This window comes from Phycisphaerae bacterium (assembly GCA_018003015.1).
Lineage (GTDB): Bacteria > Planctomycetota > Phycisphaerae > UBA1845 > PWPN01 > JAGNEZ01.
Map to the genome: position 1 here is coordinate 57,672 of JAGNEZ010000014.1, position 57,671 is coordinate 115,342.

Annotated in this window: 47 protein-coding genes and 1 pseudogene (2 of these 48 cut by a window edge); 20 read left to right on the forward strand and 28 right to left on the reverse strand. The window is 64.6% G+C overall.

The genetic code is table 11. The features are described from left to right. The 3 genes from nrfD to KA354_08670 all read left to right on the forward strand — a co-directional run. On the forward strand, positions 1 to 47 hold the 3' end of the coding sequence (nrfD, locus tag KA354_08660; protein ID MBP7934702.1) for a polysulfide reductase NrfD. Its footprint begins 1,201 nt before the window's first position; only the last 47 of its 1,248 coding nucleotides appear in the window; its start codon lies off the left edge, out of view; the stop codon is at positions 45 to 47. A gap of 17 nt (positions 48 to 64) precedes the next feature. After that, positions 65 to 1,513, forward strand: a complete 1,449-nt coding sequence (locus KA354_08665; protein ID MBP7934703.1) for a hydroxylamine oxidoreductase — start codon at positions 65 to 67, stop codon at positions 1,511 to 1,513. 544 nt (positions 1,514 to 2,057) lie between these two features. Then, entirely contained in the window at positions 2,058 to 8,546 is a 6,489-nt protein-coding gene (locus KA354_08670; protein MBP7934704.1) for a thrombospondin type 3 repeat-containing protein, read from the forward strand. 6 nt (positions 8,547 to 8,552) lie between these two features. Here the strand turns inward: KA354_08670 and KA354_08675 are convergent. Further along, a pseudogene (locus KA354_08675) lies at positions 8,553 to 8,828 on the reverse strand (RNA-binding transcriptional accessory protein). 282 nt (positions 8,829 to 9,110) lie between these two features. Between KA354_08675 and KA354_08680 the strand changes: the two are divergent. From KA354_08680 to KA354_08700, 5 genes are all read left to right on the forward strand, one after another. Further along, positions 9,111 to 11,390, forward strand: coding sequence for a beta-galactosidase (locus KA354_08680; GenBank protein MBP7934705.1), 2,280 nt, complete (start codon positions 9,111 to 9,113; stop codon positions 11,388 to 11,390). Between the two features lie 87 nt (positions 11,391 to 11,477). Next, entirely contained in the window at positions 11,478 to 12,620 is a 1,143-nt protein-coding gene (locus KA354_08685; GenBank protein MBP7934706.1) for a hypothetical protein, read from the forward strand. An 87-nt stretch (positions 12,621 to 12,707) separates the two neighbouring features. Further along, entirely contained in the window at positions 12,708 to 13,181 is a 474-nt protein-coding gene (locus KA354_08690; GenBank protein MBP7934707.1) for a hypothetical protein, read from the forward strand. A gap of 23 nt (positions 13,182 to 13,204) precedes the next feature. Further along, complete coding sequence (locus KA354_08695; protein ID MBP7934708.1) at positions 13,205 to 13,783, forward strand: DUF2179 domain-containing protein; 579 nt, start codon at positions 13,205 to 13,207, stop codon at positions 13,781 to 13,783. A gap of 87 nt (positions 13,784 to 13,870) precedes the next feature. Then, positions 13,871 to 14,266, forward strand: coding sequence for a hypothetical protein (locus tag KA354_08700; protein ID MBP7934709.1), 396 nt, complete (start codon positions 13,871 to 13,873; stop codon positions 14,264 to 14,266). A gap of 58 nt (positions 14,267 to 14,324) precedes the next feature. Here KA354_08700 and KA354_08705 read toward each other — a convergent pair whose 3' ends face one another. Then, complete coding sequence (locus KA354_08705; GenBank protein MBP7934710.1) at positions 14,325 to 15,593, reverse strand: hypothetical protein; 1,269 nt, start codon at positions 15,591 to 15,593, stop codon at positions 14,325 to 14,327. A 216-nt stretch (positions 15,594 to 15,809) separates the two neighbouring features. On the opposite strand from KA354_08705, the gene nagB reads away from it, so the two are divergent. Both nagB and KA354_08715 read left to right on the forward strand, forming a co-directional pair. Further along, positions 15,810 to 16,610, forward strand: a complete 801-nt coding sequence (nagB, locus tag KA354_08710) for a glucosamine-6-phosphate deaminase (GenBank protein ID MBP7934711.1) — start codon at positions 15,810 to 15,812, stop codon at positions 16,608 to 16,610. A gap of 354 nt (positions 16,611 to 16,964) precedes the next feature. After that, positions 16,965 to 17,747 (forward strand): hypothetical protein, encoded by a 783-nt coding sequence (locus KA354_08715; GenBank protein ID MBP7934712.1) that lies wholly within the window; start codon positions 16,965 to 16,967, stop codon positions 17,745 to 17,747. Between the two features lie 58 nt (positions 17,748 to 17,805). On the opposite strand, the gene KA354_08720 is transcribed toward KA354_08715, so the two are convergent. The 6 genes from KA354_08720 to KA354_08745 form a co-directional block, all read right to left on the reverse strand. Beyond that, positions 17,806 to 18,960 carry a hypothetical protein gene (locus KA354_08720; GenBank protein ID MBP7934713.1) on the reverse strand — a complete coding sequence of 385 codons (1,155 nt, stop codon included), beginning with the start codon at positions 18,958 to 18,960 and terminating at the stop codon, positions 17,806 to 17,808. Positions 18,961 to 18,973: 13 nt separating this feature from the next. Further along, complete coding sequence (locus KA354_08725; protein MBP7934714.1) at positions 18,974 to 20,374, reverse strand: MBOAT family protein; 1,401 nt, start codon at positions 20,372 to 20,374, stop codon at positions 18,974 to 18,976. Positions 20,375 to 20,380: 6 nt separating this feature from the next. Beyond that, complete coding sequence (locus tag KA354_08730) at positions 20,381 to 20,875, reverse strand: hypothetical protein (protein ID MBP7934715.1); 495 nt, start codon at positions 20,873 to 20,875, stop codon at positions 20,381 to 20,383. Then, a complete protein-coding gene (locus tag KA354_08735; GenBank protein ID MBP7934716.1) occupies positions 20,872 to 21,903 on the reverse strand; it encodes a PD40 domain-containing protein in 1,032 nt (343 codons plus the stop codon). Before KA354_08735 ends, KA354_08730 begins: the two co-directional genes overlap by 4 nt. A gap of 149 nt (positions 21,904 to 22,052) precedes the next feature. Beyond that, positions 22,053 to 23,054, reverse strand: coding sequence for a dienelactone hydrolase family protein (locus tag KA354_08740; GenBank protein ID MBP7934717.1), 1,002 nt, complete (start codon positions 23,052 to 23,054; stop codon positions 22,053 to 22,055). Positions 23,055 to 23,170: 116 nt separating this feature from the next. Continuing rightward, a complete protein-coding gene (locus KA354_08745) occupies positions 23,171 to 23,638 on the reverse strand; it encodes an aminoacyl-tRNA deacylase (GenBank protein MBP7934718.1) in 468 nt (155 codons plus the stop codon). Positions 23,639 to 23,848: 210 nt separating this feature from the next. On the opposite strand from KA354_08745, the gene KA354_08750 reads away from it, so the two are divergent. The 5 genes from KA354_08750 to KA354_08770 all read left to right on the forward strand — a co-directional run bounded on the left by KA354_08750 (position 23,849) and on the right by KA354_08770 (position 30,350). Further along, complete coding sequence (locus KA354_08750) at positions 23,849 to 26,731, forward strand: leucine--tRNA ligase (protein MBP7934719.1); 2,883 nt, start codon at positions 23,849 to 23,851, stop codon at positions 26,729 to 26,731. Between the two features lie 109 nt (positions 26,732 to 26,840). Beyond that, entirely contained in the window at positions 26,841 to 27,491 is a 651-nt protein-coding gene (cyaB, locus tag KA354_08755) for a class IV adenylate cyclase (GenBank protein ID MBP7934720.1), read from the forward strand. A 254-nt stretch (positions 27,492 to 27,745) separates the two neighbouring features. Then, complete coding sequence (locus KA354_08760; GenBank protein MBP7934721.1) at positions 27,746 to 29,107, forward strand: Gfo/Idh/MocA family oxidoreductase; 1,362 nt, start codon at positions 27,746 to 27,748, stop codon at positions 29,105 to 29,107. 125 nt (positions 29,108 to 29,232) lie between these two features. After that, positions 29,233 to 29,838, forward strand: coding sequence for a Fe(2+)-trafficking protein (locus KA354_08765; protein ID MBP7934722.1), 606 nt, complete (start codon positions 29,233 to 29,235; stop codon positions 29,836 to 29,838). A gap of 59 nt (positions 29,839 to 29,897) precedes the next feature. Further along, entirely contained in the window at positions 29,898 to 30,350 is a 453-nt protein-coding gene (locus KA354_08770; protein ID MBP7934723.1) for a hypothetical protein, read from the forward strand. 30 nt (positions 30,351 to 30,380) lie between these two features. On the opposite strand, the gene KA354_08775 is transcribed toward KA354_08770, so the two are convergent. Together KA354_08775 and KA354_08780 are read right to left on the reverse strand one after the other, a co-directional pair. Continuing rightward, entirely contained in the window at positions 30,381 to 31,349 is a 969-nt protein-coding gene (locus KA354_08775) for a PmoA family protein (protein ID MBP7934724.1), read from the reverse strand. A gap of 117 nt (positions 31,350 to 31,466) precedes the next feature. Beyond that, positions 31,467 to 32,084, reverse strand: a complete 618-nt coding sequence (locus tag KA354_08780) for a hypothetical protein (GenBank protein ID MBP7934725.1) — start codon at positions 32,082 to 32,084, stop codon at positions 31,467 to 31,469. 858 nt (positions 32,085 to 32,942) lie between these two features. Here KA354_08780 and KA354_08785 point away from each other — a divergent pair. The 4 genes from KA354_08785 (at position 32,943) to KA354_08800 (ending at position 37,030) form a co-directional block, all read left to right on the forward strand. After that, complete coding sequence (locus tag KA354_08785) at positions 32,943 to 33,692, forward strand: hypothetical protein (protein MBP7934726.1); 750 nt, start codon at positions 32,943 to 32,945, stop codon at positions 33,690 to 33,692. Between the two features lie 10 nt (positions 33,693 to 33,702). Beyond that, positions 33,703 to 35,031 (forward strand): efflux RND transporter periplasmic adaptor subunit, encoded by a 1,329-nt coding sequence (locus KA354_08790; GenBank protein ID MBP7934727.1) that lies wholly within the window; start codon positions 33,703 to 33,705, stop codon positions 35,029 to 35,031. Between the two features lie 123 nt (positions 35,032 to 35,154). Then, entirely contained in the window at positions 35,155 to 35,853 is a 699-nt protein-coding gene (locus KA354_08795) for an ABC transporter ATP-binding protein (protein MBP7934728.1), read from the forward strand. Continuing rightward, complete coding sequence (locus KA354_08800; GenBank protein ID MBP7934729.1) at positions 35,825 to 37,030, forward strand: ABC transporter permease; 1,206 nt, start codon at positions 35,825 to 35,827, stop codon at positions 37,028 to 37,030. Before KA354_08795 ends, KA354_08800 begins: the two co-directional genes overlap by 29 nt. A gap of 49 nt (positions 37,031 to 37,079) precedes the next feature. On the opposite strand, the gene KA354_08805 is transcribed toward KA354_08800, so the two are convergent. The 12 genes from KA354_08805 to KA354_08860 form a co-directional block, all read right to left on the reverse strand. Then, a complete protein-coding gene (locus tag KA354_08805) occupies positions 37,080 to 39,125 on the reverse strand; it encodes a response regulator (GenBank protein MBP7934730.1) in 2,046 nt (681 codons plus the stop codon). Positions 39,126 to 39,135: 10 nt separating this feature from the next. Further along, entirely contained in the window at positions 39,136 to 39,549 is a 414-nt protein-coding gene (locus KA354_08810; protein MBP7934731.1) for a response regulator, read from the reverse strand. Between the two features lie 34 nt (positions 39,550 to 39,583). After that, positions 39,584 to 39,886 carry a hypothetical protein gene (locus tag KA354_08815; GenBank protein ID MBP7934732.1) on the reverse strand — a complete coding sequence of 101 codons (303 nt, stop codon included), beginning with the start codon at positions 39,884 to 39,886 and terminating at the stop codon, positions 39,584 to 39,586. A 134-nt stretch (positions 39,887 to 40,020) separates the two neighbouring features. Then, positions 40,021 to 41,400 carry a tetratricopeptide repeat protein gene (locus KA354_08820; GenBank protein MBP7934733.1) on the reverse strand — a complete coding sequence of 460 codons (1,380 nt, stop codon included), beginning with the start codon at positions 41,398 to 41,400 and terminating at the stop codon, positions 40,021 to 40,023. Between the two features lie 159 nt (positions 41,401 to 41,559). After that, positions 41,560 to 42,078, reverse strand: a complete 519-nt coding sequence (locus tag KA354_08825) for a hypothetical protein (GenBank protein ID MBP7934734.1) — start codon at positions 42,076 to 42,078, stop codon at positions 41,560 to 41,562. Positions 42,079 to 42,112: 34 nt separating this feature from the next. Further along, positions 42,113 to 43,285 (reverse strand): signal peptidase, encoded by a 1,173-nt coding sequence (locus KA354_08830; protein MBP7934735.1) that lies wholly within the window; start codon positions 43,283 to 43,285, stop codon positions 42,113 to 42,115. A gap of 206 nt (positions 43,286 to 43,491) precedes the next feature. Then, positions 43,492 to 44,673 carry a hypothetical protein gene (locus KA354_08835; protein MBP7934736.1) on the reverse strand — a complete coding sequence of 394 codons (1,182 nt, stop codon included), beginning with the start codon at positions 44,671 to 44,673 and terminating at the stop codon, positions 43,492 to 43,494. After that, entirely contained in the window at positions 44,660 to 45,352 is a 693-nt protein-coding gene (gene tmk / locus KA354_08840) for a dTMP kinase (protein ID MBP7934737.1), read from the reverse strand. Before tmk ends, KA354_08835 begins: the two co-directional genes overlap by 14 nt. A gap of 129 nt (positions 45,353 to 45,481) precedes the next feature. Further along, entirely contained in the window at positions 45,482 to 47,380 is a 1,899-nt protein-coding gene (locus tag KA354_08845; protein ID MBP7934738.1) for a hypothetical protein, read from the reverse strand. A gap of 438 nt (positions 47,381 to 47,818) precedes the next feature. After that, complete coding sequence (locus KA354_08850) at positions 47,819 to 48,607, reverse strand: ABC-2 family transporter protein (protein MBP7934739.1); 789 nt, start codon at positions 48,605 to 48,607, stop codon at positions 47,819 to 47,821. Between the two features lie 202 nt (positions 48,608 to 48,809). Further along, entirely contained in the window at positions 48,810 to 50,717 is a 1,908-nt protein-coding gene (locus KA354_08855) for a 50S ribosome-binding GTPase (protein ID MBP7934740.1), read from the reverse strand. Continuing rightward, positions 50,714 to 52,477: a hypothetical protein gene (locus KA354_08860; GenBank protein MBP7934741.1), complete on the reverse strand. Its 1,764-nt coding sequence runs from the start codon at positions 52,475 to 52,477 to the stop codon at positions 50,714 to 50,716. The genes KA354_08855 and KA354_08860 overlap by 4 nt, the downstream gene beginning before the upstream one ends. Positions 52,478 to 52,831: 354 nt before the next feature. Here KA354_08860 and KA354_08865 point away from each other — a divergent pair, with 354 nt between their 5' ends. After that, positions 52,832 to 54,025 carry a Gfo/Idh/MocA family oxidoreductase gene (locus KA354_08865; protein ID MBP7934742.1) on the forward strand — a complete coding sequence of 398 codons (1,194 nt, stop codon included), beginning with the start codon at positions 52,832 to 52,834 and terminating at the stop codon, positions 54,023 to 54,025. A 101-nt stretch (positions 54,026 to 54,126) separates the two neighbouring features. Here KA354_08865 and KA354_08870 read toward each other — a convergent pair whose 3' ends face one another. From KA354_08870 to KA354_08895, 6 genes are all read right to left on the reverse strand, one after another. Continuing rightward, entirely contained in the window at positions 54,127 to 54,783 is a 657-nt protein-coding gene (locus KA354_08870; GenBank protein MBP7934743.1) for a hypothetical protein, read from the reverse strand. A gap of 33 nt (positions 54,784 to 54,816) precedes the next feature. After that, positions 54,817 to 55,158, reverse strand: coding sequence for a hypothetical protein (locus KA354_08875; protein ID MBP7934744.1), 342 nt, complete (start codon positions 55,156 to 55,158; stop codon positions 54,817 to 54,819). Positions 55,159 to 55,242: 84 nt separating this feature from the next. Next, entirely contained in the window at positions 55,243 to 55,584 is a 342-nt protein-coding gene (locus KA354_08880; GenBank protein ID MBP7934745.1) for a hypothetical protein, read from the reverse strand. Between the two features lie 133 nt (positions 55,585 to 55,717). Then, positions 55,718 to 56,689, reverse strand: coding sequence for a hypothetical protein (locus KA354_08885; protein ID MBP7934746.1), 972 nt, complete (start codon positions 56,687 to 56,689; stop codon positions 55,718 to 55,720). A 64-nt stretch (positions 56,690 to 56,753) separates the two neighbouring features. Continuing rightward, the gene (locus tag KA354_08890; GenBank protein MBP7934747.1) at positions 56,754 to 57,149 is read right to left on the reverse strand and encodes a hypothetical protein; all 396 of its coding nucleotides are present in this window, start codon (positions 57,147 to 57,149) and stop codon (positions 56,754 to 56,756) included. Between the two features lie 18 nt (positions 57,150 to 57,167). Then, positions 57,168 to 57,671: the 3' portion of a prepilin-type N-terminal cleavage/methylation domain-containing protein gene (locus KA354_08895; protein ID MBP7934748.1), read on the reverse strand. Its footprint extends 414 nt past the window's final position; only the last 504 of its 918 coding nucleotides appear in the window; the start codon falls outside the window, past its right edge; it ends in the stop codon at positions 57,168 to 57,170.

Genomic DNA, 57,671 nt, shown 5'->3' on the forward strand with positions numbered 1-57,671 from the left:
GCGTTTCATACGAAGATCACCGTCGGGCGACCGCCGAGACGGTCTGAAAGGGAGTGACCAAGACATGCAAGCCATTCGACCCATCCTGCTGAACCGTCTGGCGATCGTGCTGCTGGCCGCTTCACCGGCCTGGGCGGCCCCGTGGGGCCTGCCGGAGATCTCGGCCAAGAGCAAGGCCTGCATCGAGTGCCACCGCAAGGATAACACGCCGATCTATCAGCAATGGGGCGGCAGCAAGCACTTCCGGGCCCACATCGGCTGCTATGAATGTCATGCCGCCCAGGACGGCGAGGGGGACGCTTTCAAGCATGAGGGCGAGCTCATCGCCACGATCGTGTCGCCCAAGGACTGTGCCCGCTGCCACGAGAAGGAAACCGCCCAGTTCGGCGAGTCCCACCACTCCAAGGGCGCCCGCATCCTCGGCTCGCTGGACAACACCCTGGCCGAAGTGGTCGAGGGCAACAATGCCTTCAAGACGACCGGGTTCCCCGACGGCACCAGTGCCGCGGCGGTCAACGGTTGTTGGCAGTGCCACGGTTCGCAGGTCAAGGTCCTGCCCGGCGGCAAGCTTGATCCGGCCACCTGGCCGAACACCGGCATCGGGCGGATCAACCCGGACGGTTCCGAAGGCTCCTGCGCCGCCTGTCACAGCCGGCACAGCTTCTCGGCCTGGCAGGCTCGCCACCCGGACGCCTGCGGCAAGTGCCACATGGGACCTGATCATCCCCAGAAGGAGATCTACGAGGAGTCCAAGCACGGTATCGCCTTCAAAGCCTTCCGCGAGAAGCTCAACATGGACTCGGCCAAGTGGGTTCTGGGCGAGGACTACAGCAGCGCTCCGACCTGTGCGACCTGTCACATGAGCGCCACGAAGAACCAGGCGCTCAACCACGACATCGGGCTGCGGATCAGCTGGAACAACCGGCCGGCGGTCTCCATCCGTCCCGAGGCAAGCGATCAGAAGATGGGGCTTCCGGGAGCGAGCGTGGACTGGAAAGCCCGCCGGGCGAACATGCAGAACGTCTGCCTCAACTGCCATGCGAAGCAGTGGGTGGACAACTTCTATGTGCAGTATGACGGACTGATCGAGCTGTACCACGACAAGTTCGCCAAGCCCGGCCTGGAGCTGTACGAGCTGGCCAAGCCTTTGTTGGTACCGATCGAGTTCGCGAACGCCGTCGATTTCACCTGGTATGAGATCTGGCACCACGAGGGCCGCCGCGCCCGCCACGGGGCCTCGATGATGGGACCCGACTACACCCACTGGCACGGGACTTACGAGGTCGCCAAGCACTTCTACGCGCACTATGTGCCGGAACTCCGCGGGCTGGCCGAGGAAAACGCCAAAGCTGCCGAACCCGCCAAGGCCGAGGCGGCCAAGAAGCTCCAGGCCAAGCTGGACGAGGTGCTGGCCTCCGCGAACCACCGGTGGTTCATCAACCAGATGGACGCCGCCGAGAAGGACCGTCGGGCCAAGGCGGCCGAGGATTTCCGCAAGCGGTACAGCAAGTGATTTCGTGGAACTTCCGTTTCGTTCGCTCATCCAATTGAGGATCCTGGAGGATCGTCCGGGGAAGGTGTGGCCACACCTGACGCCGGCCTCGCGTTTTGGGGTCAGCGAGTCCGTGTTGAGCGGTCGCTTGTGGTCGCGCTGCCTGGGGTGAACGCCTGCCCGGAGCGTGTTTGGCGACCCAATGACGACTGAGAGGGGCGTTCTTGCCTGGAAGAGGCGGTGGACGCGTTGCGACCGTCTTCTTATGGGCTCGGTGTGGTCTTGAGGCCCCGCCCACCGCCGAATCGGATCAGAAGGGTTACGAGGTTCTGGCTCAGGGCGATTCTGCTTCGGATTCGAGTGTGCACCTTGACAGGAGGGCCAAAATCATTACACTGGGAGTTTGGGAGGTGCTGGGGAGCCACAGCCACGGTGGCCGCAGTACAGGAACGGAGTAACACCCTGAGACCTTCGCCGGCTGGCGAGCCTTCGATCCGTGGGATGACGGCGTTATGTCATCCGCGGAACGGGGATGGTTTCTCACCCCTGTAACCGGAGTCCGACCATGTTTACGAATGCGCGTGTCTCCACTTTTCTGGTCTTGAGCTCTATCGCGACGTTGTGCGGCCCCGCGGGTGCCGATGCGGATCAGCGCAAGTTCGGGGTGATGCTGGCGACCGCGCCGAAGTCGGCCCAACCGCTGCTCCCCAACCCGGATGACGTCTGGAACCAGTACTTCAATATCGTAGACCCGACCGTTGGTTCTTTTGCCCAGTACTGGAACGAGATCTCGTACGGCGCGGTGACAGTGAGCGGCGACGTGGTCGGCTGGATTCATCTCCCCTGGCCGATCCTGCCCACGGCCGCAAACGGGAGTGCCATCCAGCACACCTATCTGGGGGTGGGCGGGGCGCTGAGTATGATGGGCGAGCCGTTCTCCGACGGCGCGCCCATGTACGAGGTCTCCGACATCTCCGGGAATTCTCGGGTCACCAACTTGACCGCCCCCACCGAGGGGCCGCCCGCCGACGGGTGGTGGACGCCGGGCGAGCGTTTCCGCGATCTCAACGGTGATGGCCGGTACAGCGCCTACATCGAGGAGAGTTACGACGGATATGATCGCGCGGACTCGGCGACTCCGCCGAACTGCCTGGGAGGCGACGGCGTCATCGGTGCGGGGGAGTTCGATGACAGCAACCGCAACGGCGTCTGGGATATTCCGGAGCCCTTCGAGGACTTCCTGCGGGTCTATGTTTACACCTCGGATGCCTCGCGCCGCTGGGTGAAGTGCGACCCGAGCCCCAACAACCCCGACCCCGCGTCGCGCCAGTGGGCCATTGACTACATCACCGCGAACTATCCCGGCGTCGACCCGATTACTGGCGCGAGCACTGCGGCGATCATCATCGCGCACTGCGGCAACGGCAAGTACGACGGACCGGAGCGGTGGAGCGAGCGGGGCAACACCAAGATGAGGTTTGACGACTACCGAGGCAGCCCGACGACGCCGCGTCCGTGCGATGACCCGGCGACGGGCGAGCCGAGCGCCAATCCGTGGAAGTGGGACTATGACGGCTGGTGGCAGGCGTATTTCACGGACCTGCACACCATGACGCCCAACGCCGTGCTGCCGGCCACGCTTCCGCCCGCCCCGACCTGGGTGGAGCGCATTCCCAATATGGTCGAGTTCGACCCGACGGCGGCGAGGGTCTTCGAGCCCAATGTGGGCGGCACCAAGGCCCGGTCCGGACTGAACAACTTCCCGCTGCCACCCCCCTCGGGCAACAATTGCATGGGGACGGTCGACCCGCCCTCAATTGGCAACGGGGACATGGATGGCGGCTATGCGGTTCACACCGGCACCACCATCTACCCGGACGCGACCGGCTACTATGACGGCCAGGCGGAGTTCAGCGACCTGCCCTCCTCGATCTACCACGCCAGGAGTGTTTCCGGCATCGACTACGGCGGGGACGGACGGCTGGGCGAAGTGACCTCCCCTGCCAGCACGAACCCCTTCGGGGAGGACCGGGGGGCAGGGGATCCCGGCGCCCCCGCGCCCAACGACGGGATCATTGGACCGGGTGGACCGGGGGCCTACAATCTAACCGGCCAGAACGGCTACGATGGCGGGAACGTCCTGAACCTCGAGTACCTCACCTGGTTCAATGCCCCGGTCAACGACCCCGCCTACATCCCCACCACGCCGGTGGAGGTGCTCAAGCGCGACTACAACCTGGACGGGCTGCTGGATCAGGGCAGCGTCCGGCTCGCGGGCACGGATAATTACGCCTGGGATGCCGATCCCGGCAACAGCAACGACGGCAGCCCGAGCGAGGGGTACCCCTTCAACCGGAAGCGACTGACCGAGGACACGGTCGAAGCCCTGGACGCGAGCACCGACTGGAACCATCTCGTCTCGGGAGCGAGCACCGCCAACCCGGTGTTCAGCGGTTTCACCCTGCTTCCGGGCGGGCTGTATCCAGGCGGCCTTGCCCCCGGCGGACGCGGGCTCTTCCAGCTACCCGCCCCGGGCATGGACCTGCCCATCCAGACGAGGATCGACAAGACCGCGGCCACGAACACTGCCGACCTGGCCGCCAACACGTACAGCAACACGCGGGTCATCGCGTTCTCCGATTTTGCCACCTCGGTGGACACGATTGGTGAGACCGGCAGCTCGGACGAGTCCGGCTTCGCCAAGGGCCTGATGAATCACGAGTTTCTGCACAGTTGGGAAGGCTACCCCGATCTTTACGACTACGACGAGTATCTCACCGGACCGACGATCATCAACACCCCGATCGGCGGGTGGTGCATCATGGCCGGCGGCCCGGTGCATCCCGCGCCGATCCTCAAGGAAGCTTCGGGGTGGATCCGGAGCAACGACCTGATGGAGATCCTGCCTCCGTCGATCGAGTGGCCGGTGACGCTGAAGGACTACTCCTTCGATCCGGTCTCGTCGGTCTACTATTTCGAGAACACCGTCTACCCCGGCGAGCGCTTCTACTTCTGGCGGGTGACCCGGCACGACTACGACCCGCCTTACGCGGACCGGGTCAATTTCAACGCCGCCGCGCCCGGCGAGGGCGTGGTGATCCTGCATGCCGATCTGGGAGCCAATCCCTCCGGCCTGCCCCAGCAGCAGCGACTCGGCTCGCACTTCGTCTACAACATCGTTCAGGCGGACGGGCAGCACCAGCTCGAGACCGGCGAGAACGGGGGCGACAATGGCGACTGCTATCCCGGATCCCAGGGCGTCACGGTGTGGAACGACACCACCAACCCGAGTTCCCGGTGGTACGGTCAGCTGCCGAGCGGTCTGTCCATCACCCACATCGTGACCGAGCCGACCCAGTCGATCGTCACCTTCCTCTGGCAGCCGCACATCGTGCCCGAGTTGCGATTCCTGAATCCGCCCGGCGGGGTCATCATGGGTACCGGGGCGAGTGCCTACTTCCCGCTCAAGTACGAGGCCTGGGATGCCTACGGCGGGACGACCATCCGGCTGTTTTTCGTCGACGACGTGACCAAGGCGGCGAATCCGTACGGTGGTACGGAGCTCACCGATCCCGCGAACCCGCTGGTCAAGCTGCCGGGGGCGGTGCAGGACGGCTTCCACGTCCCGCTGAGCGCCCTACCCAAGGATGGCACCTATTACTTCTACGCAGAGCTGACGCCAGGGACCTCGCCGACCGGCACGGAGCGTGCCGCGACGACCCCGCACGCCGGATGGCTGAACACCGGCCGGGGCTCGATCGCCGACCTGACAGTCGATGCCACCAAGTCGAAGCTCGAGACCTGGATCATCGAGTGTGTGGACGAAACCGCGCCCGGACAGGAAGTCTGGCAAGTCAAGGGCAGCGTGTCCGGCCTGCAGGCCGGCAAGGCGACCACCGGGGTGGATTACATCACCGACGACGGGGGAGTCGCGTTCCGCGTCGACTGGGCCGGCATCACGCCGATGGACGCGGCGTCGGTCAGCGTTTCGAATACCGACGGCGTCTACCGGCTGGACGATCCCACCCCGTCAAGCCCCTTTATCGCGAGCGAGTTCAAGACGAACGACACGGTACGGATTCTCGAGGGCCCCAAGCCCGGCTGGTACGTAGTCAAATCGGTGCTGGGCCCCACCAGCCTGGAGCTTGCCTCGGATCCGGGCAGCGGCACCGGCGTCTCCTATCGCGTGCACAGCTTCAAAGCCAATACGATGGTCACCCCGCCAGACCGATTCACCATGGTCACGACCGGCAAGACGCCGCACAGCCTGCCGATCCGCATCGTCCACGGGCAGATCGTGCCCGCGGTCAATGCCGTCATCCAGGTGACCTTCCCGAACGAGCCCTACAATCCGCTCCACCAGTTGCCCCTCGCCGCCCGCTTTGACGCCACCGGTTCCCGCGACGAGTTCGGGCTGATCAACAACGAGTTGGTTTGCACGTGGGATTTCGGCGACGGCAGCCCGATCGAGATCGGCACGGTCGTGTACCACACTTACACGGACTACCAGACGGGCGGATACACGGCCATCCTGACGGTAATCAATCCGGCCACCGGAGCCAATGCGACGGCCACGACCCTGATCACCGCTCGCCCGGGTGACACCGACAGCGACGGGGTGGAGGATCCGGCCGACAACTGCCCGACCGTCGCCAACCCCGACCAGGCCGATTCGAACGGAAACGGGATTGGCGATCTCTGCGATCCCGGCATCATCACGGACCTCGCCGTCGACCCCAAGGAGGCCTTGTCCACGATCACGGTGCCGGAGGGGGCGACGGCCACGTTCCGAGTCAAACTGACCATGGCTCCCCCGCCACCCTCGAACACGATGCAAATCACGGTGGGGCCGGCGGCCGCGTCCGCGACCGACCCGGACGTCACGGTCTTGGCCGGCCAGACCCTGACTTTCACCGACTTGAACTGGGACACCTACCAGGAGGTCACCCTCGCCGCGGCGGCCGACGTGGACATCTGCAACGGCGAGGCCATGATTCTGCTGACCGCTCCAAACCCGAGCAAGCCGACCTACCTGACGACTTCCGAAGTACTCGCGGTCGAGGAGGACGATGACGCACCCTCGATCGTCACCAACAAGGCGTCCATGCGAGTGACCGAAGGCTCCACGACCACGATGCAGGTCAAGCTCGGGTTCCAGCCCTGCGCGGACACGATGGTCAACGCCAGCCTGCTGGCCGGCGGCGACCCGGGCATCACGCTGAGCAACCCGACTGAGCTCACCTTCACCGCCGCGAACTGGAACACGTACCAGACGGTGACGGTGGCGGCGGCAAAGGATGCCGACGTGTGCAGCGGGACGGCGATGCTCCGACTCAGCACGCCCGGAGCCGCGGACAAGGACGTCGCCGTGACCGCGGACGAGACCACGGCGCTCACCATCCTCGCCGACCGGACCTCGGTTTCGGTCCCCGAGGGCGGGACCGCCACGTTCCGCGTGAAGCTGGGCGCCCAGCCATGTACGGACACCACCGTCAGCCTGACCCTCACGGCCGGCAACAGCCACATCCACTTCGCCAGCGGCAGCGCCCAGAGCCTGGTCTTCACGACCGCCAACTGGGACGTCTACCAGACGGTCACGCTCGCGGCGGACAGCGACGCCGACGCGATCATTGAGCAGGCGACTATCACCTGCAGTGCCCCGGGAACGGGAAGCGTTCTGGTGACGGCGGTCGAAGCGGAGAAGGACATCATCTACATCCTCACGGACGTCACCGCCCTCAACCTGCAGGAAGGGACCACCGGCACGGTCCAGGTGAAGCTCTCTCTCGCCCCGCAGGCCAATGTCACGGTGACGGCGTCGCTGAACAGCACCTCTTCGCCGGTCCTGCTGATTTCCGGCCAGACGCTTGCCTTCTCGCCGTCGAACTGGAATACCTATCAGCCGATCACGATCCGGGCCGGCTGGGACACCAACTTCGTGGACGACACGGTCACGCTTCACCTGGCCGCTCCGGGCTGCGAGCCCAAGGACGTGGCGCTCACCCAGCATGACTCCGACACCGAGCCGCAGCCGGACCGCGACGGCGACGGCGTGCCGGACGCCAAAGACAACTGTGCCGCGATCGCCAACGCGAACCAGGCGAACGCAGACGGCGACGCGTTCGGCGACGCCTGCGACGCATGCCCACAGGATGCGGCCAACGATGCCGACCAGGACGGCGTGTGCGGCGACCTCGATCAGTGCCCCGCGACGCCGACCGGCGAGCAGGTGAATGCCCAGGGCTGCGCGTGCAGCCAGCTCGATGACGACCAGGACGGCGTCAACAACTGTCTGGATGAATGCCCGAACACCGTGGCGGGCCAGACCGTCGACGTGAAAGGCTGTGCATGCAGCGACGGCGACGCCGACGGTGATGGCGTCAACGACTGCGACGACCAGTGCGCTAATACGCCCGCGGGAACGCTCGTCGACCCCGACGGATGCCCGGTGTCGGCGCTGACCGTGAGCGCGGGCAGCGACCAGACGATCCTGACCGGCCACAGCGCGACGCTCACGGCCACAGCGAGCGGCGGTCTTGCACCGTACACCTACGCCTGGACCGGACCGAACCTCGACTCGACCGATGCCAGCGTACAGATCTCGCCGCAGGCCGCGACCCTCTACACCGTCAAAGCGACCGACAGCGTCGGGCAGACGGCCACGGCGTCGGTCCTGGTGCAGGTGAACTCGATCGCCAAGGTGGTCATCAGCCGCTCGGTGGATGGCACGGTCACCACGGCGGCAACCGAGGGCTACAACCTCGGGCTGACCGCCCAGATCTGGGCGCCCTCGGCACCGAGCGGTTACGTGTTCGACCACTGGTCGGGCGACCTGTCGGGCAACGCGAACCCGGCGACGCTCCTGGTCGACGACGACAAGGCTGTCGTGGCCCACTTCGTCGCGTCGGGTTCCCCGGACAGCGGCAGAGTGGTGCCGGTGCTTTCTCCGTTCGGCTGCGGATCGGGGGCCCTTGGGGCGACGTCCTGCTCGCTGTTCGCCATGTTCATGTTCCTGGGCGGGCGCAGCCGTCGCGGCTGGATGCGTCGTTGGTAGCCGATTCGGCCGAAACGGCGGACTGACGCCCTCCAGCACGGTCACGGCTTCGGCCGTGCGGAGCTGGCCGCGGGGCTCGTCGGTGAGTAAGTCCCGTTTTTCCAGCGACTTGAGAATCGCCTCGCGGCATCTGTCGAGTTCGGCCAACTGCTCCTTCCGGTCGCGGATGGCGGTCAGTGCGGCTTCGCCCAGCGTACCGATGGCTTCGTTTCGATATCGGGAGATGAATGGCACGGTCGCACCTTCGCCGAGCAACCCGGCCGTTGCCCACCCGCCGCACACTGATGTCCACGTCCCCCGCGGTCTTGTCCAGGTGCTACTCGTTCATGAGGCCTTCCCTGTCCTCGCTTGACCGGTGCTGACAGACCGCGACTCTGAGGGGGGCATCCGGTTGAGGAAGCGAGGATCGGCCAAGTGCTCGCTTGGTAGCCTGACTCGTGTACAATGCCTGACTGCCTTCAGAAGGTCCGGGCCCTCGCGGCCATGCGTCCTTCGGGCGAGGATCACCAAGAACGCTGCGGTCGCGTGATGGCCGCACGAGGACAGTGTAAGGGACCGTATACCATGGGACAGACATGCCGTTACTTTACCGTTTTGCTGCTCGTGGGCCTGGCCGGAGCGTTCAGCTCTCTGGCCCGGGGAGCGGAGATTCCGCGGGCGGAGCATCCGCGGCCCGATTTCCAGCGCGATGCGTGGCTCAGTCTCAACGGCGAGTGGCAGTTCGAGATTGACCGGACGGCCGACGGCACGGCCCGCGGGTTGACGTCCGGCAAGGACCTGGCCTCGAAGATCATCGTACCCTTCTGCCCCGAGAGCAAGCTTTCGGGCATCGCCCACTACGATCACATGAAGCACGTCTGGTATCGCCGGATGTTCGAGGTACCGGCGGCCATGCGCGGCAAGCGGATCCTGCTGCACTTCGGCGCGGTCGACTACAAGGCCACCGTCTGGGTCAACGGCCAGGAAGTCGGCACTCATACCGGCGGCAGCGCCCCGTTCGCCTTCGAGATCACCAAGGTTTTGCGTGACGGAGCCAACGAGGTCGTCGTGTACGGCTTTGACGACACCGCCAGCGGCCGCCAGCCGACGGGCAAGCAGACCTTCACGGTCAGCGAAGGATGCCTGTACACGCGGACGACCGGCATCTGGCAGCCGGTGTGGCTGGAGGCGGTCGGATCGTCGTACGTCGAGAGCTTCTCCGTGGTGCCCGACCCCGATCGCTCGCGCGTTCTGATCGAGGCAAGCGTCAACGGCTCGGACCCCGATCTCAAGCTCACCGCGGAGGCGTTCGCTGGCACGGACAAGGCGGGCTCCGACTCCTGCCCGGTCTCGTGGCGGAATCATCGCCTGGTCATCGATCTGAACAAGAAGAACCTCTGGGAGCCGGGCAATCCGTTCCTTTACGATCTCAAGTTCACGCTGACCCGCGGCTCCGAGACGATCGACACCGTGTCCAGCTACTTCGGTCTTCGCAAGGTCACCATCGAGGGGCGGGCGATCCTGATCAACGGCAAGCGCGTCTTCCAGCGGCTGATCCTCGACCAGGGCTTCTATCCCGACGGTGTCTGGACCGCCCCGTCCGACGACGAGCTGCGTAAGGACATCGAGCGCTCGATGGCCGTCGGCTACAATGGCGCTCGACTGCACCAGAAGGTCTTCGAGCCGCGGTTCCTGTACTGGGCGGACAAGCTCGGTTACCTCGTGTGGGGTGAGTTTCCGAACTGGGGCTTCAACTACCGCCCGGAGAACTACTCCGCCTATCTGAATGAATGGACCGAGGTCCTGCTCCGCGACCGCAACCACGCGTCGATCATTGGCTGGTGCCCGTTCAACGAGACGCCGCGGGAGGCTGGCGAAATCCAGCAGATGATCTGGCGCGAGACCAAGGCCATCGATCCGACGCGGCCGATCCTGGAGACCAGTGGCTGGGCACACACCATTTCAAGCGCGGAGGTCCGCGACGCTCACGACTACAACCAGGATCCCAGGCCGTTCAAGCAGGCCTGGGACGGATTCTTTGCCCGGAGCGAAGAGGCCGCCAAGCCGGCGCGATACGGCGCGTCGCCGCACGATCTGGGGGTGCCGTTCATGGTCAGCGAGTTCGGCGGCACGTTCTGGGGTGAGAACAAGGAAGGCGGCTGGGGCTACGGAAGCGGGCCGAAGAGCCTGGACGAGTTCTACACGCGCTACCAGGGGCTGGTTAACGCCCTGCTGGACAATCCGAACATGTTCGGGTTCTGCTACACCCAGCTCACCGACGTGGAGCAGGAGCACAACGGGTTGTATTACTACGATCGCCGCCCGAAGTTCGACTTGAAGCGCATGCACGCAATCACGTCGCGCCAGGCCGCGTACGAGAAGACCGGTCCGACAGCCGGGTCACCAGGGGCAAAGGCCGAGCGGCCTTGGCAGGTGCTGGTCGGGGCCAGGCAGGACGGAGCCTTCAGCAAGCCGTATCGCTACACCACCGATGCTCCGGCTGCGGAGTGGACCGGTGGGCGTTTTGACGACAGTGCCTGGAAGACGGCGCCCGCACCCTTCGGCACGATCAACAACCCGAAGACGGAGTGGAAGACCAGCGACATCTGGCTGCGCCAGACGTTTGAATGGAACGGCGACACGCTCAACCAAGGGGCGCTGGTGGTGTTCTACGACGAGGACACGGACGTCTTCGTGAACGGCCAGAAGATCTGGAACCGCAGCGGATTCGTGACCTCGTACGAGATGTTTGACGTCACTGACGCGCTGAAGAGGGCGCTCAAGAAAGGCAAGAATACGCTCGCCGTACATACCCATCAGACCGGCGGCGGGCAGTACATCGACCTGGCGATCCTGGCTCAATAGCCGCCTCCCGAGGGTTTCCTGGCAACGGCCGGATCGCTCATGACGCTTGCACGATTGGCATGAACGGAGACCCTTGGAGGTTCTCGCATGGCGCCGGGGCCGCGCTGCGCTGCGATGGGCTTTTGTCTGACTACCACGGTGTTGATCGCCGTCGGCTGGACCACCCCCGCCCTGCAAGGGGAGTCGCCGTCGGTGGTTGTCCGGGCGGCGCCACGTCTGACCCTGCCGGGCATCGTGGTCGCCAAGGACGCTGACCCCAAATCGGACGGTGATGTGGACTGCAACAGTCCGGCCCACTGGGACGGCGACACCTTGTTCATGTTCTATTCAGTGGGCCACCCGTATCGCAGCAATGGGCCGAACATGGCGGGTCTGAGTCGCCCGTCGGTTAGAACCGCATACGACAACGAGCGCGCATGGCGCGAGGTCAAGCGGCAAGGCGAGCGTTGGATCGAGGCGACCTGGAAAGCTCCCGACGGGCGGTTGTATATGTGGTACCACAACGAACCGCACCCGATCTGCGGCAGTGCCACGCTCACCGCGCCGCGCATTGGCACTATGGTCTCGACCGACAACGGGCTCAACTGGAAGGACCTTGGCCTGATCCTCGAGGCCCCGGCCGACTCGCTCAACTGCGACACGGTCAACACCTACTTCGCCGGAGGCAACGGCGACTTCTCGGTGATCCCCGGCGCAGGAGACGAGTACCTCTACTTCTTCATCAGCACCTACAACAAGGATGTGGCCGAGCAGGGCGTGGCGGTTGCACGCATGAAGGCCTCTGATCGCGACGATCCGAGGGGCAAAGTGTTCAAGTGGCACCATGGGCAATGGAGCGAACCGGGGCTTGGCGGGCACGTGAGCCCGATCTATCGCGTCACCGCGGACTGGCACAAGAGCGCTGTTGACGCGTTTTGGGGGCCGTCGATTCACTGGAATACGCACCTTGACCAGTGGGTCATCCTCCTCAACCGGGCTGTCAACAAGGACTGGGGCCAGGAGGGCATTTACGTCAGTCTGAACCCGGATCTGGCCAAGCCCGGCGACTGGAGCAAGCCGCTCAAGATCCTCGACGCGAAGGAGCTGGAGAAATCCAAGTGGTATCCTCAGGTCGTCGGCATCGACGCATCGAGGAAGGAGACCGACAAGCTTGCCGGCCGGGTGGCCCGTCTTTTCGTCGCCGGCCAGTCCAAATGGGAGATCGTGTTCCTCAAGCCTGGCGAGAGGTAGTCTCGGCAGGCGCTCGTGTTCGTGCCTCTGACGGAGCCCGGCGAATTGGCGGGCAGGCTACGGATTCCTGTTCTTGGAGAAGCGCTCGTGGACGCAGAACTCAGCATCCGGAAGGCTCTCACCCATCAGCAGGTCATCTACGCCGGCATCGCCTCCGGTATTCTTCTCTTTGCGGTCGTGGCGGTGGTCATCGGCAACCGCGTGCCGGTCCAGACGGAGCTGTCCCGTTTCCTAGTTCCCGGACTGGCCCTGCTCACGCTGATCGCCGGCGTCGCCGCCGTCGTGCTGCGCGGGGTCATCATCGACCGGGCCAGGCAACGAGTCCTGGAATTGCCCGACGACGTGGATCCGATTCCCACGGTCGCCGTCTACTGGCAGCGATCCTCGCTGACGACCGCATTGGCGGCCGACCTGGTCGGCACGTTGGCCTGCGCCGTCTACCTCGTGACCAAGGCCCCGGCCGCGTTGGCTTTGGCCGGCCTGGCGATCGCGCTTGTTTTTGCCCGATTCCCCTCGCGAGCCCGGCTGAACAGTTTCCTCATCGAGGCCGGCGTTCGCTGACATTCTCACCCAGGAGTACTGTAATGCCTGACATCAAAGGACTGCTGGATCACGCCGGACCCTGGCTGCCGTTGATCATCTTCTGTCTGCGGATCGTGGACGTTTCCATCGGCACCGTGCGGACGATCTGCGTGGTCCGTGGCTGGCGGATGCTGGCCACCAGCCTCGGCTTCGTGGAAGTGAGCATCTGGCTGGTGGCGGTCTCGAGCGCCATCACCCGGCTCGATCGTCCGATCAACATCATCGCCTACGCGGGCGGCTTTGCCATGGGCAACAACGTAGGCATGTGGCTCGAAACCAAGCTCGCCCTGGGTCATCAGATCGTGCGGCTCATCTCCGCCCAGTTCTACCATGACATCGCCGAGCGGCTGCGTGGCCTGGGCTACCGGGTCACTGAAATCGAAGGCCAGGGCCGCGGCGGCCCGGTGGGCGTCTGCTTCATCGCCGCCCCGCGCCGCCAGGTAGCCGACGTCATTCACAGCGCCAGCGAGGTCGACCCCAACGTGTTCGTGACCGTCGAGGACACTCGCGATCCACACCTTCGCGCGTACCGAAATCCGAGCCGCGGCACCGGCTGGCGGTTCGGGCGAAAGCGGAAGTGAGCGGCGGCGGCGGATGAGCGGTTTCTCGCTTCGGGCCGGATAGGAAGCAGGCGACCCGTTTTCGACGGATGTTGGAGGAACCTGACCATGACCCGGACAGCCATCCGCGGACTGTGGCTCTCACTGTCTGCCGTTGCGGCGACGGCGGCCATAGGCACCGCCTGGTATTTGTATGGGCAGAACGCAACGCCACCACCCGCGAAGGAAGAACCCCGACCGCTGGAGCGGCCGGCCCTGGCCATTCAGAAAATGTCCTTGTGCATGGGACCCCAGCTGTCTTTCGATGCACCTCAACGTCGAGGAGATGACTACGCCCGGGCCATGGTTGACCACCAGGGGCAGGCCTGGGTCTTCCTGGCTCAATCGATGTCCTTCCAGTTCAGCAGAAGCGTATCGCCGACGGGCTCCATCCTCCTTTGGCAATGGCGTGATATGCCCGTCAAGCTCCGGCAGGTGTCAATCGTGACCGACACCGCCCTCTGACACGAGCGCTGAGATCACCAGGTTGCCAGTGACGGCCGCCGACGCTGCGGCTTTCGGGTTACCCTGCCGAGTGGGCCGCGGCCGCCATCCGCCGGGCCTTGTGGACCGCCTCCAGTCGCTCTTCCTTGGTCAACTCGAAGAGGTGGCGATAGAGCTGCTCATCGGCCGCGGTCATCTCCACCTTCCGCCGGGACATGGCGATCCTGGCGGTCTTGAGCAGGGCGGTCAGGCCGAAGCCCTTGCCGATCACGCCGTTCAGCAGCCAGGCGAAGGAGGGGATGCTCTTGGGCAGCGGCTCGCCCATGGCCACGCAGATGGCCATCGTCCCGACCACGGTGCCGGTGTTCAGGAGCGTGCCGATGCTGGTCTTGACGTGGTCGGCGATGAACGCGCCCACCTTGGTGGAGCCGGTGTCGATGGTCTGCTTGCCCATCTTGATGCTCACCGTGGTGTAGTCGTTCTTGAGATCGCTGTTGGTGGTCAGGGCCCCGAGATTGACCCATTCGCCGACGTAGGCGTGGCCCAGGAAGCCGTCGTGGTACTTGTTGGAGTAGCCGTGGATGATGCTCTCCTCGACCTCCCCGCCCACCCGGCACATGGTGCCGATGCTGCAACCCTCGCGGACCTTGGCACCCAGGAGAATGCTTCTGGGTCCAACATAGCACGGCCCTTCGATCCGGGTGTACGGATGGACTTCGACTCCGGCATCGAGAGTGACTGGCCCGTGCTGGGTGTCGATGCAGACGAAGGGATGGATCTCGGCGCCGGGGCCGACGTAGACCTGGTCCTTGGGACCGTACACGACGGACGATTCGTGCATCTTGCCCTCGATCCCCGAGCGACCGGCGGCCTTGAAGTCGGCGGTGGTCTGCTGCGGGTTGGCCAGCATGACATCCCAGATGTAGCCGAACCAGGGCCCCTGGAACTCGACTCGGGGGCTCTTGAAGGCTGCCTTGACCAGTCCGGCGTAATCGGTGACGCCGCTCACCTCATCGGTGGTCCGCCAGGCTGCCAGCTGCTCGCCTTTCCACACCGCGACGCGATCCTTGGGGGGTGTCCACCCGTGGCCGCAGACCCGGGCGTTGACGAACAACGTCTCCTCGCCGCGGCAGCCGGCGAGGCGGTTGACCGCGACCGTGGCGTAGCGCTGAGCCACGGTGGCCGCCAGGTAGTCGCGGACCAGTAAGACATCCGCCTGTTTTCCGACAGCCCGCTCGATCTTGGCGGCCAGGGACATGGCCCCGGTCCTCAATTCGAACACGCCTCGGGTGTAGGCCAAGGGCAGGAAATGATCGACCTGGTTATCCTCGAAGATCACGCACTTCATAAGATATCCTCCACCTCGCACCTTCATGCAACGAACAGATGGCTCGTGGGAAATGACAGATGGCCATACTTATACGGGCATCGGTGTTCCCACGCAACCACCCGCCCTTGTCGGCTTGAATGGCGCTCGTTACTATCCGAGCCATCGTTCCCATTTCAGGATCATGGCATGGCGGCCCCCGGGCCGTCGGAGAACACGAAGAGGAGAGCACGTAAGATGGAAGTGATCATTACCGAGAGTTACGAAGCGATGAGCGCCCAAGCCGCCAAGATGATCGCCCAGCAGATCCTGCACAAGCCGAGCTCGGTTCTGGGGCTGGCCACGGGCTCGACCCCGGTCGGCACCTACAAGGAGATGATCCGGATGCACAAGGAGCAGGGTCTGGACTTCTCCAAGGTGGTCACCTTCAACCTCGATGAATACGTGGGCCTGCCACCCTCGCACAACCAGAGCTACCGCTACTTCATGGATCACAACCTGTTCCACCACATCAACGTGCCCACGGGCAACATCCACGTGCCCTACGGCCACGCCGAGTCGGTGCTGGATTTCTGCGCCTGGTACGAGTCCGAAATCAAGCGCTACGGGGGAATCGATATCCAGATTCTGGGGATCGGCGGCGACGGCCACATTGCCTTCAACGAGCCGGGGAGTTCGCTCGGTTCGCGGACCCGGCTCAAGACGCTGACCCAGGAGACGATCACCGACAACGCCCGGTTCTTCGCGAACATGGACGAGGTTCCGCGGTTCGCCATCACCATGGGCGTGGGGACGATTCTCGAAGCCCGCAAGATCATCATGCTCGCCAACGGATCCAAGAAGGCCAAGATCGTCGCCGAGGCCATCGAGGGACCGGTCAGCTCGCAGGTCTCCGCCAGCGCCCTGCAACTGCATCGGGACGTGGTGGTGATTCTGGACAAGGAAGCCGCCTCGAAGCTCAAACGTGCCGACTACTACAAGTGGGTCTACGATCAGAAAGCCAAGCTGATGCCCGCCCTGATCGGCAAGGCAACCTAAGGCGAGCCCGCCTTCCACCGGAAGTGCTGGTAGCGACGCTTGTTACATGCCCTCGCACTGGTCGCCGCGACGACCGGTGGAGGGCATGTTCGTTTCGCTTCCATGTACCCTTTTTTCGACCCAGCGTGACCGTGGGCGCTCTACAATAGATGTACAAGACTGGGCGTCACGACCGGGCGATGTTCTCCGGGACACTGGGGTACCCCGTTCCGCACGTCAACGAAACAGAAGGAGTGGGTGATGATGTCACGGTCATTCTCCACAACTCGGTGCAGGGGAGACAGGTCTTCGGCGAAGCAGAACAGACGTAGCCCGGCACAGTTGGCATCCAGGTTGTCCGTGCTCGCGGTTGCGATGGTCTCATCCATCGGAGGAGCCCCCAGCCACGCCCAGGGCATCCTGGATACGTTCGGACAGGGTAACGCGTTTGACGTGACGCGTACCTATCTGATTGTGGATCGTCCAGCTTTCGCCTACCAGGCCCTCGCCATGCGGTTCCAGTCAGCCGTCGACCAGCAATTCACCAAAGCGGTCGTGGCCACCTCGGCCTGGCCATACACTGACGGGTATACGGGATCCATGATTGCGATGTTGATCGAGGGCAACGATAGCGCGCCCGGCAATTCGATCCTGGAGCAATTCAGCTTCGGCAGCCCCTACGGCCCGACGGTGATCACCTTCACCTCGGTGAGCCGGCCGAGCCTAACCGCGGGTGGCATCTACTGGTTTGCGATACTGCCCGACGTTTCGGCGTGGCCATGGCAGACATATGCCGGCTGGCACCTTTCCTCGAGTGTCGTCACCGCCCCGAGCAACCTGGCTGCCATACACAGCCGCGGCGGTCCCTGGGCTGCAATGGGCACGCCTCAAGGCACTCCCGTACAAGCACCGGCACTGCGAATCGAGGCGATCATCGTTGTGGCTGCTGATGCGGATTCGGATGGCGATGTCGATCAGCAAGACTTGGAGCGACTCAGCGTCTGCACCTCGGGTCCCGCCATGCCTCACAGTGACACGCCAGAGTGCCAGCAAACCGATTTCGACGGCGATGGCGACGTGGACCAGAGTGACTTTGGCATTCTCCAACGATGCTGGAGTGGGGCAAACCGGTCGCCGGACCCGAATTGCGCGAAGTGAACGCGGGCGGCAACGTGATTCTGAAGGCCAACGTCATCGCCAGAGAGGCACGTTCGTCTCACTCCGCCGCCGAGATCGCCACTTCCTGCCAACCCTCCATGCCGAAGCGGACGTCGCGTTCGACGAACTCCCAGACGACCAGGCGTTTGCCGGCCAGCATGGCCGGCTTGCGGGCCAGTTCCTGGCGAACGAGGGTCGAGGCCCCGCCGTCGCTGACGATGGAGGTGACCGGCCGGCCGAGTTCGCGGGCCAGGTGGGCGATGAAGCCGGCTGAGCCGGGCTCGTCGCGCTCGTAAATGCGCAGAAAGCTGTCGCCCAAGACGAGAATGCTCGACGCCGGGTCGTCGCGATAGGGCTGGCCGTCCGGTTGGATCACCTGCTCGCAGCGCACCGCCTCCGCCTCGAAGAGGGCCTCGATCGGGGGGCATTTCAGCATGCGCAGCACGTCGCCCGGCCGCCGGACGGTGATCGGATGCACGGCGTAGTCGACTGACTTGTCCGGCGCCTGGCGGAGCGTGCGGATCCTTCGAGCCACGGCCTCGGCCGCCAGACGAGCGCCGGCGGCCGTCCAGTGCGTGTCACGCTCCAGATACCAGGCTTCCGCGTCTGTCGACCGCGGGTTGGATCTCGCCTCGGCGAAAACCGGGAAGAGATCCATCGTTTCGACACCGGCGGCGGCCAGATCGGCCAGCAGCCTGCGGGTGGGCTCATGAACGCGACTGTCGGCGGGTTGTGCTCGCCGGGTCAGTTGGTCCGGATAGACCGACGGCTTGCCGGGAACGGGCACGACCAGCAGGTGAATCCCTCGCCGGGCCAACTGATCGCGGAACGACACGATTGCCTCGACGGCCGGTCCGCGCCCGGTGCGGGCGGCGGCGTGGTCGGGGCAGCGCTCGGTCAAGTATCGGGCGTCCGGCCGGTAGAACCACCAGCCATCCCGGCCGACCAGAGCCAGCTCACCGACGTCGCCGAACGCCCGGTATCGCAGGTACTGGGTCCGCGGACGCAGTTCCTGGGCGATGAGGGCCTGCTCCTTGAGGTCGTTCTCGAACGCTTTCAGGGTTTTCTCGGTCGGCCACTGGCGGAACAGATCCAGGATCTGCGGCATCTCGCCGTGGCGCAGCTCGCTGATCGCCTGGAACGGCCCCTCGAAGGCGATGATGGCCAGGAACCCGAGTACCATCAGGTAGTGTTGTCCGCGTCCGGAGGTCACGTTGCCTGTGCTCCTAGAACTGGAAGTACAAGAAGGGGTTGAACGCCTGGCTGAACATGGTGGCCAGGCCCACAGCGAACAACACGATCAAGCCGGCCGCCCGAAGCCAGGTCAGCTTGTTCACCCAGTCCATCGCCTGGATCGGCCCGAAGGCGAGCACGGCGCACAGGGCGATCTCCAGGAGCCGGCCGGGGTTGTACAGATCGCCGGCCAGCAGGATCGATCGCCCGACGAAGCCGCCGGTCCCGAACATGGCCCCCAGGTACCGTACCGCATCGGCAAGCGTGTCGGCCCGGAACAGCACCCAGGAGATGAGTACCAGCACGAAGGTCAGGCTGACGCGCAGGGGCCGCGGGAAGGCCGCATAGGCGCTTTTCTTGCCGAGCATGCGTTCGAAGGCCAGGAAGCCGCCGTGGAACGCGCCCCAGGCGACGAACGTCCAGTTCGCCCCGTGCCACAGCCCGCCCAGAAGCATGACCACCGTCAGATTGAAGTAGTTGCGCCGGGCACTTACCCGGTTGCCGCCCAGGGGGATATAGAGGTAGTCGCGCAGGAAGGTCGAGAGCGAGATATGCCAGCGGCGCCAGAACTCGGTGATGCTCTCCGAGCGATAGGGTGCATCGAAGTTGCGGGGGAACTCGAAGCCGATCATCCGGCCCAGGCCGATGGCCATGTCCGAGTAGCCGGAGAAGTCGAAGTAGATCTGCATCGCGTAGGCGATGACGCCGAGCCACGCATCGACCACCCCGGGCGATTCGGCGGCGAAGGCGGCGTCGGCCATGGGGGCGATGGCGTTGGCCAGCAGGACCTTCTTGGCGAATCCGAGGACGAACAGGGCAGTACCGGCCGAGAACTTGTCGAGCGTATGGGCGCGCTGCACCAGCTGGCCGGCGATGACGTTGTAGCGCAGGATCGGACCGGCCACGAGCTGCGGGAACAAGGCGATGAAACAGGCGAAGTCGCGGAACGACCGGACCGGGGGGGCCACGCCCCGGTAGACGTCCACCGTGTAGCTGATGTTGTGGAAGATGTAGAAGGAGATGCCGATCGGGAGGGCGATCCGCCAGACGGGTATCGAGCCGGCTCCGAATGTCGCCAGGAGCCGGTTCAGGTTCTCCTCGGCGAAGGTGAAGTACTTGAAGAAACCCAGCAGGCTGAGACTCGCTGCCACGGAAATCGCCAGGGCGACGGTGGCCTTGCGCCGATCCGGACCCGCGGCCGCGATCGCCCGCCCGCAGAGGTAGTTGACCACCGTCGCGAAGAGCATGAGCAGCACGAACCGCGGGTCCCACCACCCGTAAAATACGTAGCTGGCCGAGAGCAGGAGCAGATTGCGCTGGAACGGCAACGCGTAGTAGGTCAGCAGGACGAGGGGCAGGAAGTAGAAGATGAACACATGCGAGGTGAAGACCATCGTGTCCTACCTGACCACCCGATTGGTCCACACCGCCCAGTAGATTGGCCCGCTTGACTCTTGGTGGTACTTGTTGATCATCGGCCCCATGTAGTAGTCGTCCAGCGGCACTTCGAGGGCCAGCCGGTGTACTTCGCCGGCCTTGAATCGCTTGAGCGTGCCGCCGATGTCCTTGGCCTTCGGGTCGGCCGCTTCAGACCGCGGCTTGAGCGGGTTATACTGAGCGACCAGGAGGGTCTCGCCCTCGGCCTTGCCGCGATGGGTCTCGAGGATCTTGTACTTCAGCACGTACACGTAGTCGTAGAGGTTGTTGGGCGGGAACTCGCCGCGGATCTCGACCAGTTGTGCGGTGACCTCGACGCTGCCCCTGGTGGTGACATTGGGATCGGCCCCCGGGTCCGTCTTCTGCCCACATGACGCCCAGCAGGCCAGAGAGGCCAAGCCCATCGCCAGGTATACCGCCTGCCGGGCGATCTGCGGTTGTACCGGATGGTGATTCACTTGGTCGCCCCCGTTTCCGTGTTGACCCAATACGGTTCCCAGCCGACCGGCAGGATCAGCACCGGTCCGTCCTTGGTGTTCGGATGGATCTGACGAAGGGCCTTGCTCTCGCCGCGGATGGTGGGAGCGTCGGCCAGGCGCATCAGACCGATCGGGGCGCCGTTCTTCTCCGGCCCCGAGCCGTCCTCCGCCCCGAGCGTGAACAACACGTACTTGCTGTCCGGCGAGACTGCCCCGCCGTAAATGTGCCGCCCGTCCTCGCCGAAGACCAGGCCGCGGTGACTGCCGTCACCGTCTGCCATCCACAGCTGCGTCCACCCGTAGCCGCCCTGGTTGCCCGGCCGGTGCGAGAAGATGATCCGCTTCGAATCCGGGAACCAGTCGGGCGTGCAGTTCTGGAACTTGTTGACCGGGTTGACGTCCCCCTTCTCGATGTTCATCCGCACCACGGTCCACTGCTCGCTCTGATGGTTGGCCACGCCGCAGAACCATTTGCCATCCGGCGACCAGAAGATCTGCTGGTAAACGCCCTTGCGCGGCATATGGCGGACGACCTTGTGCGTGGCGATGTCGACGATCTGGATACCCTTGAGCGTCAGGCAGGCCACCTGCTTACCGTCCGGCGACCAGGAGGCCCAGGGGAAGTCTCCGTCCGCGCCGATCACCTCCGGCTTGGAGCCGTCGGCCTCCGCGATCACCAGCCCGCCCTGAAAACCCCAGTTGTCGTGGTCGATGGTGGTCTTCTTGGGCAGGCGGCGGTAGAGCAGCTTCTTCCCGTCCGGGCTGAATCGCGGGGCGGCCTCGTTGAACTCCGGGGTATTCGTCAGGTTGCGCACCTCGGAGCCGTCCGGCCGCATGACGAAGAGGTCCCAGTCGCCCTGCGGACTCCGCGCCCCGTAGACAATCCAGCCCTTGTCGTGGACTTCCTTGGCCAAAACGACGGCACGTGGATCGTGCCTGCCCTCCTCGCCCAGCGTTGCAGGGCCCAGAGCGAGAACGCACAACAGCATCCAAGGACGTCTCGACACCGCACCCTCCATGCCCAGGCTCCCTCGCGCAATTCTCGATCGAAGACGTTAGTGGATCTTACCGCCCTATCCGGTCGGCGCCAAATGGTCCCGGGCCGTGATGACAGAAGAGGTATGGAGAGGGTTAAGCCCCAAGCGATGAAGTCGTGCTATCGAGACTCGACCGTGATCGGTGCTGGAGCGGCGAGGGTGTCGCTCAGGTATTCGTACGCCGTGACATCACCCTGCAGGCCGGCTCGGAAGAAGGCGGTCAGCAGCCCGGCGACCAGCTTTCGCGATGCCGCCGGATCCGGCCCCTCGACGCAAACCGAGCAGATCAGCCCGCAGCCGGGCCTCGAGGCGTCGAGCACGTCCTGGTGCCCCATCTCCAGGGCCACGACGTGCCAGGCGGGCGAGGCGCTGGCCGCATAGAACTGCACGTGGTTATCGCCGTCCGGGGCACAGGGGATGCCGAGCCTGCCCTCGGCCTGCGAGGAAAGGGCCGCGCCGATGACCAGGCTTGGGAATGGGAAGCCGAAGGACTCTGAGGCCACGCGCGGCTCATGGAGAAAGGGCAAGGCGCCGTTGTCCACCGGATCGACACCGGCCACCGCTCGTGCCCAGGTCGGATCCTGCCTGAGCAGTGACCAGACCACTCGCCCGCCCCGCGAGTGACCCGCCAGCCCCATGTGGCGCGTGTCGGCAACCACCCCGGCGACGGCACTCAAGTGACCGGTCAGCCAGTCGAGCACCGCCACGAGAGCGGCCACTTCCTCGGCGGTCGTGGGCGTGCCGAAGGGCAGTCCCGGTCCGGGGTACATCTGCGGCGCGACCACCACGAACCCGTGACCGGCCAGATGGCCCAGGATCTCGCGGTAGTAGCTTCGTGCGAGCAGGTATCCGTGGTCAAACACGATCACCGGATACCGGCCGGCCTCGACCGGAGCATGAATCTGCAACGGCTTGGACGGTCCCGACCAGCACGGCCGGATATCGATCTTGCGAACGGCCAGGTCGCCCGCCTCGTACGGGTCGCCCGATCCCACGTGGAGAGGTCGATCGCCGCTACCCGAGTCGAAGGACGAGGCAAACGGCTCGGTGCAGGCCCGTTGCGGCGCGCAGCGCGGGGAGGCAACCAGGAACAAGGCGATCATCGGCAACAAGACGCGCACGGGAATGATCTCCGGGCCTACCGCCGTCCAGGCAACAAAGGACTATAGGTCATCGCCCCCCCTCGCGACAAGCCCGCCGCCCGGCGGCCGATGCGATCACGCGGCCTGTCTCTCCATCACCCGCTGCAGATCCCGGCAGGCGAGGCGTCGAGAAGCCGCACCACATCCTCGGTGGCCATTTCGACCATCACGCCGCGTCGCCCGCCGTTGACGACGATCCGTTCCAGAGCCAACAGCGTTTCTTCGATGACCACCGGCAGCTTGCGGCGCATCGCGAACGGGGAGATGCCCCCGACCTGATAGCCGGTGATCTTCTCGGCCTCGTCGTGATCGGCCAGCCGGGCCTCCTTCTCGCCGATGGCCGCAGCCATCAGTCGGGTGTCAAACCGCTGGTCGCCCGGCACGATGGCGACCCAGAAGTGCCGGTTGGCGGCCTGCACGATCAGCGTCTTGCAGACCATTTCCAGCGGCCGCCCCACCGCCTCGGCGGCCAGATCCGCGCCCACCTCGGTGAATACGTACTCAAGCACCTCGAACGGAATGCCCTGGGCACGAAGCCACTTGACCGCGTTGGTGTCGGACATGGCGACCATTGTATCCAGGATTCCGTGCCCGCACCCGCACCACCGGGGCACGCGAGCCGCCGCTGGCGGGCGCACCGAACCTGCAGGCCGAGAATCCGGGTCCGTTTTTGCCCCAACTCACATGGCTCGTTATCATGGGGTCACAACCCGACCGGCGATAGACCGGCGATCTCAACCGTTGGCTCGACACTCTCAAGAAAGAGGGGTCCGATGAACGCGACAGGCAGTTACGATTTTGCCGCTATTGAGGCCAAATGGCAGCGATACTGGCTCGATCACAAGACTTTCCGGACCGTCGGCCCGACCGATCCGGGTTTTGACGCCGCCAAGCCCAAGTTCTACGTGCTGGACATGTTCCCGTATCCCAGCGGCGTCGGCCTGCACGTCGGGCATCCCTTGGGTTACATCGCCACCGACATCTACGCCCGGTTCCTGCGGATGCGCGGCTACAACGTGCTCCATCCCATGGGCTACGACGCCTTCGGCCTGCCTGCCGAGCAGTACGCGGTCGAGCACGGCGTGCCGCCCCGCCAAACCACCGAGCGAAACATCGCCAATATGCGGTCGCAGATGCAGCGGCTCGGGCTTGGCTACGACTGGGACCGTGAAATCGCCACCACCGACGTCGCCTACTACAAGTGGACTCAATGGATCTTCCTCCAGCTCTACAACAGTTGGTACGATCCCGCGGTCGACGCCGCCCGCCCGATCAGCGAGTTGGTCCACAAGCTCGAACAGGACCTGTTGCGGGTCCGCTACGACGGCCAGGTCTGCGAACCTAGCGGACGGGGAGCCGAATCCGTCCTCGGTGCTGAGCCGGGCATGCGCTCGTGGGGCGAATTGAGTCCGCAGGAGCGGCAGGCCGTCCTCGACGAGTACCGGCTGGCCTACCTCGACGAGATCCCGGTCAACTGGTGCCCGGCACTGGGCACCGTACTGGCCAACGAGGAGGTGACCAACGACGGCCGCAGCGAACGCGGCAACCACCCCGTCTTCCGCCGGCCGCTGCGCCAGTGGATGCTGCGAATCACCGCCTACGCCGACCGGCTGGAGAACGATCTTGACTTGGTCGACTGGCCGGAGCCGATCAAGCTCATGCAGCAGAACTGGATCGGGCGGAGTGAAGGCGCCGAGGTCGATTTCCAGGTCACCGACCACGAAGAAGTCATTCGGGTCTACACCACTCGGCCAGACACCCTCTTCGGGGCCACCTACATGGTTCTGGCCCCTGAACACGAGCTGGTCAATCTGGTCACGTCCGACGCTCAGCGGGCGGCCGTCCAGCAATACGTTCAGGAAGCCCGCCACAAGACCGACCTCGACCGTACCGCGGACACCAAGGAGAAAACCGGCGTCTTTACCGGCGGATATGCGGTCAATCCGGTCAATGGCAACAAGATCCCGATCTGGATCGCGGATTATGTCATGATGGGCTACGGAACCGGGGCAATCATGGCCGTTCCCGCCCACGATACCCGCGACTTCGAGTTCGCGACCAAGTTCGACCTGCCCATCGTCCGGGTGGTGCAGCCGCCGGCCGGCGAGGACTGGCGCGGTTTCACCGGCGACGGCGTGGCGGTCAACTCCGGCCCGTTCGACGGGCTGAGCACGCCCCAATTCAAGCAGAGAATCGTCGAGTGGCTGGAGGCCGACGAGCTCGGCCAAGGCGCGGTCAACTACAAACTCCGCGACTGGCTGTTCAGCCGCCAGCGCTACTGGGGCGAGCCGTTCCCCATCGTCCACGACGTCAAGACCGGCGAGGTCTTCCCGCTCGACGAGAGCGAGCTCCCAGTCGAACTGCCGAGCATCGAGGACTACCGTCCGCAGGTCTCCGACGATCCCGACGCCCTGCCCGTCCCGCCGCTCGGCCGTGCCGCCGACTGGGTCCATGTCCGCGGATACGTCACCCCGGAAGGTAACGTCAAGATGCTCAAGCCCGGCCAGACCCCACCGCCCGGACTCGTTGAACGCCAGTTCCGGCGCGAGCTCAACACCATGCCCCAGTGGGCCGGCTCCTGCTGGTACTACCTGCGCTACCAAGACAACCACAATGATCAGGCCATGGTCGATTCCGTGGTCGAAAACTACTGGATGGCCCCGGCCAGCCGTCCGGGTGCACCGGCCGGCGGCGGCATCGATCTCTACGTCGGTGGGGCCGAGCACGCCGTGCTCCACCTGCTCTACTCGCGATTCTGGCACAAGGTCCTGTTCGACCTCGGCCACGTGAGCTCGCCCGAACCGTTCGGCCGGCTGTTCAACCAGGGGTACATTCAGGCCCACGCCTTCCAGGACCAGCGGGGAATCTACGTTGATGTCAACGATGCCGAAGGGAAGGTCGAAGACAAGGAGGTCAAGTACGTCCGCAAGTCCACGGGCGAACCCCTCACGCGCAGTCTCGGCAAGATGGGCAAGAGCCTCAAGAACGCGGTCGCGCCCGACGACATCTGCCACGAGTACGGCACCGACACATTGCGAACCTACGAGATGTACATGGGCCCGCTCGAAGCCAGCAAACCCTGGAGCACGCGGGATATCATCGGCATGAGTCGGTTCCTGCATTCTCTCTGGCGGCGGTTCGTGGCCGAGGACGGCACGCTCAAGGTCGACGACACTCCGGCCGAGGACGCCATCCGCCGCCTGCTGCACAAGACCATCAAGAAGGTCACCGCCGACCTGGAAGGCCTGCGTTTCAACACCGCGATCGCCGCATTGATCGAGTTGAACAACGCCTTCAAGGGCGACCGCCTGCCGCGCGAGGTGGCCGAGCCGCTGGTCAAGCTGCTCTCGCCCATCGCCCCGCACATGTGCGAGGAGCTGTGGCAGATGCTCAAGGGCGACAAGTGGCAGCGGTCGCTGGCGTTCGAGTCATGGCCAGCCTTCGACGAAGCTCTGTGTGTCGACCCCGAGGTCGAGATCGTCGTCCAGATTTGTGGCAAGGTCCGCTCGCGGATCATGCTGCCGCCGTTGGCCGACGAGGAGCGAATGAAGCGCGCCGCTCTGGCCGACAGCAAGATCGCCGGCGAACTGACCGGCAAGACCGTCCGCAAGGTGATCTGTATCCCCGGCCGGTTGGTCAACATTGTGGCAAACTGATGCCCCCGGTCGCGGTGAACCGCGACGAGGAATTGAGAATGGAGAACTGAGAATGGAGAAAGGACACTCTCGATCGAGTGTCCTCAGGTCAGCCCTGTAGCATTGAGCAATGACTCTTCTGTTCGGCTCCCCCAAGCTGACCACTGATCGCCGACCGCTACTTCCGATGCCCCTCGAAGTTGAAGCCAAGCTGAAGGTCGATGACCACGCCGTGGTGCGCGAGCGGCTGCGGGCCCTTGGAGCCTCGTACCAGGGTCAGGTCACCGAGACCAATCGGATCTTTGACAGCGCCGACCGCACGCTCCTGGCCGGCGGGCGCGGGCTGCGCGTGCGAAGCAGCGTGACCGCCGATGGGCGAACGCTGGGCACCCTGACCTACAAGGGCCCGCTGCAGCCAGGCGACCTCAAGAGCCGCGAGGAGATTGAGACCAAGTTGGAGGATCCCCAGTCAACAGCGGCCATTCTGACCGCGCTGGGCTTTGTCGAGGTCGTCCGCTTCGAGAAGCGCCGCGAAAGCTGGCACCTCGGCGACTGCCACATCGAGCTGGACGAAGTCCCGCACCTGGGCTGCTACGTCGAGATCGAAGGCTCCGACGAACCGACCATCCGCCGCGTTCAGGCCGACCTCGGCCTCGCCCACCTCACTCACATCCCATCCAGCTACATCGCCCTCCTGGCCAAGCACTGCCGGGCTCACGACCTGCCCACCCTGCCGATCACCTTCCCCAACCAGGACATCTGCCCCTGGACTGGTTCATGAAGGTTTCAACGAAGGGAGATGAATCACACGGCCCGGAGACGTCGTGCACGTTGTCGTGTGGCACAAGGGCGCGGCCACGGCGGGCTGGGACCGTCCCAGACCCGGCAGTGCGGACAGCAACCGGCGCCGGGCTGGACTCCAACCGTGAGCTCGATGATACTGACTTGCTCTTCCTTCGTGGGTTCGTGTCAGGGCCCAGCCCGAGAAGGCGGCCCTGACCAGTGGAGCGATTGACCAACCAGGAGACCCGGAGCATGCAAAACGGAAGAACCGGCCTTACGCGGCGCGAATTGGTGGGCGGCACGGCGGCGGCTCTGGCGGGGATCAGCATCGTTCCCCGTCATGTGCTCGCGGGCGGCGATCAGACGGCACCCAGCGAGAAGCTGAACATCGCGGCCATTGGAGCGGGCGGACAGGCCGTGTGGGACCTCGACAACCTGTCCGGTGAGAACATCGTCGCCCTCTGCGACGCCGACCTGCGGACCTGCAAGGATACGTTCAAGAAGTACCCCAAGGCCAAGCAGTATCGCGATTTCCGCAAAATGCTCGCCGAACTGGACAAGGAAATCGACGCAGTCCTGGTCGCCACTCCCGATCATACCCACGCGGTGGCCGCCATGGCCGCCGTGAAGCGCGGCAAGCACGTGTACTGCGAGAAGCCGCTGGCCCACTCGGTGTGGGAAGTTCGCCAGCTCATGACAGCCGCCCGGGAGCACAAGGTCGTCACCCAGCTCGGCAACCAGGGCCACTCGTTCGATACTATCCGTCAGTTCTGCGAGTGGATCTGGGACGGTGCCATCGGCAAGGTACACACCATCCACGCCGCATGCGACGCGTTCCCGGCGGCCTACTCCAAGATCGGCCGGCTCGACAGCCTCAAGAAGAGACACGAAATCCCGGCCGAGCTGGACTGGGATCTATGGCTGGGTCCGGCCGCCGACCGGCCCTACCACCCCGCCTATCTACCCTTCGAGTGGCGGGGCTGGTCGCCCTTCGGCACCGGCGTGCTGGGCGATTGGGTCTGCCACGTCCTCGATCCGGTGTTCTGGGCCCTGGACCTGGGCGCGCCCCGCACCATCCAAGTCGACAAGGCGGTGGACTACGATGTGGAGAAGCACGCCCTGACCTTCCCCAAGGGAATCGTGGTCCGCTACGACTTCGCGGCCAGCGACAAACACGGTCCGATCACGCTCTACTGGCACGGCGGTTCGGAGCGCATCCCCCGTCCCGAAGGCATGGACAAGGGCGTCAACCCCCCGGGCACCGGCGCGGTGGTCTTGGGCGACAAGGGGGGAATCACCTACGGCTCGCACGGCGCCGGCGGCCTGCAGATCTATCCGCAGGACAAGATGAAAGCCTATAAGCAGCCACCACAGAAACTGCCACGCGTCAAGGGCCACCACCAGGATTGGCTGGATGCCATTCGCAAAGGCACCAAAGCCGGCTCCGACTGGTCTTACGGCGGGCCACTCACCGAGCTCGGGTTGCTGGGCGTGATCGGGCTGCATTTCCCAGGCCAGGAACTCAAATGGGACGGTCCCGCCATGCGCTTCACCAACAACGACGAAGCCACGAGGATGCTGACGCCCAAGTACCGCGAAGGCTGGAAGCTCTGAATCCGCTCGGACGAGCACGCCCTCGATCCGCCGCCGGAGCGGCACGGACGAGTCACGGACAGGGCCGATCACCCGCTGATGGATCGCACGGGCAGATCCCGAACGGCAACCAGAAAGGAGACCTCATGGACGATGCACGCATTGCCCAGTTCCGCAAGATGACCGAGGCCGACCCGACCAACGAGTTGGGGCATTTCAGCCTGGGGCAGGCCCTTCTGGAAGCCAAGCAGTACAAGGAGGCAGCCGCTTGCTTCGAGCGAGTCATCGAGCTGAACGCCCAGAACTCGAAGGCCTATCACTTGCTGGCCCTGGCCCAGAATGCGGCCGGCGAGCGGAGCAAGGCCCTGGGTACCGCCCGGCTCGGGTTCGATATCGCCCACAGCCGGGGCGACATCCGACCGCGCGACGGGCTTGCCGCCCTGATGCGCATGCTCGGCGAAGAGCCTCCCGAGGTGGATGATCCCATGAGAGCGAAACCCGGACCGGCCATCAAGATCGGCGAGGGCCAGATCACCTGCCGGCATTGCGGCGCGGCCAAGGCCCCGATGGCCGAGCGGCCGTTCAAGGGCGAGTTGGGCGAGAGGGTCCTGGCTTCGATCTGCCCCGACTGCTGGCGGGAGTGGGTCTTCATGGGTACCAAGGTCATCAACGAACTTCGCTTGGATTTCGCCAACCCCCAGCACGGCAAGGTCTACGATCAGCACATGCGCGAGTTCCTCGGCCTCGAGTGAGCCGGGATGACAGGGGGTGCCGCACCCGCTAGGATGGCAGGCTCAGGAAGGAGTCTGTGATGTCCACCGAGAAATACGGCGCGCCCGCCCCCATGGTGCTGGCGATGATCATCTGCGACGCGATTCACCAGGACCCTGCCACCAAGAAGAGCACTATCCTGGGAACGTTCTCCACCATCAACGCCCGGCAGTTCCCGGCCATCCACCGTCAACTCGCCGTACACGTCGCGATGAGCAACGGGCACGGCAAGACCCGCATTCGCCTCACCCTGGTCGGGCCGGACGAGAGTCAGCCGCCACTCTTCTCCCGGGAAGGTGTGATCGAGTTCTCCGATCCCCGCATGGTCGCCGAAATCAACTTCGCCCTGGTCAATATCACCTTCCCCGCGCCGGGCGAATATCGCCTCCAAATCCTGGGTAACGACGAACTGCTGATGGAACGTCGGCTTTACGTGATCGGCCTGCCACCGTCGATATCGCCCGGCGGGCATTCGCCTGAACAACAGAGTTGAGGCCGACGCCACCCGGTCCGCCAAGCCACATCAGCCCGCTGCCGCCACAAACTCCTGATAGATCTGATTCACCCGCAAGCCGTCGATGAGCCCCTTCAGGGCCGCCACCCGGTAGCGGATCCGGATCGCCTTGCCCGCCGGGAGCGTCCAACCTTTCTCGCCCACCCACTGAAAGGGCGTCGGGGACATGAAGCCGTAATCGCGGGTGAACCACCTGGCGTCCGGCCAGGGATTGTCCGGATGATGCATGAGCACGATGGACTCCGGCACGCCCAGACGCGTGGCCTCGAATCCGCACCACGGGGCGGCTTGACCGAAGGTGGCCTTCTCCCCCACCCGGCCATGAGCGTCGATCAGCTTGCCGCCCCCAAGCGGAGCCATGTCACGGGCGGCCCGAACCGAAAAGAAAGAGTGGTTCGTGTTGGCGATGCGCACGTCGGTCCGAGCGGTGAGCGTGATGTCCGCGTCGATCAGATGAACGTCCGGGCCGGGCGCCACAATGCTGAACCTGCGGGCGTCCTCCAGAATCGGTTCCTTGTCCGGCTGCCGCCAGTCGCAAGAGTCGACAATCGCGATCCGCGTGCCCTTGGCCTGCTCGAGCTTTGGTCCGCGCGAGATAATCTGGCCGCGCTCAAGCCCATCTTGCCAGTAGTTGCCGCCATTGACCCGGTCGCAACCCAGGTACAATGAACGATGGTGCGGCCATGGCTCACCCGTCTCGTCGGTCAGCGGCAGCCCGGAGGCGGGGCCGATCACGGGATAGAAATAGGGGTACTTCTGGGCGGTGTCCGCCCGGTAGCAGGTGAAGACCCGATCGCCCAAGCGGACCCAGATCTTCCGGGCATAGAGATAGGAACCCAACTCCTGCTGTGCTGGACGCGCGGGCGCGACCGTCGGGGCAGCCGCCTGGACCGAGCCCGACGCGAGCGTCCCGGCGGCGACGGCGCCGGCCATTTGCTTTAGAACGGTACGCCGATCCACCACCTTGAACGATGACACGACAGGCCTCCTTCCAGCCACTGTGGGATGACCTCACCGAGGTCGCCCCTGCACCCTCGCCCTGCGCAGGGCCGTACACCTCTCCCACTCAGGGACGCGGATAGGTTTACCGCGGCGTCAATCGGCCGGCAAGATGACCTGATAATCGACCCGGATTCCGCCGGTGACCGTATTGTCCACCTCGAAGGTGTAAACCACGGTCGAGCCACTGGTGAAGTGCGTACCCAGCTCCAGGGTCTGGTTACCAAAGTTGTTGAGGACCACCTTCTGGGCGGTCGAGTCCGTGGTGAGCTTGTCGGTGAAGGTGATCCCGGTCCCCAGATCCTCATCCGGGCTGGCCCCGAGTTCGCTGAGCCTGTTCAGCATGTCGTAGCCGCCGAGACTGAGCACACGGGCGGTCTCGAAGGTCACCAGCGAGCTGGTGCTGTTGCGCTCCAGCCGTTGCGTGGTGTGGTCGGCGTCGGCAAAGAACTGATCGTACTCCGGCGTGCGGACGTGGTTCAGCGGATCGTAGATGCCGTAGGTGAAGACCGCGAAGAACGGGGTGTTGTTGATGAATCCGACATTCACCGTGCCTCGGGTGCCCGGCGAGGAACCGCCCAGCGAGACCACGTTGTTCAGCCACACGTTGGTCGGCGTGTAGCCGTACGGGATGCAGCCCAGCATGGCCGTGACGCAAGACCCCAGCAGCCAGCTCCGGCCCGATGCGATACCCCAGGCGGTCGTGTATTTCATGACGTTCACTGCTCCGGAGTTCATTAGACACCCTCAGCGGCAGGTGTCAACCGTAGGGGATGCATCGGCCGGAAAGGAGGTCCTTCTTGAGTAGGGGCGGCGCATAATTGAAGGTTTCAACAAGGTTTGTGACACATAGCGACGAGGTACGCCCTTCCCGAGCGCCCCAGGTCCTCTGCCCCTTGCCGGCAACCATCTGCCGACGGATAGCCCGCATTTCCCCTACCCGGATGTGTCCCGGCCAATCAGATGGCGAGGACATGGCGATCATTCCCAGCGGCTGGTCTGCTGGTCGGGGTAAACCGACGTAGGGAACAGCTCATTCCACCGGACTTGTACCACGGCACCCTCAGACGGATTTCCGTCGACCGACTGACTCCTTGGGGGGAGGGAGCTGCCGGTCGTGGTCCGCCGACCAAGCCGGCCTTGGAGACACGTACCCTGGCCGGGGCCCGACGTGAGCCTCGCGAACCGTCCTTGACGTCGTGGTCGGAGCAAGGCTCGGAGCATCCTGAGACCTCCCATCAACTTCTTTCTGAGATCGCCTCCCGTCTCAAACAGAGATGCCCGCCCTTCGCCGCAGACCGCACCCGGCCAACCGCCGCACCCGTGCAACCGGCGTACGGTTTGCCGCCGGGATACGCACGGTCATATGCCCAGCGGAGCCGACCCCGCGCCGCGAGATGAACGACGGATTCGCTCGATCCCGAGAACCGGACCTCGGCCACTCGAGAATGAACCGGACGGCGGCAACCGGTCCATCACCGCACGAGCTACGTTGACCGGATCACCGCACGCCGAGGGTCATCCTCTTCCTTGGCAACTTCCAATCCGGTATTCTGCTCCGTGGAGGATGACTTGTCGTCCGGAATCCGCGACATCCCGAGCCTCTACTTTTCCCCCTTACGCTTCTATCAGCCATTCGACCTGGCCACGTCCTACGGCGGACCACTGGCGTTGCTGGTCGTGCTGCTGGCGGCGGCTGGATACACGGTCGTCTTCTCCGGGCTGATCGGGCGATCAGTGGACATTTCCACTGAAAAGGGCCTTGCACTGATCGAGCGGACTTCCGTCGGCGAGGTCAAGCGGGATGAATTGGACGATCGGCTTCGCACCGCGCGGGAAGCCGCGGTGTTCTGGAAGGTCCTGGCCAGCGGGGCGTCCGTTCTTCAGGGACCCGTCGAAACGCTCGGCCGGATCTTCCTCGGAGCCACGGTGGCGTTCGTGGCCGTCGCCCTGTCCGGGCGGAAACCTGCCTACCACGGCCTGGTTTCGATCCTGACCTTTGCCTCTTACGTCGAAGTCCTGCGGCAGGCGGTCGTCGTGCCGCTGATGATCAGCCTCCACTCGGTCGAGGTGGAGACATCGCTGGCGGTGCTGTTGCGCGGGCGTCCGGAAGCTTCGGCATGGCTCTACGCCGGCCTGCAGGCGGTGGATCCGTTCAGCCTCTGGTTCTACGCCCTGGCCGCCATCGGGATCAGTCGATCCGGCCAGCTCTCCACCCGAGGAGCGGTGTTTCTGTCTATCCTGTTGTGGGCGGGCGCGGCCGGCCTGCGAACCGGAACCGTGTGGCTGATGGACTCACTGGGGGGCGAAGTCACGATTTGAGATCGCCGCCATGAAGAAGATGATCCTGCTTGTCGCCGCGGTTCTGATCGTGATCGTGCTGGTCTATGCGAACCACCGGCTTCAAGGTTCGCCGCGGAAGCTGAACTGGAGTTTCGCGCCGCCGGCGGCGCTGCAGGTCGAGGCTCAGAAACCCACTCGTCGGCCTATCACTCACGTCGTCACGGCACCAGGCACGATCCAGCCCGTTGTCGAGGTCGAGATCAGCTCGCAGGTGGTTGGGCGGGTCCTGAAGCTTCCAGTCAAGGAGGGCGAGGCAGTCAAGAAGGGAGACCTGCTCGCAAAGCTGGATGCCGCGGACTATGAGGCCCGCGTCCGCTCCGCCGAGGCCCGAGTGCAGCGGCTCAAGGCGGCCATCCGCCAGGTCAGCGCGGACCTGGAAAAGGCGGATCGCGACGACAAACGCTACAAGAACCTGATCGCGAGCGACGCGGCCAGCATCGACGAGCGGGAGAACGTGGCGACGATCCTGAGCCGCCTCCAGGCAGCCCGCGACATGGCCCAGCAGGAGAGCATCGAGGCCCAAGGAGCCCTCGATGCCGCCCAGGAGGACCTCAGACGAACGTCCATCATCTCGCCGATCGACGGAGTCGTCGCCCAGATCTTGGCGGAGGAGGGCGAAGTCCTCATCCCGGGCACGATGAATCTGCCCGGCGCCGTGTTCATGGTCATCAGCGACATGGCCCGCATGGAGGTCAAGACGCAGATCGACGAGTCGGACGTGGTTCGGGTCAGGCCGGGTCAGCGAGCCTGGATCTACCTGACCACCGACGACCGCACGGCCATTCCCGGCGTCGTTCAGCGGGTGACGCCCAAGGGTGTCAAACAGGTCGAGGTCACCACCTTCGAGACACGGATCCTGGTCGAGTCAGCCGATCCCCGTGTCCGGTCGGGAATGACGGCCAGCGTCGAGATCGAGGTGCGTCGGCACGAAAACGCCCTGGCGGTGCCGATCCAGGCCGTTCGGCACCGGAAGCGAAAGGACCTGCCCGCCGAGGCGGTGAAAGAGGGGGCGACCGAAGTCTCGACCACGTCATCGGCGGCGAGGCCCGCGACCGTGCCGGCCGCACTGGGCCGGACTCGGCGGAGTCGCGAGCCGGAGGCCGAGTACCTCAAGGTGGTCTTCGTGATCAAGGATGGCAAGGCCCAGGCTCGTCTGGTTCAGACGGACATCAGTGACGAGAGCCACGTCGAGATCACTTCGGGCCTGGGGAGCGACGACCAGGTCATCATCGGCCCGTATCGCGTTCTGGATGTGCTGAAGCACGGGCAGGCGGTAGAGGCAACGGGGGCGACAGCGACCCGCCCGGCCGGGTCGTGAAGGCATGAGCGAGCAGGTGCGGGAACGCACCCGCGCGCCAGGATGAGCGTAAGGGAAGTGGCCGAGCCAACCATCAAGTCGGTCAATGATCCGGCAAGCGGAAAAGCCGCGCCCGAACCGCCGATGATCGAAATCGAGAAACTGACCAAGGTCTACCGCGTCGGGGTCGAGGAGATCCACGCCCTGGCAGGAATCAGCCTGACCATTTGCCGCAACGAGTACGTCGCCATCATGGGACCGAGCGGCTCGGGCAAGAGCACGCTGATGAACATCCTGGGCTGCCTGGACATTCCCGGAGGCGGCGTCTATCGGCTCAACGGGCACGATGTCAGCCGCGTGTCACAGTCGGCTCTGGCCCGGATTCGCGGTGAACAGATCGGCTTCGTCTTCCAGACATTCGAACTGTTGCCTCGGGCCACCGCCCTCAAAAACGTCCAGCTGCCCCTCGTCTACGGCGGATCTCGGCATCGGCGGCAGTTGGCGACCGAAGCGCTCCGGCGCGTGGGCCTGGCCGACCGGCTGGCCCACCGTCCTAACGAGCTTTCGGGCGGGCAGCGGCAACGCGTGGCCATCGCCCGGGCCCTGGTGCGGCACCCGGCCATCCTCCTGGCGGACGAGCCGACGGGAAACCTCGACACCGCCACCGGCAACGAAATCATGGCCCTCTTCGACGCGCTGCACGCCACCGGGCAGACCATCATCATCGTGACCCACGAAGCCGAGGTGGCCGCCCGGTGTCAGCGGGTCATCCGGCTGAGGGACGGGTACGTGGAATCGGATACCCCGAATGAAGCTGCTGGCCAACATCGTGACAGGGCTTGAACAGCTCTGGATGAACAAGATGCGATCCGTGCTGACCGTGCTCGGCATCATCATCGCGGTCAGTTCGGTCATTACCGTGGTCGCGGTCATCCAGGGTTTCTCATCCTACGTGACCAATTTCCTGCAGGGGCTGGGCACGAACGCGATGTGGGTCTGGCCCCAGCGCCCCCCGGGCGACGCGGGGCAAGCGTTGGGCCGCATCGAAATGACCCCTGAGGACCTGGAGGCCGTGGAGCGCCGCTGTCCGGCGATCGCCACCCTGGCCCCGCTGATCGAGCGCCGAACCACGCTCATCTACCGCGACGTCAAGCTGGAGACGTCGCTCGTCGCCACCACCGACAAGTTCAACCTGATCCGTGGCTTTGACGTCGAGGTGGGGCGATGCTTCGGGCCGGTGGACATCGAATCACGCCGACAGGTGTGCGTGGTCGGACGCGAAGTGCTCCGCAAACTGCAGATGGACACGGATCTCATGGGCCGCTACGTCCAGGTCGCGGGTCAGCGTTTCCAGGTCGTCGGCATCCTGAAGTCGAAAGGCTCGTTCTTCGGCGAGAGCCAGGATAATCTTGTCCTGGTGCCCTTCACCACCGGACTGAAGCTGTTTCCCACCGCCCGGCGGCTGTTGGCCTTCATGGTCCGCGCCCAGGCCCCGGAACTCGTGCCCGAGGCGAAAGCCCAGATCACCAGCACCCTCCGCCACCGGCATGAACTTGCCCCGGACCAGCCGAACGATTTCGGGATCGAGACGCAGGACGAGATCCTCAAGGAGTTCAACAAGATCAGCTTGATTGCCACCAGCGCCCTGGCCGGCGTCGTGGGAATCTCGCTTCTTGTTGGAGGTATCGGGATTATGAACGTCATGCTGGTGTCGGTGACCGAGCGAACCCGGGAAATCGGCCTGCGCAAGGCGGTCGGCGCCCGCCGGCGGGATATCCTCGCCCAGTTCATGACCGAGGCTGTGCTGCTCAGTTGTCTGGGCGGGGGAATCGGCCTGGCCATCGGCTACGGCGCCTGCTACCTGGCGTCGCTGCACCCGCAGATGATCAGCGTGATCATCCCGTGGTGGGCGGTCGGGCTGGGCTTCGGCTTCTCCGCGGGAGTGGGCGTGCTGTTCGGCATTGTTCCGGCCTTCAAGGCGGCCATCCTGCATCCCATCGAGGCCCTGCGCCACGAATGACACGATACCCCCGGTCCCCGGTCCCCAGCCAGGAACGCGATTCGGCGTGTCAGGAGACCGCTTGCCCACTCTTGACGAAAGCGAGCGATTGGTCAACCAACTCGGCCAGCTCGGGCATGTCATAGGCACCGGAGATTGCCACGGTATGGGCATCGAGCCGGCCCGAAGGCAAGCCGGTGGTCTCGGCCAGCAGAACGATCGGCAGGGATGGGCTCATCTTCCGCACCCCGGCCAAACAACCGGATCCCTCATCGCCGGGAAGCGATGCATCCAGGATCACCAGTTGAACGCCCTCGGACGCAGCCCCCAGCCGTTCCTCGACCGCGGCCATGTTCTCGGCCTGCCGCGTCCGATACCCCGCCGACTCGAGGAATGTCGCCGCCAAACCGCGCAGAAGCGGGTCCCTCACGGCCACCAGGACCGATTCCCCATGGCCGCGGGGAACCTCGCGGTTCGGCCCCTCACCCTCGCCGTCGACGCCCGCTTCCCGGCAGGGCAGGAGAATGGTGAACGTGGTACCCGTGCCGACGGTTGAGTGAACATCGATTCTCCCGCCGTGATCGTGGACGATGCCGTGGACGATCGACAATCCCAGCCCCGTGCCCTTCCCCCGGGGCTTGGTCGAAAAGAACGGGTCGAAGATGTGGGGCAGGATGTCCTGGGGGATTCCCACACCCGTGTCAGTTACGGACAACTCGGCGTATGGCACGCCTGACGGCGTCGTCTCCGTTCCGTCGTCCACATCGGAGGCGGCTTTGAGCTTGGCACAAATGCGGAGCCGGCCGCCTTCCGGCATGGCATCGCGGGCGTTCAGGGCCAGGTTGAGCAGGACCTGCTGCAGTTGAGCCCGGTCGGCGTGAAGCCGGATCGGATCGTCGCTCGCGCAGCTGACCTCGAGCGTGATCACCTTGGGCAGGGTGTGCTCGAGCAACAACTGCGTTTCCTTCAGGACCTCCCGTAAGTCAAGGGTGGTTTTCTCCGTGGGAAGGTCGCGCCCGAACGTCTGCAGCGAGCGGGCGACCGTGGCTCCTTGGGCGACCGCCTGAGAGATGATCTGGATCGGGTGGGAGCCCGATTCCGGGTCCGTCCGACGATCCTGGAGCAGTTCCATCGCGGAGCGGACCACCGTCAGGCAGTTGCCGAACTCGTGGGCCGCGCCGAGCGCGAGTTCTCCCAGGGCGTTCAGCTTGTCAATCTGCCGGAGGCGTCTCTCCAGGCGAGTCCGCTCGGCCTCCGCCTCCTTTCGCTCGGTAATGTCCACCGTGGCGCCGGTCACGTATCGCAGCGTGCCGGACTCGTCGAAAAACGGCCTGCCTTGATCACGCAACCAGCGGATGGTTCCGTCCGGACGCACGATGCGAAACTCCGCCAGATAGGGACCCCGCTTCCGGCACGCGGCCAGGAACGCTTCTTTCACCTCGTGGCGGTCCTCGTCATGAACGCGATCGAAGAAGTCCCGTACATTTCGGACTGACTCCACCGGATCAAGCCCCAGAATCCGGTTGAGGCCGGCATCCCTCGTTTCCTGGTCCTTCAGGACATCCCAACGCCAAGTTCCCATGTTGGCCGCCGACAGCGCCGCCCGCAACCGTTCCTCACTTGCCTGCAGAGCTTCCTGAGCCCGCCGGCGCTCCTGAATCTCGGCCTCAAGCTCGGCGGTGCGCTTCCGCACCAGATCCTCGAGGCCCGCCCGGTAGAGGGCCAGCTCGGTCTCCGCCTTGTGGCGCTGGAGGACGTTCTGGACCGTCGCCGGAAGAACCTTGAGGTAGTACCCGTCCGGGTCCTTGATCAGATAGTCCGCCGCCCCCAGCTTCATCGCCTCGACGGCCGTCTCTTCACTGCCCGTTCCGGTAATCACAATGAACGGCACGCCCCGGCAACTCGGCAGAAGCTCAAGACAGGTGCCGTCCCCCAGGGCATAGTCGGAGACGACGAGATCGAAGCGCTCGGACGCCAAGTGTGTCCGGGCACCTTGAGCCGACTCAGCGACGGTGCACTCGTAAGGGAGCGACCGGCTCCTCACAAACCGCTCGAACGCCATGCGGTCAACCAGGTCGTCCTCAATGTACAGAATCCGAATCGGTTGGCCGTTCACCGGTTCCCTCCTATTCGGGCAGTTCGCTGAGCGTCCAGTACAGATCGATGGTCCGCACCACTTCAACGAATTGGCGGTAGTCAACCGGCTTCACCATGTAGCCTGCCACGCTGAGGTTGAAGCTCTCGACCCGATCCTGTTCCTCGCGGGAAGACGTCAACACAATGACGGGTATCCCTCTCAACGTGGTGTCCGCCTTGACCGCGCGCAGGAACTCCACGCCATTCATTCGGGGCATATTGAGGTCCAGCAGAATAATACCCGGGCGATCCTGGGCGGGGTCCCTCAAAAACGCGATGGCTTCCTCGCCGTTGCCGACGATGTCCAGGCGATTGGTGACATGAATCTCCTTGAGGGCTCGCTGGATGGTCATCTGATCGACTTCGTCATCCTCCACCAGAAGAATCGGCTTCGTGCTTCGCATGTCAGCGACTCCACCGCTAGAGAGACAATGTGAGTCAAAAGATACGCCCTGGTCCGATGCCGGACCCCAACTCGGCCGTTCCAGCATAACCTTCGGCAATCTGCTTGACCAGACCCAGCCCGATGCCCGTGCCCTCCTGATGCTCCCCGGGTACCAGGGTCTGGAAGATCCCGAAAAGCCTCTCGTGATAACTGGGATCGGTCCCGGGGCCATTATCGGTCACCCACAAGCCCCGACGGGCGACCGGTCCGCGGGAGTCGCTCCTCGTCCCGCAGCACATCCGATGGTTCGGCCGAGGAATTCCTCCAGCCGACAGCCGACGGCCTCGCGCCAGCATTCACGCGAAGCCCGAGAGGCCCGTCTGCCACATGCGGAGCCGAATTGACCGCGGCAATGCACAGGCCCGGGGCTGCTTTGACCCGGCCAGGCATGGGGCCTTGAGGGACAGTGTGGTCCGTGTTGGAGTCGATTTCAGGCCGGCGCTGGAGTCGCGGTCCGACATGCGTTGACAACCAGGCGGAGCAGGCGGCGATCAAGGTGCAAAACGCGGCCCACGTACCAACGCAGCTTCAACCGGCGCGTGTGGCGGGCAAGGTAGTTCATGCCGACGTGTTCAGGATCAAGGCTGAGCCCCCTGCGAACGAACTCCCCTGCTTCCGCCCAGCGGCCCAGTTCCATCTGCGCCAGGGCCAGCTTGTACATGACCATCACGTTCGCGGGATCGTGGCGCAAGGCCCGCCGACAGTAGCGAACGCCTTTCTCAAGGTCGTCCGCGAGGAACCGGCAGACCGCCAGGTTGTGCAGGGCGGCCACGACGTCCGGCCGGACCCCAAGGGCCTTGCGATAGAAACCCTCGGCATCACCCAGCCGCCGAGCCTTCAGGTGGCAGTTGCCCATGGCGACCAGGGCCACGGTATCCCGCGGGTCCTGCTCAATCGCCGCTTTGAGGTGCTCGACCGCTCCGGCAATGTTCGCCCGACAGTACTCGGCTTCGCCGAGATAAGTGCGCAGGCCGGGGTAGTCCGGCTCGACGGCCAGGACGAACTCAAAACGCTCGACCGCGGATGCATGCCGGCCGTTGCGAAGCTCGATCAGACCGAGCATGACGTTGCCCCGGGTGTGATCGGGCTCCAGGTCGAGCAAGTACGAGAACTTGGCCGCCGCGGCCTCCAGGTTGCCCATTTCGATCATCAGGTCACCCAGGTCGGCCAGAAGATCGCAGTTGCCGGGGTCGGCCCGAAGGGCTTCAAGATAGGCTTCACGGGCCTTGGCCCGGTCGCCCTGCAGGCGATGCACCTGGGCAATCCGGCGTTGGACATTCGGGTAGTCAGGCGCAATGTCGAGCACGCGCTGCCAACAGAACAGGGCACGGTCAAACTGCCCCCGGCAGGCAAGCGACTCCGCCAGATGATGGAAGCAGTGCGGGCAATCGGGCTCCAGCTGCTGGGCAACGTAGAACATCTCCTCGGCCTTCTCGTGATCGCCGATGCGGGTATACGCCGCGATCTGGTTGCAGTAGGCCGGCTCATAGTCAACCCGGCGAGCGGCCAGACCCTCGAACAGGCGTACCGCGTCCTTGTGACGACCGACACGTATCAAGTCCATCCCCAGGAACGTGGCGACCTCGGCGGATTCATCATCCATCGAGAGAGCGGTTTCGTAGGCTTCGACCGCTTCTTCATATCGCTCGAGCTCATCGAGAATGTTGCCACGCTGAATGTGCCAGTGGACGTCGTGCGGGTTGATCGCGATGGCGGCGTTGAGTTCGGCCAGGGCCTGCTGCCACTGGCGCGATTCGCTGAGCTGCATCGCTCGCTCGGCCCGTGTTTCAGCATCCAACCAGTCGTTCATGGCAAAAGCATCCCGCCGGCACCGTTTCTGTGGCGTCCCCCCAGAAGCGCGGGGTCCCGTGGACCTGCTATCGCTATCGGCCAGGGTGCGAGGCGGTTCGCGTAAAAAGCGAGCCGGGTGAGGAGGGCCGGAAAGGTCCGAAAACATGATCGCGGAAGGTTACTTTGCCCCGATCCGGTAGTGGTGATCGAAGGCTTCACTGAACGAGAACACGTGCTCGAAGTCCTCGATGCGATCGGTGGGCTGTTTCTGGAGCCAGCCGTTCTCCACCAGGGCGAAAACGATGACCCCGATGTCCTCGGTGCAGGTGATGTTCCAGCGGGTCAGAACGTTGCGGGCCATCAGACCCCATCGTTCCAGGGCAATCTCCCGAATCGCCTCGCAAAGCTGCTGCCCGGTGACGTGACGGTTCACCCGCTGCAGCCCGCCAAGACTCTTCACCGCCCGGGCAATGTCAGGGGGAAGATCACCCGCCTGGGCGCGATCGGACAGTTCGTCCGGTCCGATCCCCTCGCGTGCCATCCACTGGGCCAGCGCGGCCTGTTCCTGGGAGAGCGGACCGTGGACTCGATCCGAGGCCAGACCGATACACTCCTGAACGAACAAGAAGGCGTCGACGGAATACCGTCCCACCTCGCGAACGATCTGCTCCAGTGACTTAGACGGTTTGTGGGACATCGAAGACCATTTGACCCTGCGACCGGCATCGCGGTCAAGAGCCCCCGCCAGACGGTGCCGAACCGGGTGGGCCTGAATGGCGATCCCGTCCTCGTCCCCGCCGACGACGCCGGGAACGCCCTTGACGACGTCCGCCCTCCGAAGTCTCACTCGGCCGCGACGACCCGCCCTCGCCTCGCGCAGCCCCGGGCCCGGCGCCGTCTGGGGGTAAGGCGGGTTCCTGAGCCCCATCTACCGGCAGAGCCCGCACGCCCCGGGGAGGTTCCGCTTGCGTCTCCGGCAGGCCCTTGGCCGAAGGCTCGTCTGGCTCGCCCGGCTCGTCGGTGAGCTCCTCCTGCCTTGGCGGAGCCTGGGGGCGAGCGGGCGCCGAGCCTTGCTCGCGAGGCTTGACCGGCGCCTGACCACCCCCCCCCGCGAGAGGGGCCAGTCGCTCGGTGATATCCTCATTCTGGACGACGAAGACCCGGTCATCATCGCCCAGGATCTTGACCAGTTGGGTAAGCACCTGCCGGTCGATGACTTTGCCCGTCCCCTCCTTGGTGACGACCCGGGCACCCACGCGGGGCAACTTCTTGACCAGGCCTTCGTAAGTCTCGTGCTCGTAACGCAGGCAACACTTGAGCCGCCCGCAGCGACCGCTCACCTTGGACGGGTCCAGCGTCGCCTTCTGCAACTTGGCCATCTGCATGCCAATCGGGCGGAGCGTCTTCAGGAAGTTGCGGCAGCAGCACTCGCGGCCACAGGTTTCATAGTCGGCCAGCAACCGGGCCTCATCGCGGGCTCCAACTTGTCGCATCTCGATGCGAGTCTGGAACTCGGCAGCCAGCCGCCGAACGAGTTCCCGGAAGTCCACCCGGTCCTCGGACATGAAGTAGAAAACGACCCGCTCGCCGCCGAAGATGTGCTCGCAGTCGACGATCTTCATCTGCAAACCAAGCTCAGAGGCGATCGCTCGGCAAGAAACCAGCTTGGCCTTGCAGCCCTCCTCGATGTGACGCAGCTCGGCCAGATCGGCCTCTGTCGCGGGGCGGAGAATCCGACCGTTCTTGATCTGGTAAAACTCCTCCCCGCTGGCCTGGGCATATGCCCGCATCTGGTCACGAGGCACCGATTGCCTGCAGCCGAAGCAAGTCCGAGGAACCTGCTGACCGACCTCGATGCCGCGTTCAGTGAGAATGATCACCTTCCCGCCACACATCACGGACATGTCCGGCGGGTGGGAGAACTCGCCAATGTAGTTCATCCGACCGTAACGCACCGCGGTGACGGGAAATAGCTTCTCGCCCGTCTTGCCGCATCGTTCATAGGCCGTGGCGGAACCACCGCAAGGGAACATCACCGGGTACTCCTCGCACCGAAGCTCAGTATAACCGGCGGTGGGCGGTTTGGACAATCAGGCAGGACGGCCCATGATCACCCGGCGCTGCGGCGGCTCAGAACCAGCGAGCGGCCCTCGACGATGGCCGCCAGGCGAATGAAGAGCCCTTCCAGAACCAGTTCGAACGCCGCGTTCCGCCCTGCGTTGGCGTCCGCCTCGGCGATCTGGGCGAGACACTTCCGAATCATGCCCGCACTCATGGCCGTGCCCAGATACTCCACCACGTCCATCTGGTCGCTGTTGATCCAACTCGCCCTCATCCCCAAATTCCGGCGAAGCCCATCAAGGTAGAAGTCGGCCAGGACCGAAAGCAGAACCTGCACACTCGCCCGAGTGGCGACGGAATCGGTGATCTCGGGATCACGCTGGGCGGCGCACCTGGCCAGCTCCTTGGCATCGGCAAGGAACGGGGCAGCCAGGGCGTGAGCCGAGAAACCCGCCGGCCTGGCCGCAAGGGTGACCAGCTGGTGGCCCCACTTCAACTTCATCGCATGGATGCCGTCATCGAATTGTACTAGGGCTTGACCGATGCTGCCTCCCGAACGACGAGCAAGGTAGCTGGTCACTTCCTCGGTGGCGTCCGGGCGGAGTGATCGCAGCTGGCTGGCAACGAAGTCGATCGGGAGAAGGCCGAAGCTGACCTGCTGACACCGCGACCGGGTGGTCGGGAGCATGCGGTCCACGGCCGTTGCCAGCAGGATGAGGTACGTGTCCGACGGCGGTTCCTCGAGCGTTTTCAGCAGGGCGTTCTGCGCCTGATCACTGAGCCGTTCGGCCTCGCGGACGATGAACACCTTGGCCCGGCCTTGCCTGGGCCGCAAGCCAACCCGGTCAATCACGAAGTGCCGGATGACATCGATGGAGAGATCCTGAGCCTTCCTCCTGCGAACCTCGGCATCCGGGTGTTGGTGGCTCAGCTGGCGGTAGATGCGGTGGAGATCCGGGTGGGTGCCGGCGGTGGTGAGGATGCAATCTTCGCATCGGCCGCAAGCGTCCCAGCCGTGGCCATCGGGCAGAGCTCCGGCGATGGGCTCGGGCAGGGCTCGGCCAATACGCGCCCCGCACAGCAGCAGACGGGCAAGGCGTTCGGCCAGCAGCTCGCGGCCTACGCCTTCCGCCCCGGCGAACAGGTACGCGTGGGGCATGCGCCCGCTGGCCAGTGAACGCTGGATCACGCGGTGGGCTCGATCCTGGTGCTGGACGTCAAAAATCGACACGCTCGATGGTCTCCATCACCTGGCGGTGAACGTCACTTTGCGCCCCGGAACCGTCGATGACCACAACCTTGCCGGGGTATTCCGGCGGCAGTTCCAGAAACAACTTGCGCACCTTGCGGTGGAACGCGATCGGCCGGATCTCCATGGCGTCCGGCTCAATGTCGGCCAGAAGCAGACCCTGGTTCGCGTCCGTTCGCCGCCGCGGAGCCCCCGAAGGATTGCGGCCGGTGCGGCGAAAACCCTCCTCGACCGGAATGTCCACCACGACGGTCAGGTGCGGCCAGGTATCGCCGACGGCGAAGCTCCCCAGCTTGATGATCCGCTGAATGTCGTAGCCGGCCGCCCCCTGGTAGGCACACGTCGCGGAAATGAACCGGTCGCAGAGGACGATCTTGCCCGCCTTGAGGGCAGGCTCGATCACCTCGCCGACAAGCTGGGCCCGCGACGCCATGAACAGCATCGTCTCGCAACGGACGTCCATCAGCGACAGGTCATGGCGGAGCAGGATCGCCCGGATCCGGTCGCCGATCTCACTGCCACCGGGGTCCTTGCCCAGCACGACCTCAGCACCCTGCCGGCGCAGCTCTTCGGCCAGTAGCCGCAATTGCGTCCCCTTGCCGGAGCCGTCCGGTCCGTCGAATACAATGAACTTGCCCGCCAGTTTCTCTTTCAGCGTCAAGAGTGACTCCCCGAGCTCGGTCCCTGGTCTGCGATTCACCTGTCCAGGGGAGCAGTCTACGACACCGGAGCGAGACGAACAAATCCGCGGACCGACCAGTGACCCCGGCCGCGGCTCCCTCGCCAGCGGTCAGCGGACTTGCCACTCCAACTTCGAGGGGTTTCTCCAGACTCGACAGAGCGGTCGATCGGACCTGGTGAATCCAGCCGGCGCAGGACTCTCCTCCGTGCCGTAAACCGTGCCGCCCTTCGAATCGGTGAAGGCGAACAGCAGCACGGTCGTGGCCGGCGGGTCCTTGGCGTCGGCGGGCAAAGCATGAAAACACGCTTTCAAGCCGTCGGCAGGCTTGGCCTTCGCATCCCCGACGGTCAGCCGGCAACCGGCTTCGGGAGTGCCTTGCTCGTAAACCGGTATGGTGTTGGGAGCGGACCGGTCCGGGGCGAAAAACGCGATTCGATATCGCCCGCCGGCGGCCGGCAGACGATCCGCCGCACGGAGCACGCGGACACCCTGTTCCTCGACCTCGTAGAGCGGCACGGGCAAGACCAGTCGGGGATCGTCCAGGTTGAGCTTGTACATCATCTGGTTGTAGTCGTACCGCGGCGTGGCTTCGGTATTGCCGGAGAAGGTGAAGGTGTATGTGCCTTCGAAGTAGATGATGCGCCCGCCGTCACGATCGAAGACCGGGTGATGCTTGGGATTGTAGAAGCTGTACTTGTCGTGGGTGACGATCTTGCGGGCATAGACCCACGGGCCGAGCGGCGTGTCACCCTCGGCGTACCAGGTCTCGCCCAGCATCGACGTGCCGAACACCTCGCAGCGGATCGTGATCCACCGTTTGCGGTACTCGTTCCAGTAGACCGAGCCGGCGTGGGCCGTCACCGCCTTGCCCGTCCCACTATCCCGGAGCAGCAACAGGGCCTCCTCCGGCTTGAGCAGGCCCGCCTTGATGTACTCGCCTTCCTCCTTGGGATCGAGCGCCGGCGTGTTCTTCTTCCAGGCATAACGGATCGATCCGTCGGCCTGCCGGTCGACCTGGCGGGAGTCAACGCGAGTGCCCTCCCTCAGGCATGAGTAGACCTCGTACGCACCTTGGTCCAGGTATGACTTGACCTCCGCCCGGACACGCGTGAAGGGGAACGGCTGGGCGAAGTAGATGTACTCCATTCCCTCGTCGGGGTGGCGAAAAGGATGTCCGGCGGGTCGGACCGGGTTCTTTAGATCGAATTGCGTCACCTTGGCGAAGACCTGCTTGGCGTCGTCGTACTTGAGCACGCCTCGTTCGATCGCCTCCATGGCCTGGGTCACCTTGGCAAACGCGCAGTACAGATCCTCACGTCCAGTCTCATCAGGAAGAGTCACCAGGGCGTCAATCCAGACCGGGTTGCTGCCGGGCATCGGAGTCATTTTCTTGGCGAAACCGGTCTCGTCCACGAAGTACGAGAGATCCACGCCGACCTCAGGATCGAGAGCACCCTTGCCGGGCAGGGCGGAAGTCGCCCCGGTGGTGAAGAAATTCCCCAGCGGATAAGACGGTCGGCCCGTATCACCCCAGAACCAGAAGTTGCGACCACCGTAAATGATGTGCTGCACGCTGTCCGAACCCATCACCTGGCCGTTGAGCACCGGCTCGCGCAAGGGTGGCTGGCGACCGAGGAGAACCGTGTCGCGGTAGATGCCCTGCCCGGTAACGCGGTATAGACGTTCGGCAATGTTGATCCGCTTGATCTTGAGCGTCGCGCTGCCCCCAGGGGTGACCTCGAGAGGCTTGCCGGGAAAACCAAACCCGTCCTTGGCAAACTCGTAGCCATGGCTCTTGACGGTGAAAAACACCTTCTGGCCCATGAGCCCCGGCTCGTCCAGGGCGACGATCCCGTTGCTGTCCGTGTAGTAGCGGATGCTGTTCGTCGTGGTGAGCTCGACTAGAGGCACCCCGCGGCCGGTCTGCTCGTCGACCACCGTGATGGCGAAGTAACGGCTGCCCTCGGCGGCGAATGCCTCGGGCGAGGTGGGCAGCAACAGCAGCAATCCGAGGCCAAAAAAACGGCCCGATCTGAGCCTTCGGGCCCTCGCGAACACCTGGGACAGTCCATGAACTCGGGAAAGGGAGCCGTAACCTTCGGCTTCCACGGCTCGCATGGTGCGGACGGTTGGCATCGTCGATCCTCCATTGTTTGTGCCACCCCTATACGTGCCTTCTGGCAGCCGGGTGGTTCGCGCCATTCCCGCCGTTTCTTCCCGAAACCCGCGAACCTCCAGAATCGCCCGGGCCCGAGGGAACACGCCGACCAGCACCGCGTTCGCGGAACCAGGTCGTCTGTGGCCAGACCGGTACACGAAATCATACCCCGACCCCGGCGGAGGCGTACACGACGTCGACGCGTACCTGTCCCCGGGGAGTGACTTCTGAGGCCTGTTCGGGACTGAGGAGCACGAGCGGTGACCGCTCCCTGACAACGCAGCGGGTCAAGCCGATGCTCCGCTATAATGCCGCAGTCCCAGCTGCCAGAATCGGGCGGAGACAAACAGCGAAATGCCGGCCAGGACAACGGTCGCTACCAGCCAGTTGAACTCCATCCTGCCGGTCAGGGCCGCGGCCGGGTAGGTGGTCAGAAACGCGAGCGGCACGACGTAGGTCAGGGCGAATCGGATCCCGAACGGGAAGATGTCTACCGGGTAGCGGCCAGCCTCGAACAGGTTCCAGAAAACCATCTCGATGTTCGACAACCGGGTGAACCAGAAGGCGCAGGTCGCCAGCACCAGCCAGAACGAGTAAATGATCACCATGCCAGCGGCGAGCATCACCAGAAACGAGGAGACCATGCCGACCGTCGGGAAGAGATCCAGTCTGCTGCAGCCCACGACGATCATGGCCAGCCCCAGGACCACGTCGGTCGCTCGCCAGAACGCCAGGCGGCGAACGCTGGCGTAGAACTGAACATGCATCGGCTTGAGGATCGCAAAATCGAGTCGGCCGTCACGAATGTCCTCCATGATCATCCGCATGTTCGGGGCGATGAACAGGCCGATCATCCCCTGGATGGTCTTGAAGATGCCGATCAGAACCACCATCTGGGGAACGCTCCAGTTGTTGAACGACCTCACGTTGGAGAAGATGGCCCACAGGTTGAGCAGCTCCGCCGTAAACCCCAGCAGAGACATGACCAAGCTGGAAAAGAAGTCCGCTCGATAGGCGGCATCGTTCTGGATGCTCACCCGGGCGAAGAGACCGAGAATACGGAAGTAGTGGAGCATTCAGATGAAGGTCGAAACGTCGATACGTCGCATCCGATACACCCGAATCGTCGGCGCCCCACGCCAGCGCGCCTACTCTCCTACTCGATCGGAAGGCGCGGATCAAGTGAACAGGCCCGGTCGAGCGGGGCGAACCCAAGCATGGCCGATCCGGCCAGTAGCCGGCGCCCCACGGTCCAGAATCGCCTCCCGAGGCCGGCCTTCAGCTCGCCGGATCCGACTCCGGCCGTTGCGAGTCGGGCAAATCCTTCTGGGGATCTGCCACCTCCGCCAGCTCACCGGACAGGCGGCTCAGGCGGTCGTAGACCCCGCGGAGCGGCCGGAGAACCTCGCCGACCACGTTCTCGGCCAGCTCGCTTCGCAGGGCTGCCGCGATCTGGGCCGCCCGGCTGCCCCCCCGATCGCCCCTGACATAGGCACGCACCTCGCGGATGCATCGGGAGTACATGACGCCCAGGCAGGCCCCGTACACCGCGCAGACCACGAGCATGCCCTGCAGCAGATGGGCGGCCCCCAGCGCCGCCACCGTCTTGTACAGCCCGTGCAGCAAGGTCTGGGCATGGGCGGCGCTCAACGCCTCGAGGATGCCCTCTCCCAGCGGCTGCACAATCACGAACCAGAGCAGAGTGAGCCACAGAAAACCACGCCGAACAGGCCCCGCCCGGTAGACGCGCGACCGCTCCTCAAGCCATTGGCCATCGCCGGCCAGCGCGTGCTCGCGGACCTCCGCCTTGACCTTCCCCGCCAAGACCTCCGCCTTGGGCATCTGCTCCTCCAGAAGGAAGACCTGCACCGCTTCATCCTCCCCTTCCAGCTTCTGGATCAGGAAGCGGATCCGATGCTCCAAACCCCGGCCGGCGACCGAGAACGGCCCGGGACCCCAACGCGGGGCGGCGTCCTCCCCCGCCCGACCCGGCGACGCGATCGCCATGCCAACCCGGCGGAGCGGCCACCTCGCCAGCCAATACAGCCAGCGCAGCGCGGGCCACTTCTCAATCCGGTCCTCCATCAACCGATCCGCCAGGGTCATCAGCGAGCTCTGCTGGCGAGCAAGCCGCTCAGCAACCGTCATGCAGTAGTCAGCCTCGAACGCCTCCTCCTGAAGCACGTCGGCAAAGACCGGATCACAGACCTGCTCCAGCCGCTCGACCCAGCTGTCAAGCTCGTAAGTGCGGCGGACACTCTCGGCATGGGCCCGCAGCTTCACCTGGTCGTTGAGACCCTTGATCCGCGCCGCCTCCAACTCACTGACCTGGGCGAAGAGCATCCTCCGCAGACGAACCATTTCGCTCTGCAGCCGGCCCGCAACACCGGCCACAAGCTGCTGCGAACTGCTCGTTGAGCGGTCGTCCAGGCCACCCCACGACCGGGCCACAGCGTCCACAATCCGGTCGGCCGTCGGATACTTCGCACAAACCAGGAACTGCCGCTCCCGGGGAATGTCGTACCGCACATCACGGAGCTGATCCCCAAACCAGGCGGCTTGCTCCCCCCAGAACCGTTCAGCGGGATCCCGGCCCGCTCCCGCCGGATAGCCATCGTCGTCCTCGAGCAACTCATCGGCCCGGTTGAGAACACAGTACACATTGCCGAGATCCTTCAACGCCTTCCGCGTGTATTCCACCCAGATCCGATCGTTGGCTTTCTGCGGACTGGTCACCCAGAGAATGCGATCCAGCAGCGGCAGGTACTCACGCACGATCTGCTCATGCGTCCGCAGCTCGCTGTCGAAATCGGGCATGTCCACGAATGCCAGATTGCGCGTGCCCGCGTCCTCGTGGCGGTGGATCTCCGGCGCACCGCGCGTCGACCGGAAGCGATCTCGCACGTACGCCTCCATGGCCCGGTGAACGTAAACAACCGGTCGAGCGGTTCCCTCGCCAACCTCGCGGTCGTCCCTGCTGATGGCTTCACCCACCAGGGCGTTGATCAGCGTGGACTTCCCGACATCCTTGCCACCCAGCAGTCCGCACACCACCAGCGGATCCTTCGGGCCGGGAGCCTCGCCCCGGTCAAGCGGCAGGGGATCACGATGGAACAGGCCGGCCAGCTGCTCGTTGACGCTCTGCAACCGCTCCATTCTCCGGGCAATGAGCAGGGAATCGGTCATGGCTCACCCTCCTCGCCTTGACTGAGCACGTCAAGAGCCTCCGCCAACGGAGTCTGAGGATCGAGCACCCACGCTTCCGCGGTCTGGTGAAGTTGCCGCGACACCTGCCAGGCGAACTCCTCCATCAGTCCCCGGTAAGCCACCGCCGCTTCCTGAACCTGCCGATACTCCCGGCTGAGACCCAGCTTTTCCTGGAGGGCAACCATCGTCTGCCTCAGCGGTTTGCCTCCCGCGGCCCCGGTGACGATCGTACCCGCCAGAATCGCCCAGTGAGCGACCACGATCTTGCCGATCAGAAGCCAGCCGATCGGCCCGGCGTGGAGATAGAGCAGCACCAGAGCGGCCGCAGTCCCGGCGCTCGCGGCTCCGGCGACAGCCGCTCCAGCACCCTCCCATTGGCTCTGCACCGCCTTGGCCCAGTTGGTCAGCGCCCCGTCCAGCCGCTGGATGACCTGCACCATTTTCTCCCGGTAATCCTGAATCGCCCCGCCGGGAAAAGGAAAGGGGTCGGTGGCCCGGCCCAGGTGCTTCCAGAACTTGCTGGACCTCGACACCTTGTTGAACTCGGCAAGCAAGGATTCGCAGGAACTCTCAAAGTACTTCCAGGCAATCTGTTCACGGGTCTCTCGCGGGTCCCGGGCAAGCAACGGGGCGTCGGTCGAGGCCTCGAACAATCGCCCGACCACGGGGACCCTCGACAACACGCCGACGACATGGGCCGCCCCACTCTCCAGCCTCTCCCGGAAACGCTTGACCCCCAGCAGCCGGTTACGGAACCAGAGAACCGCCTGCTGCTCCTCCTGGGTCATCATCGCCCGGATGCAGTCTTTCTCGCTGGGCAGGTGCTTCTCGCCGCACGCGTGCAACCGGCCCTTGAGCTCGGCCAGCAGCTGGCGCCGCAGCTCATTCTCGCTGTAAACGTCTTCGGCAGCACGATGCACCTGCCGGCGCAGCAGGCCGAGCCGGTGCTCGGGTACCTTGGCCAGCAACGACCAGATTGCATCCGGAAGCACGAGCCTCCTCAGCCCCCGCCCGGCACTGTAGTCGACGATTGCGAACGGGGCTCGAAGCCGGCCAGCCTGCTCGTCAAGGGCCCGACGCTCGGGATCACCCAACTCACCCTCCTGCGTGTGGTTGAAAAGAACGAACCGATCCGGGCAGAACAGAACCGCATCCCCAGCGAACTCGGCCACCTGCCGATCCCGCCACCGCTGCGGAAAGTTGACCACCAGAAGGACCTTGTCGAACCACGGCAGCAGGGTCTTGGCCAGATCACCCTCACGCTCGGAGTGGACGGAAGTCAGATCCGGCGTGTCCAGAAGCAGGACGGGCTTCAGCCGCCCAATGGCGTGATACACCACCGTCACGACCGCGGGATCGCCCAGCACCGCCTCCTCGATGCCGGCCTCATGCCGCTTCAGCGAGGGAAACATGAGCTGCGGCTCGCCGAACCACCGGCCGATCCGGTCGCGGTGGTCCTGATGAACCGCCATGATGATGCCTCGGGTGGAATGGGCCTTCACCGTGACGCAACTGGCCCGATGACCGTCGAGCAGATTGTTGAACACCGTGCTTTTGCCGGACGAAGCCCCCCCGAGCACGGCCGCAATGAACAGGGATTGGCCCTCGGCATCAAGGTTCGACCGAAACCGAAGGGCATGGACCGCCTGCTGGTCGCGCTCCTCCCACGGCAAGGCCCAAGGATCGCGAAGCCGTGAACCCTCGCGGGCAAGAACTTCCAGTGCCTCGGTCAAGTCCATCGAAAGGCCACCTCCCGGCCCACATGCCTTTGGCGACCGCCCCGGACAGTCCTTCCCGCACCCAAACGCTCAACCCTGTAGTCGAGCGCATCGCCCCAGGCCGCCAGACATTCCCCTCGGATTCTACCCCTGACGCCGGAGAATGCCATCCGCACGCCGCAGGCACCGGGTCGAGAACGGAGAACAGGGACAGAGTAGCTGTCGCTGACGCGTCTCAGGCCACCCTGTGATGCAGGAGCCCCCTTTCGCCACTCGCCATCCTCAATCTCCCGCCCGTCCTTGACGCACCCAGTCAGCCGGTGTAAACGTCGCTGATCCGCCGGTTTCCGGCGACATCTTCAAGGAGGACCCGCGATGCGCGATCGATCCACCCGACGTTCATTCCTGCAGGCGGTCGGAGCCGGCGCCGCCGCCCTGGGCCTGACCCAGACCGCCCGGGCCGAGGAAAAGGTGATTCAGGGCTTCGAGAAGGCCCCCACCGACCCAAACGCCTCCAAGGGCTGGCAGCCGGTCTCGGACCGCAAGATCAAGATCGGCATCGCGGGCTACGGAGTCTGCAGCTTCGGGGCCGCCTTCAGCTTCCAGGACCACCCCAACGTCCAAATCGTGGGCGTCGCCGACCTGCAGCCCGACCGCTGCGCCGAACTGGCCAAGGCCTGCCGCTGCGACAAGACCTACCCCTCGCTCGAGGAGATGATCAAGGACCAGTCCATGGAGGCGGTTTTCGTCGCCACCGATGCCCCAAGTCACGCCCGGCTGTGCATCGAGGTGCTGAAGACCGGCAAGGATGTCGCCTCGGCCGTACCCGCGACCTTCGGCTCGCTCGAAGAGGCCGACAAGCTGTTCGAGGCGGTCAAAACCACCGGACGCAAGTACATGCTGTTCGAGACCTCCTACTTCCACGAAGACCTCTACGCAATGCGGCAGATCTACAACGCCGGCGGCCTGGGCAAGCTGGTCTACTCCGAAGGCGAGTACTACCACTACATGTCCGAACCTATCCCGTCCTACAAGGGCTGGCGCGTCGGCTTGCCTCCGCAATGGTACCCCACCCACTCCAACGCCTACTACGTCGGCGCCAGCGGCGGAAGCTTCACCGAAGTCTCGTGCATGGGCATCCCAAGCCTCATCGATCAACTGAAGCCGGCGAACAACCCCTACAAGAACCCGTTCGGCACCGAGATCGCCCTGTTCCGCACCAGCGAGGGCGGCATGTCGCGGATGGCGGTCAGCTGGGACACCCCCGGCGACAGCGGCGAGAAGGGCCGGATCCGCGGCCAGAAGGGCTCGTTCTACGGCAAGTACGAGGGCCTGGAGAAGAACCTGCCCAACCTCAAGCGCCCGCCGCTCCCCCCCAAAGTCGACGCCGGCGGTCACGGCGGCTCACACGGATACCTGATGAACGAGTTCATCACCGCGATCCTCGAGAACCGCAAGCCCCTGATCGACATCGCCCAGGCCCTCAACATGACCGTGGCCGGCATCGTCGCCCATCAGTCCGCCTTGAAAAACGGCGAGCTGCTGAGAATTCCGCAGTACCGGCTGTAGAAGACGCCGACGCGAACGACGTCGGATACCCGACGTGACCGCGATCACAAGGTGGAGCAGGCGCTTCCACGGTTCGCCGCAGGTCCGCCCGACAGGACTACTCACGCGGTCAGGATTCGGCGGACCACGTCCACGATGAGTTGCATGTTGTGGAACAGGTACCACATCGGCACGCCAAGGAGGGCGGCACCGATGACCACCAGGCTGATGCCGGTGGCCGACGGGAGCATGGCCTCTTCCGCCAGTTCCTCACGGAACGCGGCGACCAGCTCATTCGCCTTGCCCGCGGAGTCCCGGCGGTCGGCACCCTCCACCGAGAGCGTCACGCTCCGCAACAGAGGCAGAGCACTCAGGCTGACACTGAGGCCGGCCCCGGGAATGCGCTGCCGGTCGTGCTCGGCCGACTCGACCCGCCAGCCGAGCCGCCGGTAAGCCTGGTACAGGAGGCGACGACCCTGAGCCGGGCTGCAGTTGTACACCACCCAGCCGCTGCCCGGACGGGGCAACAGGGTGAAGAACAGACCGGCCACGCCGATAATGGCCACACTGACCAGGCCAACCTGGTCATGCTCGAGCAGCAGAACGACGGGCGCGGCGATCAGCGGAACAAACACGGTGGCGAGAATGCAGAAGTCTGCCCGGGCGCTCAAAATGCAGGGGCGAGCCTGGCTGTTGACCAACCCCAAACCCAGAAAGTAGACCGCCAGCGGACCCAGGGCGAGGATGGTCTTGAACACGAACGCAGCTTGGTCGGTCATCTCCAAGCCCAATCTCCCGGCTGAAACACCCGGTCAACTCTTCGAAGGCTCCGACGGATCCCCCGCCGGGCGATCGATGTGCTCGCCACGGTCCGCTACCTTGCGGTACCCTAGATATCGTATCACTTCAAACACCTCGCTCCAAGTCGGGAACGGGCGCTTGTTGATCCGCTTGTACTCATCAACGGCCAGGACAAACTCCAGGAGTTCGTCGGTCATCTCCCCTTCTTCGGCCTGCCGGCGAAGGTCGCTCCGGCGGCGACCCGGCCCGCGGCGACGTTCCAGGCCCCCCCGACGATCAACCGGTGCGCGCCGGTCCTGACTGCGTCGCTCCGGTCCGGTATACGGCTGTTGCTCTTCAGGTAAAACAGTCACCCGGTTACCCCGCTGGGGTGAGCGATCGGGCCCGTCGATCAGTCACCCGGTTGAAGTGCGACAACGACAATCTGGAACGAGCAATCACTCCTCTTCTTCCAAATCATCGTCCATGTCCTCGTCGTCGTCGAGGTCGTCGTCGAGGTCATCGTCGAGATCGTCGTCGAACTCGTCCTCATCCTCTTCCTCGAAAGGATAGTCCTCGAACTCCTCCTCGTCCTCCTCGTCGTCATCCTCGCGACGAGCACACTGGACTTCGAACGACCCGGCAGCGAATGCCCAGCGGGTGGCCGGCCCAAAGCCGGGAGCGGAGAATCGGCCGGTGCCTTGAAGGACCAGGACACTCGTCTCCGCCTGGTCCCCGGAGGTAGGATCGGCGACGGCCTGGAGACTCAGATCCTCGGCATTTGAATCCACGCACAGCATGTCAACGCTCCCTCACTTGGACAACATGGGTCGAAAATCGGGGTTACCGGTTACCGTCCGCGGAAAGTGTATACCTCAATCCTGACCCGTCAAGGGCTTTTTCCGTGTCCCAAGCCCTTTCGCCGTATGGGGCTTATCGGTCGGCCGCCCGTACTTGGATGAGCAATGTTGGCAAGCCCTTTTCGCCCCCCGCCTGAAGCTGGTAACTCATGAGCCCTAAGAGCCTTGCGCCCTCGAGAACCTCCCCGACAGACCCCCGGGCCTCCAGTCTGGCCGACGCCGCTCCCGCTGCAACCTCCACGCGGCAGTTCAGCCCTGTCGCCCGGGCAACAACCCCCCGAAATGCCTGCCAGTCAGCCAACGGCCGGTCGATCACCACCGGACGACGCAGCGGCTGATCCGTTTTCGCGTTAATAAGTTCAGGAATAAACGTGGGGGCGGATGCCGCGGGCCCGTGGACCAGGTGGGCAGGGCGAGCCCAAAGGACCCCATCGTCGTACCCAACCTCGGCGTCCAGACTGCGGGCCAGTTCAGCGCGAACAGACTCCAGCGTGGCCGCCGACTGCTGCAGGTGGATCAGAGCTTCCTTGGCCAGAATGTCCGGATGGACCACGAGATCCACGCCAAAAGACCTGGGCAGATCGCGAACCACGACACTCAGGGGCGCATCCACCCAATCGACGGCAGCCACACGATCGCGCATGCCCGCCCATGCCGCTTCCTGGCCGTCCCGGCCACGCGCCGGCACCCCCGCTCGCCATTTCCACGCCTCAGGCAATCGCTCAGCTCCGGCGATAAGAATCGTATCGTCGACCACCACGGCCTCAAGGCCCGCGGAGCGAGCCAGCCACCGCAACGCTTGCCGACCATCCACATGAGACGCCAGGAGTCGAATCCTGGTCTGGGCAGCCTCCGCCTGAACAGACGCATCAACGACGTAGGGTAGGTCCAGCCGACCGGCCAATTCGCGCAGGGCTTCCCCAAAGGGCAAGCCCTGCCACTCGACCGGGCAGGGAGAATCCAAACCGGCCGCGCGGCCCCCGGGGCTGCTCGCCCCCAGCACCACCAGGGCCAACCCAAGGCAAACTGAACCTCTTGCGGTCATCGTGTTCTTTCTCATCCGGCCGCTGCGCGATGGCAAATGACCCCCGGACCGCGGAAGACGCAACTCAATTCACGAGGCCACACTTGGGGCACTTCCCGATGAAATCGCCCGCGCCGTTCGGCTGCCCCAGAAAGGGGGTCCCACATTGCTTGCAGAGGTAGGGGTTGGCATAGAGCGTCCGTTTGTTGCACTTGGGGCACTTGTAGCCCGGGCCGAGGGCGGGTGCGGCCGCGGAATCACCGTCCAACGCCACCGCCTTCGCGTCTCCAAAGAAGCCGCAGGATGAACAAAGAACCTTCGCCACGAACGCACTGATGCCCGGTTCCGGCTTGGTCTCGTCCGAAGGCCTGAGGATCCAAACCATCCCCCCGATACAGACCGCCGCCACGGCCCCCACGATCAACAGACCCCGCCCGAGGCTGCGCCCACCTGCATCGGATTTGCCTGGACGATGACTCATATCCCAACCGCCTCGCCGTCAAGGCTTCGGAGGAACATAGTTGCCCGCCCCAAGAACCCGGTAGAGCACATACTTGTCCTTGCTGTAGTTGTTCCACCGGTCGGTCTCGCACAACTCGGCATGACCGTCGAAGAACAGCATATGAGCGCGGCGCTGATGACGAGCCGACATGTAATCAGTGTACACCACGACGCTGCTGTGCCCATCGTTCAGGGTCGCAGACCGGGTGATGGGAAGGTCCCCCAGCCCTTGGTCCTCCTCGTACATCATCCCGACACGGCAAGGAATTGACTGGAAATTCTTCACCTGGGGCAGACCCTCGCTGTCCCCCTTGAAGACACCCGGACGCAGCTTGTCCGGATTGATGAAGTCCCCCGGCTGAAGCTGGCCATTGTTGACATCCGCTCCGTCGATCTTCTTCTGGATAAAGAAGTTCGGATCGACTACCCTCACGAAGCTGTGAATCGGATACTGGCCGTTTGAGCCCCGGCCATTGCCGATCGAGCTGCTCTGCGGCCGAAC

What these genes read in the sequence shown, in the direction of transcription:
- KA354_08665 (MBP7934703.1), top strand. Translation starts at nt 65, where the DNA reads ATGCAAGCCATTCGACCCATCCTGCTGAACCGTCTGGCGATCGTGCTG.
- KA354_08670 (MBP7934704.1), top strand. Translation starts at nt 2,058, where the DNA reads ATGTTTACGAATGCGCGTGTCTCCACTTTTCTGGTCTTGAGCTCTATC.
- KA354_08680 (MBP7934705.1), top strand. Translation starts at nt 9,111, where the DNA reads ATGGGACAGACATGCCGTTACTTTACCGTTTTGCTGCTCGTGGGCCTG.
- KA354_08685 (MBP7934706.1), top strand. Translation starts at nt 11,478, where the DNA reads ATGGCGCCGGGGCCGCGCTGCGCTGCGATGGGCTTTTGTCTGACTACC.
- KA354_08695 (MBP7934708.1), top strand. Translation starts at nt 13,205, where the DNA reads ATGCCTGACATCAAAGGACTGCTGGATCACGCCGGACCCTGGCTGCCG.
- KA354_08700 (MBP7934709.1), top strand. Translation starts at nt 13,871, where the DNA reads ATGACCCGGACAGCCATCCGCGGACTGTGGCTCTCACTGTCTGCCGTT.
- KA354_08705 (MBP7934710.1), bottom strand. Translation starts at nt 15,593, where the DNA reads ATGAAGTGCGTGATCTTCGAGGATAACCAGGTCGATCATTTCCTGCCC.
- nagB (MBP7934711.1), top strand. Translation starts at nt 15,810, where the DNA reads ATGGAAGTGATCATTACCGAGAGTTACGAAGCGATGAGCGCCCAAGCC.
- KA354_08715 (MBP7934712.1), top strand. Translation starts at nt 16,965, where the DNA reads ATGGTCTCATCCATCGGAGGAGCCCCCAGCCACGCCCAGGGCATCCTG.
- KA354_08725 (MBP7934714.1), bottom strand. Translation starts at nt 20,374, where the DNA reads ATGGTCTTCACCTCGCATGTGTTCATCTTCTACTTCCTGCCCCTCGTC.
- KA354_08745 (MBP7934718.1), bottom strand. Translation starts at nt 23,638, where the DNA reads ATGTCCGACACCAACGCGGTCAAGTGGCTTCGTGCCCAGGGCATTCCG.
- KA354_08750 (MBP7934719.1), top strand. Translation starts at nt 23,849, where the DNA reads ATGAACGCGACAGGCAGTTACGATTTTGCCGCTATTGAGGCCAAATGG.
- cyaB (MBP7934720.1), top strand. Translation starts at nt 26,841, where the DNA reads ATGACTCTTCTGTTCGGCTCCCCCAAGCTGACCACTGATCGCCGACCG.
- KA354_08760 (MBP7934721.1), top strand. Translation starts at nt 27,746, where the DNA reads ATGCAAAACGGAAGAACCGGCCTTACGCGGCGCGAATTGGTGGGCGGC.
- KA354_08765 (MBP7934722.1), top strand. Translation starts at nt 29,233, where the DNA reads ATGGACGATGCACGCATTGCCCAGTTCCGCAAGATGACCGAGGCCGAC.
- KA354_08770 (MBP7934723.1), top strand. Translation starts at nt 29,898, where the DNA reads ATGTCCACCGAGAAATACGGCGCGCCCGCCCCCATGGTGCTGGCGATG.
- KA354_08780 (MBP7934725.1), bottom strand. Translation starts at nt 32,084, where the DNA reads ATGAAATACACGACCGCCTGGGGTATCGCATCGGGCCGGAGCTGGCTG.
- KA354_08790 (MBP7934727.1), top strand. Translation starts at nt 33,703, where the DNA reads ATGAAGAAGATGATCCTGCTTGTCGCCGCGGTTCTGATCGTGATCGTG.
- KA354_08795 (MBP7934728.1), top strand. Translation starts at nt 35,155, where the DNA reads ATGATCGAAATCGAGAAACTGACCAAGGTCTACCGCGTCGGGGTCGAG.
- KA354_08810 (MBP7934731.1), bottom strand. Translation starts at nt 39,549, where the DNA reads ATGCGAAGCACGAAGCCGATTCTTCTGGTGGAGGATGACGAAGTCGAT.
- KA354_08815 (MBP7934732.1), bottom strand. Translation starts at nt 39,886, where the DNA reads ATGCTGGCGCGAGGCCGTCGGCTGTCGGCTGGAGGAATTCCTCGGCCG.
- KA354_08820 (MBP7934733.1), bottom strand. Translation starts at nt 41,400, where the DNA reads ATGAACGACTGGTTGGATGCTGAAACACGGGCCGAGCGAGCGATGCAG.
- KA354_08825 (MBP7934734.1), bottom strand. Translation starts at nt 42,078, where the DNA reads ATGTCCCACAAACCGTCTAAGTCACTGGAGCAGATCGTTCGCGAGGTG.
- KA354_08830 (MBP7934735.1), bottom strand. Translation starts at nt 43,285, where the DNA reads ATGTCCGTGATGTGTGGCGGGAAGGTGATCATTCTCACTGAACGCGGC.
- KA354_08850 (MBP7934739.1), bottom strand. Translation starts at nt 48,607, where the DNA reads ATGCTCCACTACTTCCGTATTCTCGGTCTCTTCGCCCGGGTGAGCATC.
- KA354_08855 (MBP7934740.1), bottom strand. Translation starts at nt 50,717, where the DNA reads ATGACCGATTCCCTGCTCATTGCCCGGAGAATGGAGCGGTTGCAGAGC.
- KA354_08860 (MBP7934741.1), bottom strand. Translation starts at nt 52,477, where the DNA reads ATGGACTTGACCGAGGCACTGGAAGTTCTTGCCCGCGAGGGTTCACGG.
- KA354_08865 (MBP7934742.1), top strand. Translation starts at nt 52,832, where the DNA reads ATGCGCGATCGATCCACCCGACGTTCATTCCTGCAGGCGGTCGGAGCC.
- KA354_08870 (MBP7934743.1), bottom strand. Translation starts at nt 54,783, where the DNA reads ATGACCGACCAAGCTGCGTTCGTGTTCAAGACCATCCTCGCCCTGGGT.
- KA354_08880 (MBP7934745.1), bottom strand. Translation starts at nt 55,584, where the DNA reads ATGCTGTGCGTGGATTCAAATGCCGAGGATCTGAGTCTCCAGGCCGTC.
- KA354_08885 (MBP7934746.1), bottom strand. Translation starts at nt 56,689, where the DNA reads ATGACCGCAAGAGGTTCAGTTTGCCTTGGGTTGGCCCTGGTGGTGCTG.
- KA354_08890 (MBP7934747.1), bottom strand. Translation starts at nt 57,149, where the DNA reads ATGAGTCATCGTCCAGGCAAATCCGATGCAGGTGGGCGCAGCCTCGGG.